Genomic DNA, 54,218 nt, shown 5'->3' on the forward strand with positions numbered 1-54,218 from the left:
TGACCCTGCCGCCGTCTTCCCACGCATACCGCGTGTCCATCTGCGAAAAACTGGCCCAGTGCCGAACACAGCGCGCCGCCTTGCCAGCCCGTTCCCACGCCCAAAAGAAACTCGCCCCACCGGCCAATTGCCGCTCAAGAATGACGTGCTGTTCGTCGTACCGATAAACCTCGCTTTCACCGACAGCATTGGTCGCCGATACGAGTCGTCCCGCCTCGTCATAGACGTAGGAAACGACGTTCTGCTCCGTCACCCAAACATACGGCTCACGGCCTTTGGCGCGATGAACTTGATAGTCCACCGCTACAATTCGGCCCAGTTCGTAACGCAAAAACAAACAACGGCCGACACCGTTATCCAGCCGCTCAATCCGCCCCAAACGATCACGAGAAATGCGCAGCCGGTTGTCATACGCATCACTGATTGCTGTCAGCTGACCGTCGCGAAAGTGATAAAAACGTGATGCCTGAGCCAACACCAGCTCATCGGGCAGGGCACCCAAGTAGATCGCCGCTTCGGCCTGGCTGTTGGTGATCGCAGGCCGAGAAACGGAAGGCAACGGAAACTCGGTACTGCGATTCTCATGATCCGTCCAAACCACCGAATCACCTGAAACCACCAACCGCTGCGCCAGCGCATGACTCCAACCAAACCCCAACCCACAATCCACTTCCACCGCACTGGTGCGGTACAGCCGCGTCCACTCAAACGGCACAATCCCGTCCAGCGCACCATCGGTAAGCGTCAGCAATTCTTCCCCGGTCACCATCGACACCGGGCAGCCATTGGTGGCGGTCTTGTCCGCAGGCGCCGCTGCATCTCCCTGCGGGTTCTTCGCAGCGGCCGGCACATCATCCACATGTTCCTGGCGCACCAACGCCGTCCGCTGCGTCTTGCTGCGAACCGCAGGCACCGGGTTGGATACCAACTGATCCCCAGCCTTTAACGGCGCAACCGGCACCGTCTTGATCGGCGTCGCCGCACTACTCAGCAGCAACGGCTTAACCACCTCGGCATGTGACTCCAACCGGGGCATCACCAGCTTTTTAGCCAGCAACTCCAGCAGATCCCGCCCGCGTCCAGACTTCATGTGCCCCAGCACCTGCGTACCCAGACGCACCGCCACGCCCATACCCGCCGTCGCCCAGATCAGCAGCAGGTTGATCAACACCTCGCCAGTGATTTGCCCCATCAGCTCATTCATTTCTTGCGGTGGCAGCATGCGCATCCAGCTGACCATCGCCGACACATAAATGAACAACAGCGGCTCATCGCTGAGCACCAGCAGGCCGATGGCGATCGCGTCGTTGCCGAGCTTCAGCAGCTCATCGAGTTCGGTTTGGGAGATGTAGTGCAGCAACTTTTCGCTGTTAGGCTTGATGTCCGCCAACATGTCGTACAGCTGCGTTATGTTGTCCCACAGGCTGTAAAGCGCTTTGCCCATGCCATTGAGAAAGGCTGCCTCCAGCAGCCGACGCCGGTCCAGCGGAGTAGCGTCCGTATAGGTTTTCCACTGCGCCTGAAACGTGCCGTTCCACTCGTCGCGCAGACGCACGTCCAGATCTCCGATCACCGACTGATAAGACGCATACAGCGCCTTGACGTGATCCTTGGAAACGTTGGGATAGAAATTGATTCGGTACTGCTGGTTGCGATCACACTCGGTGATTTCGAGAATGCCGCTGGGGCCGATGGTCTTGTGGATCGGCTCGCCCAGGGGGCCACCGTTGGGGTCGATGCGTTGCAACACCACGGGCGTGTTGCCAATGGGCACGAACTGAGTACTCTGGAACATGTGCACCAGGGTCAACGTGCCGTTGGCCTGGCAGGTGGCGACGGTGCTGCTGGGAATGATCGAGCGGTTGATGGGGGCGACCAGCGCCACTTCCTCCCCGACTTTAAACACCTGCTCGACATCCAGCGCCGAAAAGCTCCAGAAGCTGGACGCCCATTCATCAAAGGTGTTCAGGCATTCCCGAAAGTCACGCAAGACGGTTTCAACATCGACCGTCTTTGCATCCATTGGGGCCAGGGCCAGCCTGCCGATGGCCGTGTTCAAGCGACAGCCCCATGAACCGAGGCTTTAACCAAAGAAACCATCTGCAATCCCTCGCACTGTGTGATCAGGCGAAGGACTTTGCAGAGGTTTTCAGGCGATATCTGTAGAGCTTATCCGGCGGTTACGTGGGATGTTCGGTAGTCTTCGTCCTCTCCCGCCCAAGCACCAAGCTGCACAGCGCCGGCAGGAACAACAGCGTCAACACCGTGCCCACCAGTACCCCGCCAATCAGCACGTAAGCCAGGGACGACCAGAACACCGACAGAGTGAGCGGGATAAATGCCAGGGCCGCCGCCAGTGCCGTCAAAATCACCGGCCGTGCGCGGCGCACGGTGGCTTCGATAATCGCCTCGCGAATCGCCATGCCGTGCTCCTGGTTCTGGCGGATCTGATCGGTAAAGATCAGCGTGTTGCGCATCAGGATGCCGCCAATCCCGATCAGGCCCAGAATCGCGTTAAACCCGAACGGCTGGTTGAACAGCAATAAGGTCGGCACCGCGCCGATCAGGCCCAGGGGCGCGGTGGCGAAGACCATGAACATCACGCCGAACGAGCGCACCTGGAACATGATCACGGTGAGCGTCAGCAAAATCATGATCGGGAACAGCGCGGCCAGCGCGACGTTGGCCTTGGCGCTTTCTTCCACCGGGCCGCCGATGTCGATCTGGTAACCGGCAGGCAGTTTTGCGATCAGCGGTTGCAGGTCTTTGTACACGGCCATTTCCACGTCGGGCGGTTGTACGCCGTCGATGATGTCGGCGCGCACTTCCACCGTGCTTGCGCGGTTGCGGCGCTTGAGGATCGGTTCTTCCATGACCGCTTGGAAGTGCCCGACCTGGGCCAGCGGCACTGAAGTGCCGGCGTTGTTGGTCAGGGTCATGTTGTTGAGGTTGCCGAGGTCTTCGCGCTGGTCGCCCTGGGCGCGGGCGACCACGGAGACGGTGCGATTGCCTTCGCGCACCTCGGTGATCGGGTTGCCGCTGAGCAAGGCATTGAGCTGCGATTTGACCTCATTGGGCGTGAAGCCCAGCAGGCGCAGGCGGTCCTGATCAAGCACCAGGCGATAGCCGCTGGTGCGCTCGCCCCAATCGAGAAAGGCGTCTTTGGTGAGCTTGTTGGCGGCGACAATGCGACGCACCTCTTCGGACACGCCGCGCAGTACATCCACGTTTGGCCCGGACACACGAAACACCACCGGAAACGGCACGGGCGGGCCGAACAGCAATTGCGTTACACGCACACGCGCAGCCGGGAATTCACCGGCCGCTATGCGCTCACGCATGCGCAGTTTCAGCGCATCGCGGGCGTGCGAGTCCGGGGTTTGCACAATCAGCTTGGCAAACGCCGGGTCGGGCAACTCGGGGTTCAGCGACAGGAAGAAGCGCGGCGCGCCGCCGCCCACATAGGTATCGACCAGGCGGGTCTGTGGCTCTTGCAGCAGGGCTTTCTCCAACTGCGCCGCCACCGCCTCGGTGCTTTTGAACGCGCTGCCGGGCGGCATGTACACCTCAAGGATCAGTTCGGAACGGTCAGAGTTGGGGAAGAACTGCTTCTTCACCACGTCCATCCCCAAGCCGCACAGCACAAAGGCCGCCACCACCAAGCCCGTCACCCACCAGCGCCTGCGCACACAGGCTTGGACCACATCACGCAGTTTCTGGTAGTAACGGCCGGCGTAGATGGCGTCGTGGCCGCCCGGCACCGGTTTGATCTGCGGCAGCAATTTCACGCCCAGGTACGGCGTGAACACCACCGCCACCAGCCACGACGAAATCAACGCAAAGCCGACGATCCAGAAGATATTGCCGGCATATTCCCCGGCGCCCGAGCGCGCAAAACCCACCGGCAGAAAGCCGATGATCGTCACCAGCGTGCCGGTCAGCATCGGCGCGGCGGTGGAGCTCCAGGCAAACGTGGCGGCGTGAATCCGGTCAACGCCTTCCTCCAGTTTCACTACCATCATCTCGATGGCGATAATCGCGTCGTCCACCAGCAAACCCAGGGAAATAATCAGCGCGCCCAGGGTAATACGGTCGAATTCACGCCCGGTCAGCAGCATGATCACAAACACCACGGACAAGGTCAGCGGGACTGCGGCGGCCACCACCAGGCCCACGCGAAAGCCCAGCGCCAGCAGGCTGATGACCATCACCACGGCCAGGGCGACGAAGAATTTGAGCATGAATTCATTCACGGCCAGGCTGATGTTTTTCGCCTGGTCGGAGACCTTGGCGAAGTTCACGCCCAGCGGCAGATCGGCCCGGATTTTGGCTTCCTGGGCCTTGAGGCTTTTGTCCAGCTCCAGGCCGTTCCAATGCTTTTCCATGATCACGCCGAGCATCAGCGCCGGGTCGCCCTGATGGCGAATCCGGTAGCTGGGCGGGTCTTCATAGCCACGGCTGACGGTGGCCACATCGGCAATGCGCAGCACACGGCCGTTGACTTCCAGCGGCACGTTTTCGATCAGCGCGAGGCTGTCGAAGGCGCCGTCGATACGGATATAGGCGCGGGCGCCGGCGGTTTCGACGAATCCCGATGGCGCTACGGCGTTCTGCGCGGCGAGGGCGGCGAAGATCTGATCGGGCTTGATGCCCAGGGTTGCCAGGCGCTCGTAGGAAAATTCCACAAAGATCCGCTGGGCCTGCTCGCCGAGGATGTTGACCTTTTTCACGCCCGGCAGGTTGAGCAAACCCTGGCGCAGTTCTTCGGCCATTTGCACTTGCTGGCGATGTGGCAAGTGCTCGGCTTCCAGTGCGTAAAGGGCGAAATACACGTCGGAATATTCATCGTTGAAGAACGGCCCGATCACGCCTTTGGGCAGTTTCGACGCTTCATCGCTGAGCTTTTTGCGGGTCTGGTAGAACAGGTCCTGGATTTCACTGGGGCGCGTGGACTCTTTGTAGGTCATGCGCATCGACACGAAACCCGGCTGGGCGATGGTCTCGACGCGGTCGTAGTAGTCCAGTTCCTGCAGGCGTTTTTCCAGGCGGTCGGCGACTTGCTCCTGCATTTCCTGGGCGGTTGCGCCGGGCCAGGCGGCGGTGATGGTCATGACCTTGACGGTAAATGATGGGTCTTCGGCGCGCCCCAGTTGGCCGAACGAGAAGATGCCGGCGGCGAGGATCGCGATGATCAGAAACAGCGTGACTGCGCGGTGTGTCACCGCCAGTTCGGAGAGGTTGATGCCGCGCATGCTCAGTGGTCCTGTTTACGGTTGAGGGCCAGTGCTTGTGCGGGCAGCAGGCGCACCGCGTCGCCGCTGTGCAGCAGGTGCGCGCCGAGGGCGACGATGGTCTGGCCGGGTGTGAGGCCGCTGTCGAGCAGGGCATCCTCCTGGCCGAGACTGGCGACCTTGACGGGGGCGAAGCTGACGGTGTCGTCTGCGCCAATCAGCCACACGCCGGTGCCTTGCCCGGCGTCTTGCAACGCGCCGATGGGCACGCGGGTTTGCTGCGCCTGGCCGTTGCCTTGCAGGCGCACGGTGATGGTCGAACCGAGGGCGAAGCGGTCGACGGCGCCGTGCAACACGTATCGCGCGCGGTAGGTACGGGTGGTCGGGTCGGCGCTGGCGGACAGCTCGCGCAGGGTGGCAGTCACGGCCTGGTCCGGCGCGCCGAAGGGGAACGCCAAGGCTTTTTGTGAGGCGTGGTCGCGTTGGTTTTCGGGCAGGTTGACGATGGCTTCGCGAGCGCCGTCATGGGCCAGGCGCGCGACGATCTGCCCTTCGGCGACGACTTGGCCGCGGTCCACGCGCACATCGGTGATGATGCCGTCGCCGTCGGCCTTGAGCACCGAGTAGGTGCGGCGGTTTTCGATCTGGCTGGCGTCCGATTGCGCCGAAGCCAGCTCAGCCTCGGCGACGCGCAGGTTGGTCGCCGACTGGTCGAAAATCTGCCGCGACACGGCGCCGGTGCTGGCCAGGCGTTGGTAGCGGTTTTCATCATCGCGGCGCTGGCGCACTTGCGCCTGGGCCGCGTTCACGCGGTTCCTGGCCGAGCGCAATGCCAGCTCGAAGTCGCCGATGTCCAGCACCAGCAGGGTGTCGCCACGGGAGACATGTTGGCCGGGGTCGACCTTGCGGTCTATGACCTTGCCACTGACCCTGAAGCCCAGGTCGCTTTCTGTGCGCGCAGCCACTACGCCGGTGTATGCGCTTTGCTGGGTGCCGGCGGCTTCGACTTTGGCCGCGAGCACGGGGCGGGGCGGCGGCACTTCGGCGGCGGTGTCGGCCTTGCTGTTGCAGCCGCCGAGGAGGATCAACAGGGCTAAAGGCGTGAGAAGACGCAGGGGAAGAGGGATCATGACGGGCTCCGGGCTAACCAGTGAATAAAAAATTATGGACATAATTTTTTACGCATATTATGGTCGAAATATAAATTAATCCAGCCCCCGGATATTCCCCATGGCAAACGCCCCGGCCCCCTCGCAAAGCATGTTGTTTTTCCTGGTGGCCCTTACGGCGCTGGGTGAAGTGTCGACTCAATTGATCATCCCAGGCCTTGGCGCTATCGAGCAGGCGCTGGCGGCGCCAGCCGGTTCGGCGCTGATGGCGTTGTCGGCGTTTGTTGCTGCATTCGGCCTCGGGCAGTTGCTGTTCGGGCCGTTGTCGGACCGTATCGGCCGTCGTCCGGTGCTGATCGGCGGCCTGGTGCTGTATGTGCTGGCGACTTTCTCGATGCTGCTGGTCAACGACATTGGCCAATTCATTGCCGCCCGCGTGTTGCAAGGCCTCGGCGCCTGCGCCGCGCTGGTGTTGGCGCGTACCGTGGTGCGTGACGTGTGGCAAGCCGAAGCCGGGCCGGCCCTGGCGCTGACCATGATCGGCATGCTTTACGCCATTGTCGTCGCGCCGATGATTGGCGGGCTGCTGATCAAGCTGCTGGGCTGGCACGCGCCGGTTGTTGTGGCCCTGATCATTGGCAGTGTGGTGCTGGTGTTGGCTGTGCTGTTCTTTCGCGAGAGCAATCACTGCCTCGATCCCACGGCCGGCCATTGGCGTACCCTCGGCGGGCACTACCTGGATTTGCTCAAGGGCCGTCAATACCGGGCGTACGCCGTGGCATTGGCCTGTACCTATGGCGCGATGTTCTCGGTGATTGCGGGTTCGTCGGCGGTGTTTATCAACCTGCTGGGTTTCAGCAGCCTTGAATACGGCATTAATTTTGGCGTGATTGTGTCGATGCTGATCGTCGGTTCCACCTACACCCGGCGCAACATCATGCGCCTGGGACCGCAGCGGATTGTGGCGATGGGCGTGACACTGGTGGCCATCGGCGGCCTATCGGCGGTGCTGATTTACGAGCTGTTCGGCCTGTCGGTGCTGGGCCTGGACATTCCGGTGGCGCTGGTGACCCTGGGCGGTGGCCTGGTGCTCCCCGGCTCGGTCACGGGCGCGGTGATGCCCAACGCTCACCGCGCGGGCCTGGCCGCTGGCCTGATGGGGTTTTCGCAGATGTTTGGTGCGACCTGCAGCGGCCTGTTGCTGAGCCATTTGCGCGATGGCAGTGCCACGCCGATGATCCTCATTGAGGCCAGCTTTGCAGTGTCGGCGTTTGTCGCGTTCCACTTGTTGCGCCAACGTCCGGTCAAGGGACTGTCCTATACGTAGGACGATCAGGGCTGCTTTTGCCGGCTAGTGTTCAGAGGCCGACGGACTTAGGGTGTAGGCACTTTGGAGGAACACCATGAAAAAAATCATCGGCATCTACACCAGCCCCCGCGCCCATTGGGTCGGTGACGGCTTTCCGGTGCGCACGCTGTTTTCCTACGACGCGATGGGCAAGCACATCAGCCCATTCCTGTTGCTGGACCACGCCGGCCCGGCCGATTTCACCCCCACCGAACAACGTCGCGGTGTAGGCCAGCACCCGCATCGCGGCTTTGAAACCGTGACCATCGTGTATGACGGCGAAGTCGAGCACCGTGATTCCACCGGCGCCGGTGGCACGATCGGACCCGGCGATGTGCAGTGGATGACCGCCGCGCGAGGCATCATTCATGAAGAATTCCATTCCGAAGCCTTTGCCCGTAGCGGCGGGGCGCTGGAAATGGTGCAGCTGTGGGTCAACTTGCCGGCCAAGGACAAAATGGCCGACGCCGGTTACCAGACCCTCGTCGACGGCGATATTCCGGTGCTGCCGTTGGCCAACGACGCCGGGCAATTGCGCCTGATCGCCGGTGAATTTTCCGGTACTCAAGGGCCGGCGCGTACGTTCACGCCGATAGACGTGTGGGACTTGCGGCTGAACGCCGGTAAAGCGGTCACGCTGGACCTGCACGCCGGGCGCAATACTGCGCTGGTGATCCTGCGTGGCACCGTGCTGGTCAATGGCGAGGAAGTGGCACGCCAAGGGCAACTGGCGTTGTTCGAGCGCGACGGCGAGCACATCACCCTTGAGGCCAACGACGACGCCAAGGTGCTGTTGCTCAGCGGTGAACCGATTGATGAACCCATCGTCGGCCACGGCCCGTTCGTGATGAACACCGAGCAGGAAATCCACCAGGCATTTGCCGACTACCAGTCCGGTCGTTTCGGACAGATGCAGGCTTGACGGTCGAGCGCAAACCCCTGTGGGAGCTGGCTTGTCGGCGATAACAACTCGGAGCAACTGATACACCGAGGTGTCTGCATCGCAGGCAAGCCAGCGCCCACATTTTGTTTTCCAGCGTTCCCGATTCATGCGATCTTCTGAGCATTCGCCCTGGAGTCGCCTGGATGCCCTCATTTATTGCTGATCACCCGATGTTGTGCGCCGTGGCGCTGATCTTTATCGACATTGCCGTGTGGCGGCTTATTTCCGTCAACCTCGCCAACTGGAAGCTGGCGGCGCGGTTGGCGATCTTTGCCGTGTACAGCGCCGTGCTGTTCAACGACGGCATGAACCCCATGCAGCTCGCACCGTACACCGACAACACCGCCTTGCACCTGTCGGCTACTGCCTTGCAGATCGGCTGGTGGCTGTTCGCCGCACGAACCCTGACGGTATTGCTCGGTGCGGTAATGATGCAACGGGTCGGCCATGGCGGGCGTTTGCTGCAGGATTTGATGGGCGCGGTGATCTTCCTGATCGCGATCATCGCCGCCATGGCCTACGTGCTCGACCTGCCGGTCAAGGGCGTGCTCGCCACCTCCGGCGCGGTGGCGATCATTGTCGGCCTGGCGTTGCAAAGCACTTTGAGCAACGTTTTTTCCGGGATCGTGCTCAACACCACCAAGCCGTATCAGCTGGATGACTGGATCTCCATCGACGGCACCGAAGGCCGCGTCACCGATATCGACTGGCGTGCCACGCGCCTGCAGACCTCCCAGGGCAGCATGGCGGTGATCCCCAATTCTCTGGCGGCCAAGGCCAAGATCATCAACTTCTCACGCCCCGCCGACATGTTCGGCCTGGCCGTCAGCCTGCAAGTCAGCCCGCATGCGCGTCCGCAAATCGTGATTGAGGCGCTCGAGCGCGCCATGCAAGGGTGCCGGCCGTTGCTGGCCAACCCCGCGCCGAGCGTGGCGTTCAAGACCTCTGGCAGTGGCGGCGTCGAGTATGAAATCAGCGGCTTTGTGCCGGCCATGACCCTCAAGCGCGAAGTGCGCAACCAGCTTTACGATTTGGCTTTCAGGCACCTGCAGGCGGCGGGTGTGGGGTTGCTGTCCGCCACCGAAAGCGGCGCGCCGCCGGCGCTGTCCGGCGCACGCGCATTGCTGGAGCGCTCGTCGATTTTCTCCACGCTGCGCCAGGAGGAGAAAGACACCTTCAGCCAGAACATGACGCTGCACACTTACCGTGCTGGCGAAATGATCCTGCCGGCGGGGGAGGTCAGCGATCATTTGTTTATCGTCGAGTCCGGTGTGGTCTCGGTGATGCTGATCAAGGGCGGTCACAAATTCGAAGCCGGGCGCATGGGGCCGGGTGAAGTGATTGGCGAGGCGGGGATTCTGTCCGACCAGGCGGCGCTGGCGGACTTTTTTGCCAAGACCTTCTGCACCCTGTACCGCATCGAGAAGGAATACCTCAAACCCTGCCTGGACGCGCGGCATGACATCAGCGAAGCGATGAAGGCGCTGCTGGATTTTCGCGTGCACGCAGCGCAGGCCATGACCCAGGAAGCGCCGGTGGTACCAGTCAAAAAAGGCTTTTTGCAGTGGTTGCGCAGTCGCGGGTTGTAAGCGCTCAGGGCGCCATCGCGACGCGGTAGCGCTGGTCAAAATCATCCGCCAACTGCGCCAGCGTTACATCGCCCAAGCGCGCCATCAATAGCGCCTGCGCCTGGTCGAATGCATCCGTGAGGGCCGCGTTTACGGCCTGTTCCACCAGGCATTGCGGGTGGTCGGTGGACAGGCCAATGGCGAAAATCGACGGCGTGCCCAGCGCGTTGTGAATATCCAGCAAGGTGATGTCGCTCAAGGGTTTGCCCAGCGTCCAGCCGCCCTGATGGCCTTTTTCCGAGCGCACATAGCCCTTTTCCTTGAGCAACCCCAGGGTGCGTCGCACCACCACCGGGTTGGTGCCGAGCATCTGCGCGATGGTTTCCGAGGTGGCGCGCTCTTCATGGCGGCCCATATGGATCAGCACATGCAGCATGCGTGAGAGGCGGGTGTCGTTTCTCATCAAATAATCCCCAGTCGAGTCGGCGCAAAGTATCGTTCGTAACCTGAAAAGTTGCGAGACGCTTGACGCGGTATTTTTACGTAACTTATGGTGTGTCGTGAAAGCGCACGGATAACCGTGCGCGCAACACACGAGGTCACGTTCATGGTGCACGACGTCATTGTTGTGGGCGGCAGCTATGCCGGCCTGTCTGCGGGCCTGCAATTGGCGCGGGCGCGGCGCAAGGTGTTGATGATCGATGCCGGTCAGCGGCGCAATCGCTTTGCCGCCACCTCCCATGGTTTTCTCGGTCAGGACGGCCAGTCACCCAATGTCATCGCCGCCGAGGGCCGCAGCCAACTGATGGAGTACCCGACAGTAACCTGGGTGCAGGACAGCGTGATCACGGCCCTCGCGCAGCAGGGCGGTTTCAGTGTGCGCACCCAGTGCAATGGGGAGTTCAAGGCCAGACGCCTGATCCTCGCCACCGGTGTGGTCGACGAATTACCCGCCATCGAAGGCCTGCAGGAACGCTGGGGCACACGCGTGTTTCATTGCCCTTACTGCCACGGCTATGAACTCGATCAAGGCCGCATCGGCGTATTGGCCACCTCAGCGCTGGCGATGCACCACGCGCTGATGCTGCCGGATTGGGGCACCACCACCTTGTTCACCAATGGCGTGTTCACGCCGGATGCCGAACAGCAGGCGCAGTTGGATCGACGGGGAGTTTCAGTGGAAAGCACAACCGTCACGCGCATCAGCGGCGAACGCGCCGACCTGGAATTGGCAGATGGCCGCGTCATTGCGCTGGACGGTGTCTTCACCATGTCGCGCACCCGCATCAGCCCGTTGGCTGCGCAATTGGGGTGTGAATTGGCCGACGGCCCCACGGGCGCCTATGTGCACACCCATGAAACGCGCCAGACCTCCGTGACCGGTGTGTTTGCCTGTGGCGATACCTCGCTTGCCGCCGGCTCCGTGGCGCTGGCGGTGGGCGAGGGCGTGCGCGCCGGCGTGGGCGCGCACTTTTCGTTGATCAACGGGTGAGGTAGACCGGGCTGGCGGTGGACAACGAAGCTTTAACCGCGTGGGTCATGTCAGTGATCAATGCTTCTTCACGGTCTTCGCTCAGGGCTTGCAAGGTGATCGCGACCACTTCCTGGGGCGTGCTTTTCGGTGCCTGGACATCGGCCACCATGTCGGTGTCGATATAGGCCGGGTGCACGCCGATCACCAGGGTATTTTGCTCGCGCAGTTCACCGCGCAGGCCGTTGGTCAGGCCCCACTGGGCGGATTTCGACGTGCTGTAGCCGCCGGAGCCGGGCGGGCTCAGCCAGCTCAATACCGAGAGGATATTGATCAGCGCGCCGCCGCCTTGCTTGGCCAGGATTGGCGCAAATGCGCGGCTCAGGCGCAGGGTGCCGAAGGTGTTCACTTCAAAGTGCTGCTGCAGGTTCTCGACACTGTCGTCGGCGAGCAACGAGCCGTACTTCAGAAAGCCCGCGTTGTTGATCAACACGCTGACGTCGGTGCACTGCTCGGCGGCGCGCTGCACGCTGGCCGGGTCGGTGATGTCCAGGGCAATCGGCGTGCTGCCGGGAATGTTCACGCTGGCCGGGTCGCGCGCCGCTGCATACACCTTGGCCGCGCCCGCTGCCAACAGTGCGGTCACAAAGGCTTTGCCCAGGCCACGGTTGGCGCCGGTGACCAACACCACTTTTCCACGAATATCCATGATCAGCTCCCGCGATAAATTAGGTTTAATAATGAAACCGTTTTTATCCTGAGCCTGTTGGTCCTATAATGCAACCGAATATTTCTGATTGCTGGAGGCCCGACGATGAAACGCAAATGCCTGGAAGGCGACGGCTGCCCGGTCGCCCGTGCGTTGGATGTGGTGGGGGATTGGTGGACGCTGTTGATCATCCGCGACGCGTTTGCCGGGGTGACACGCTTCGGCGATTTTCAGAAACACCTGGGCGTAGCGAAAAACATCCTCGCCACCCGCCTCAAGGACATGGTCGAGCAAGGCCTGCTGCACACCAGTGAGGTCGGCGCGCGCAATGAATACCAACTGACCGACAAAGGCCGCGCGCTGATGCCGGTGCTGGTCACGCTGGCTCAATGGGGCGAGGCGCACACTGAGCCTGAGCATGTCAGTGCGCGCGTGCTGGATGCGCGTTCGCTCAAGCCGCTGCGCAAGGTCGAGATCGTGTCTGAGGATGGCCGGGTGCTGGGCCTGGAAGACATCGTTACGCAAGCGCCGGTGGCTTGATGCGGCGTAGCCGCTGGACTGTACAAGAACGCTTCCCAGTGGTGAGCGGGTTAACGCCCCGTCCGGTGTACGGAGGTCTTCCAGGAGAGGAGACACGCCATGATCACCGACTTTGAAAGCAAGACCAGCTCCCAGGGGCTGACCTTCAAGCTGTACCGCGGCGAGGGCGCTGCGCTGCTGGCGTTCGACCTCGCGCAAGACCTGGCGACGCCCGCCTTCGCGGGCTTCAGCATCGAAGTGCGCTGCCCCGGCGCCAACCACTGGGGCGCAGGTCACGCGCCTGCATTTTTCCAGCCAGCAGCACAACAAAGTGCTGATTGTGCGGCGCGCGGGCAAGGCCATACGTGTGCTCAGCGGCTCCACCAGTCTCGCCCTGCGCGGCCTGTATATTCAGGCCAACAACGTGCTGCTGTTCGACGATGAAAACGTGGCCGGCAAGTGTACCGAGGTATTCGACGCCTACTGGACCGCACCCACGACCTTGCGCAAGCATCCGCTTTCACAGCAGTGCTGGGTGGTGCGCGATCAGCCCGGCTCAAAAGTCTCACTGTGCTTTGCGCCCCACGCCGACGGCGCGCTGTCCCTGAACCCTATCGCCACCAGCATCGAGCAAGCCAGCAGTTCGGTGTTGTATTCCATCGTGTTCCTCAGGCAGATCAACGGCAAAGTGCGTGACGCCCAAGATCGCCGTGGTGCATGCCATCGAGGCGTTGCGCCTATTCGATCACTTCCACTTTCGCGTCAATGCCGGCCAGCCCGGCGCGCTTCACGCCTTGCGCCTGGCCAAACCGCCGGCTGCGGGGAGAAACCCTGGTTCGATGCCTGCCATCGCCCCGGCCATGTGAAGGCGCGGGACCGGGAATTGTTCGTGAAGTAGCCAGGTTCAGCCGTCCACCAGTTGCTGAAACAGCGGCGTCAGCAAGTCGATCAACACCTGCGGGTCGGCCTTGGCCAGCGCCGACAGTTCGAGCATCTGGCGCATCACTTGAAAGCCTGACACCAGCGCCATCACCAGCGCTGCGCGCTCTTCGCGATGCGCGCCCTGGAGCGCGGCGGCCATGGTCGCCTGGTGGCCTTTTTCGACGTGCTCGCGGCCAATCGCCGTCGCGCGCTTGCTCGACGCCGAGTGCAGCATGATCAGGAAGCCATCCAGCGGCGTGCTGCCCGCTTCGGTGATGCTGACCAACGCGGTGGCGAGGGTGCGGCCGAGGGTTGCCGCGCTGAGGTTGCCTTGCGTCAGGGCGCGCGGGTTGGCCAGCGCCTCGGCGATCACCTCGGCAAACAGCTGCTCCTTGGAGACGAAGTAGCGGTTGACCAGCATTACGGTCACCCCCGCGCCTGCGGCGATTTCTCCCAGCCCGGTGCCATCGTAGCCTGATCGGGCAAACGCCTTGCGCGCAGACGACACGATGGCTTCGCGGGTGACGGCGGCATCGCGCCGGCGAGGAATGGGGTTGGGCATGGCGTCCTGACGTGGCTGGGAACTGTGGGCGCGCAACCGGTGCGCGCCGACAGGGTACAGGGTCTATTTGCTGTCGAGGAAGTCCAACAGTGCGGCATTGAACAACGCCGGGTCTTGCAGGAAGGCGAAGTGGCTGGTGTTCGGCAGAATCAGCAGGCCGGCACCCGGAATGGTCGCGGCGATGTACTCGTTGTGTTCGCGCTTGATCGCTTCGTCATGGTCGCCGTCCACCACCAGAATCGGGGTCTTGATGCTCGCCAGTTGCGCGTCGGTCCAGTTCGGTTGGCTGGCCCACATATGGCTGATCTGCTCGACAAACGCGTCGTACTCTTTGGGCGTCGGCGACAGCTTGGCGTACTCCTTGCCAGCGCGTTCGATGAAGGCGGCGAAGGTCGGGTTTTTCTCGACCGCGTCTTTGACGCCGGACGTCTGGGTGTTGGCGGCGAAGGCGAATACTTTGCCGATGCGGTCCGGGTGGCGCAGCGCCAGGTCAATGCCGATGATCGCGCCGTCGCTCCAGCCGACGATATCGGCACGCGGGATTTTCAGGCTGTCGAGCACGGCCACTACATCATCCGCCATCAAGTCGTAGCCGTAGGGTTTGTCATCCCGCGAACTGCGCCCGTGGCCACGGCCGTCGATACTGATCACCGTGTGCTTGGCCGCCAGGGCCTTGACCTGGTTGCCCCAGTAATCCGAATTGGACAAGCCACCGTGCAGCAACACCACCGGCGAGCCGTGGCCGGTGCGTGTGTAATAGACCTTGATGCCATTGACGGCGGCGTAACCGGTTTTGGCACCGGCCACCGGTGCTGGGGTGGGCGGCAGGGTTTCCCAGCGTTCGGCAGCGTGGACCGCAGAGAAAGACAGCATCAGGCAGGCAACTGCCAGCAGGCGACGTGACATGGCGAATCCTTTTTTGCAGTGAGAAGGCGCTGAACTCTAGCATTGGCATCGATGTTGAAAATATGCATTTTTGTCTATCGAAACTCACCGAATGAGAGAAAAAAATGCAGTTATATCAATGGAATAAAACCGTCTAAGTGCTCAGGGTGATTTTCTTCAATACCACGCACGGTCAGCGCTTTACCGTGGTGCCATCTTCGCTTGGCACAACAAAAAGGAATCGCAATGAGCTTGATCCTCTCCATGGCCGCTTTCGCCCTGGCCACCTCCATCACACCGGGCCCCGTCAACGTGGTCGCGCTCAGCGCCGGCGCGCGCTTCGGCTTTGCCGCCAGCCAGAAACACGTGTTTGGCGCCGCCGTCGGCTTCACCTTGCTGCTGGTGCTGATCGGCCTGGGCCTGCATGAAGTGTTGGTGCGCTGGCCGATCCTGACCCAGTTGATCCAGTGGGGTGGTGTCGCGTTTTTGCTGTACATGGCCTGGAAGCTGGCGGTGGACGATGGCCGGCTCGACGCTGATGGGATCGCCACTGCGCCGTCGATGCTTTACGGCGCGATCATGCAATGGCTCAACCCCAAAGCCTGGCTGGCCTGTGTGGCAGGGATGGGGTTGTTTGTGGCGGACGGCGATGCGGGCCAAGTGTGGCTGTTTGCGGCGCTCTACCTGGTGATCTGCTACCTGTCGGTGGCGTGCTGGGCATACGCCGGGACGTTCTTGCGACGCTACCTGAGCAACCCGCAAGGCGTACGCCTGTTCAACCGCTCAATGGCCGCGTTGCTGGTGGCCAGTGTGGGTTATTTGCTGATGGCTTGAGCAAGTCGCGGTACTGCCCCGGCGTAGCGGCGAAATGCTGTTTGAATGCGCGCTGAAAATGCGCCTGGTCGGCAAACCCTGCCGCCAGCGCCACGTCAGCGATCAACTCGCCGTTGCGCAATTGCGTTCGGGCAAACTGGATACGCCGGTTGACCAGAAAGGCATGCGGCGTCAGCCCGTAATACTGCTTGAACGCACGGATCAGGTACGACGGCGACAGCTCGGCCGCCAGGCAAATCTCCTCGAGCTTCAACGTCTCGGTGCAGTGCGCGCGGATGTACTCGGCGGCGCGCTCCAGCTTGTGGTTGACCTCCCGCACTGGCGTCAACGAAGGGTTTAAACGCTGTTGCACCTCGGTAAAAAAACTCACCAGCGCGCTCTGTTTTTGCAGCAGTTCGGCGTGCTCATCCAGCAGCATTGCGTACAGCTCGATCAAACCGTTGAACAGCACCGGATCGCGGGTGTAAGGCGTGTTGAACGGCCGATAACCCTGATCGGTACTGAATCCCAGCTGGTATTGCAGGTCGGTCAGCCAAGGCGTGTCGAGGTAAATCATGTGATACGACCAAGGCTGGTCGTAGATCGGATTGCACGCATGCACATCGCCGGGGTTCATCAACACCACCGTGCCGGCGCTGATCTCAAACGTCTGCGCGCCGTAGTGGTAATAACTGCGCCCGGTGGTGATCGCACCGATGGAAAAATGCTCGTGGGCGTGACGGGTATAAGTGACCTTGCGCCCATCGGCGATGGTCCGCGCTTCGATGAACGGCATGCGCGCATCACGCCAGAAGCGCGGCGCTTGTGCGGGGTCAGCGGAGGTGTTCAGCGACATGGCGGTGGCTCCATCCCTTGAGGAACGAAGGGCGATCATTACACAGACCGCCAGGGCCGTCAGCAACACTGAGCTATACACGCAGCCGTCGTTGGCATCGCGAGTGTGTTGGTAGGTGTAGCCGGCTGGCAGGTGCCAGCCGTCGAGTACTCCACCCGACAGTTCAGCCTCAAACCCCTTGTGCGCAAAATGGGAGCGGCTTGCGGGTGGAATACGCCGGCCAAGGTCCATTTATGCTAAAAACCCTGCTCACGCCGTTTTCAGCCCTAGAGGCGCACATGACATTGTCTTCGTCCATCCAGATTCGCGCCGCCAGCCCCCAGGATGCCTTATGCATCGGCGTGCTGGGCATGCAGGTATTTCTCGACACCTACGCGACCGAAGGCATTCGCAGCGCCATCGCCACCGAAGCGCTGCAAGCCTTTGCGCCGGCTACCATCTCGCGGCTGATGACCGAACCCGGCAGCGCTCTGGTGGTGGCAGAAACCAACGGCCACCTCGTCGGTTTTGCTCAAGTCAAACTGCGCGCCGAGCACGCGATGCTTCCATCCTCCAACGTTGCCGAGCTACAACGCCTGTACATTCAGGAGCGCTTCACCGGCCGGGGTATCGGCTATCAACTGCTGCAAGCGGCCGAGCAACACGCAGCGCTGGCCGGGGCTTCACTGTTGTGGGCCACGGTGTGGGTCGGGAATGAACGGGCACTGGGTTTTTACCCGCGCCGCGGCTACGAACTGCTGGGCTCGCCGACCTATACGTTCCAGGGCGAAACCCACGAGAACCGGTTGTTTGGTAAAACCCTGAGCGCCGGCGGGTGAATGATGAGCGAGGATGAAGCAGCCTTTGGTGTAACCGTCGCCTACCTCAGGGGCGCCTTGGACGTCGGCGTTATCGATGTGGCCGCGGTCATTCAATGGGCGGATACGACACTGGCGACACTGCAGCATCCTCCCTATGCGCTGATAGAACTCGCGCTCATGAGCAGGTCGAGTCGTGAGGAGGTCATGTGGCAGCTACTGCAAGTCGCCGCGCCGGCCATGGCCGAAGACGAAATGCTGCCTTATGTGCTGTCGGTTGCGCACAGCCGACTTCTTAGTGACCCCGCCTTCGGGCGACGCCTGGCCGAGGGCATCTACCGTCTATGGGCCCGGTCAGGCTACGACTTACCCGGCACCCTGCAGGCGTGCGGGTATTTTGATGATGCGTACAGCCTGGCGGATAGCGGGGTGCATGGGCATGCCGAAGTCATCGACCGCGAGCTATTCGAATTCACGCAACACTTTGCCGGCCTCGACTGGCAAACCCTCAAAGCGCCTTAGACAAAAACACCCGGCTGCTGCCCGCAGGCAAGCACGGCACCTCACCAAACCGCACCCACCCCTGCTTCTGGTAAAACGCCGGTGCCTGAAAACTGAGGGTATACAGCACCGCGCTCAAGCAACCCCGGCGCCGGGCTTCGTCTTCGAAGGCTTGCAGCAACTGGCTGCCCAGGCCCGAGCCGCGCAGGGCATCGGGCAAGTGGAACAGGTCGAGGAAGGCCATGCCCAAAGAGGTTTTGCCGGTGATGCCGCCGAGGATCTGCCGAGTGCCCGGATCCCTGACCAGCACCGTCAGTGGCTGGCGGTCGTTGGCACCGGTGATGGCTTCATTGAACGCGGCGAGACCGTTGCCGAGCAGGCGCTCGGCGTCGGGGTTGGGTTGGTCGCTGATTTCAATGCGCAAAGCAGTCATCACCGCAAACTCCCTTGGTTAGAGCGCCATCACCATCTCATGCCACGCCATCCCGCCATGGTCAGAAGGCGAAGGCTGCACATAGCTGTAACCCATGCGCGTGTACAACGGCACATGCTGCTCCTTGCACATCAAGTGAATCGTCTGCTTGCCCATGGCCTGCATGCGTTGCACAAACTCGGTCATCAACCGCTTGGAATAGCCCTTGCCCTGCTGCGCCGGGTCAACCACCACTGACATGATCACCACATTCGGCGCCTCGGCCGAATGCCCCACCAACTCTTTGAACGCCTCGTCCGACATCACCACCTGATGGGCGCAGCCAGAGTTGATAAAACCCACCACCTCGCCATCTGCTTCCAGAATCAAAAAGCCTTCGGGGTACTGCGCAATGCGCGTAGCGATTTTCTCCAGGGTCGCGGCCTCATCGCCTTCGTAAGCGCTGATTTCGATTTCAAAGCAGCGCGCGGCATCGGCGGGGAGGGCGTTACGGAAGGTGAGGGCGGGCATGGGTATTTCCTGGGACGTTTAGCGAAAGGCCACATCATAAAGAAACATCAAGGGCCTGACACGGATTGTGGCGAGCGGGCTTGCCCCGCGATGGGCTGCGAAGCAGCCCCAGTCAAAACAAACGCGGTACGCCAGGCAAATTGAGGGACTGGTTTCGGGGCTGCTGCGCAACCCAACGCGGGGCAAGCCCGCTCACCACAAAAAAGGTGGGCTTGAACCGACCGCCGAAAACCAGAAAACCCGCCGAAGCGGGTTTTCTCACAACTCACCTTTCATCAAGCCACAGCAGGCACATCAAACCCGCGCTTCTCAATCACCGAAAACACATCTGCCACATCCTGCACCATGATCCTGGCGGTATTGGCGACGGTATTGATGTCGTGCTCGGCATAGTCGGACACATTGGAGCAGGCCATCAGGTGCAGGTAGGCGAGGGCGGCGTTGAGTCGTTCGCTGGCGCAAGCGTGGAGCTCGCTGAGCGGGGCGTCGCTGTCGATGAGGAGGACAGGGTATTCGGTTGCGGTTTGGGACATGGGGGTGAAGCGGCGGGGCGGGTGTTGAGTCGTCATAAGGTTCGATTCTATTTGGGTAAAAAGAACTGCCACCTTGCTGCTGCGAAACAGTCTGGGTGGCAACTGTGCGCGGGTTCGCAGACCAGGAAGAATCACCCCCGGCAGACCCGAAGGTCTCCCACGCACAGCCGCCATAAACAAGACGCAGGCGGGCTCCGCCTGAGGGTCTGATGACTGTGCAGGTTGATTCTATTTAGGTAGGGCTGCGAAACCCGATCGCTGACCGAGGTCGGCGACGGGGCGAACTATAAGGTGCTGTTGGCCAGGGTGCAACCGAGAGGATGTAACACACCTCGAGCCATCAATTTCACCCATCCATCATTTAGGAGATCTTGGCTGGATCACGAACGTGATCATCCATTTGCGTTCTATTTGGTCTGTCGTTTTCTTCGACGTTTGTCAGCAAGATTGCGCACATTATTGGCGGAATGTGGCTGGTTGATTCCTGGCACAATCGGGCGCAAATAGCCGAGGGTTCGTCAACGTTAACGGCCGCAAACGGCCATTAGCGGACGTTGTCACTGCAGCGAGCGTCTAGTAAAACGTCAATCCAAACTCCAATGCTGAGCGAATTTATGATTAATGGCTATGGTCAAAGGGCTTGCAGCAACTGCTTTCCTCTCATAGATTCAGTTCTTTCGAAGGTACGAAGTAGTTGAGGGAAGCGTGAAAAAAATTATATTTCAATCCTATATACTCATATTTAATATAAGTATATAGGATAAGCTAAAAACCGACTTATGCAGCGAGATGATTCTGAAGATAGATGACGATTTTGCTTAGTTCTTGATCCTGCGTATTCGCAAGATGCTCAACAACCATTTCGATTATATCAGCCCTTGATTTTCCTCGATTCTTTAATTCACTCTCAATTAGTTTGTACAGCTTCTTTCCGTTGCTATCTTTTGAGGTATCTATCTCATTCCGGTATTTTTCAATTAATTCTGAAAGACTTACTTTTTGAAAAATGAAATCGTTCAATGCTCGAAACAGCTTATGATCTATACTGTCATGAAGTTTGCTTTTTAGATATTTTTCGAGACTTTCAATAGGTAGAAAATTCATTGGTATATTATTGTTTATGTTCCGAGAAGCAATATATTTTTGAGCATCTAATTTTATGTCGCCGTCTAGAATCATAGAGATGCTTGATGCTCTTCCCAATAAATTGCTGTTGACCACCTCTCTCGCGAGCTCAATGACATTTGTGTATCCGCCGCAAGGAAGAACATGCACTAGCTTACTAGATAAGAGACCATTCACCTTTAGCAGTCTCGTAATAATTTCTTTAGCAAGGTCATCTTCAACCAAGAAAACATGATCATATCCAGAATGATCATATAATATGCGAGTAGCGTATGCTGGAAAGCAAGGATTCAATATTTCTAGGGAACCATCAACGTGCCGATCCAAGAAAAAAATATTGCTTGGCTGAATTGCGCCGACCAACTCGATGGAGTGAGTTGAGAAGTAAATGGCATAGTTGTATTGATCGGCAATCTCGTTAAGAAAATGCACAAGTCGTTTAAGCGAGGAAGGGTGAAGGGCTAATTCAATTTCATCAAGAAACATAATGCATGGCTTGTTGAGATTTGCGCGATCATTATTCCTAAAGTTGATGGAGTTTAAAATACTTACAAGAAGATTCTCTCCGGTTGACATATGGAACTGGCTAACTCTGCGCCCATCTTTCTCGTAATAAAAAATATCACCACTGAACTGAATGTCAGGGCCTGCATCTGCGTTACTGATCTTGAAGAGCTTCTCATAGAACTCTGAGTTGTTATGAAGTATTTTTCCAAGGCTTTGACGAATGAATTCAGCCCCTGGATTAAGTTTTGCGCTCTCGACTTTGTCTAGTTTTCTGAGGATATGAATGCTCGTGTTGCGAAACCTAGTTCCATATATGATACTACCCTCATAGAAACCTTTGATGGCCATGCCCCCTCTGGATTCTCTAATCCATTTTCCCTTGTCGTTTTTTGTCCAGGAGCGGGTTGCATTATCAAGCTTAAATGTAATAGATGCGTCGTCGTCGGTTGACCCGAAATACTCATTCATCGGCATGTTGAAAAATACTGTAGAAGCGCACGCAACCAAGGTGCTCTTGCCTGATCCGTTTAGTCCGGTTATTGCGTATAAGCCTTTTTCTACAGGCAGATCAATTTCGAGGCTTTTGATGGATTTTACTTTATTGATTTTTACATTAAGGTTCATATGAACTCCATTTCGTTCGCATTTAGTTTTATAGCTTTACAATTTAAGCGTGGTGACTCTCGAGCTTAAGAACAAGCCTAATGATCGCGAAAGGCGTTCGTAGCTCTACCGAACTAGGTGATATATCCAATCCTTCGGCTCTCAGTGCCGTTAAATAAACGATTCAAGGCTTCAAGCACAGAGCTTTTACCAGCACCGTTTTCCCCAGCCATTGCACTAAAGTGTTTCCATTCGAGAGCTTTATATAATTAATGGCTTGATATGTTTTGAAATTTCTAACCAACAATCCGATAATCATACTACATCTTTGTTATGGCCCCCCCCAGATAGCGCTGCTCTCGCTGCCAGCAGATTGCCATTATCGCGCATCAATCCGCAATAGCTTTTGCTCAGCCTTTTAAAACGTCAACTCGTAATCATCAGCTCATGTGTCCCATCGACACTGACTAAGACGTCAATGTGTTTGGCACCTCCTTTGCATCACTAGAGCCTAACCAAGCTTAAAAATTGCCGTGAGTCACCCGTCCACGTGCCCGCTACGGGTCGTAAGCGAAGAAGTCAAACGTACGGATTGCTGTCGATCCCGAACGGCTGTTATTGGACGGTAGCGGTCGCGTGTGAGCGTCCGCTTTTGGCCGCAAGCTGCCAATCGCGAACGGCAGCCATCCCCAAAACGAACCTTGCCCCCACTTGCTACGAGAACGGGATCAGTAGTCAGCCCCTAGCAACCAATGGCTTTTCATTCAACATGCCCATCGCCCTCCCCAATGTGCTGATTATCCATCGATGACCTGGGACGGTCTCATGTCGAACCAATTCCGACCGAAATTCGATACCCGAACACGCTCAACTCGTCCAAGCGTGCTCACAAACTGCACAGGCATCCACTCGCTCACACTGCTAATCTGCGGCCTTTACACTTGTCACGTGAGTCGCAAAAAGGACGGTTTACATCGCCATGGACATTCAACTTATCAAGCAACGCCTGGCTCGCCCTGCAGTGAAGTTCGTTGCTGGCGGCTTTCGTCCCTCGGGCACCGATGAAGAAAGCTGGCTGGGCCATGTCTTTCTGTTCCGACCTGATGAAGGCGTGCCGACCAATCAGGCGGGGCAGCCATTGCTCCCCTATGCGCAATTTTTTCTGCCCGCCATGCCCTTCAGCAGCCCTCTGCTGGAAGGGGTTCGTGTGCTGACGGTGTTTATTTCAAATCCGCTTCCCGAGCCCTTTGAGCCGATGGGGAACAACTGGGTTGTCCGCGAATATGCGGCGGATGATGTATTGGTTCGCAAGGCGCTGCCGGTGGACGGTTCGTTTCTCAAACCCTTCCCGCTCAAAGCGCAAGCGGTGCCGGAAGATTTTCCACTGTGGGATGGCGGCGGTGTGCCGGCCGACCTTGAGCAAGCCATACTTACGCTGGAGCGCGCGGGCGAGATACCCAGCTATTACGACCTGGTCACTCACAGCTACGAACACAAGATCGGCGGTTACCCCTCGTTCTGCCAGTCGGGGGTTGATCCGGGTGAAGGCTTCGAGTTTGTGTTCCAGATTTCGTCCGACGCAAAGATCAATCTGAACGTGGTCCACAGCGGGAGCCTGATGTTCTGGAAGCACATCGAAACCGGTGAATGGGCACTTTATTATGATTTTTACTAAGGTTTTGCGAGCGCTCAATGACTGACTACCGTGGATTGATGCTCGACGACACCCGCGAAGGCGCCTCCGAGCAGGCCATCTCGCAACTGGAGGCGCTGCTCGGTGCCCGCCTGCCGGACGATTACCGGCAGTTTCTCAAGGTGTGCAACGGCGGCACCGTGGATTACGACGTGCTGGCCACTATGAGTAATGGCGATAATGAGTTGCTGAGCTTTTCGCTGTATGGGCTGCAGCCCGGCGAAGGCTATGAATCCAACCCTTATGAACTGGAGCAACTGCGCAAGCAACCTGACTTCCCCACTACGGGGGTGTTGCCGATCGGCCGCGATGGCGGTGCGAGCCTGTTGCTGCTTGACCTGCGCGAGGGCCGTCAGGACGTGGGCGCGATGGTCGCAGGTTTACCCGCATGGACGGGGCGTCGCCAGCAAGGCGATGAGTATGTGGTGTTGGCGGACAGCTTCAATGCCTACCTGGACATGCTGCACCTGTCGCAGGAGCGGATTGCCGAGCATATCAATCACTTTGTCATCAGCGCGGATACGATCGAGGCGACAGTGGCGTGGCTGGATCAAGGCAGCCCGGGTTGGCGCGAGCGCTATCGGGCCCTCTGGAATGCACGGGTTGTGGACAGGCCGATCTGATACAAGCGTGCGGGCGCTTTGAATCCTCTATCAAAGCGCTGCGCATGGAGCTTATTGAAGAAAGTCTCTCAGCGCGGCCTGATGATTGCCGGTATCGATCAGGGAAAATGGAAGTACTGTGATGGGTGAAAATGTCGTCGAGCTAATTGAACAGGTTTGTTACCTGCAGATGCCCTGATGATCGATGAGTGTGAAGTCAAACTTGAACAGTGCGGGCGCGGTTCACACCCTGAACGCACGGGGTTGCTATCGAGCGCCAACATTATCGGACGGGCCAGCTATTTTTCTGGCCATCACGGACATCTATAACAGTGGGACGGTATGAATAATCAACTCGCCATTTTGATCAGCGACTACCAGGCAAGTGTCGGCGTCGCGGTGGCCATGATGCAGCGGTCTGGCATCCCGCTGCCCGCGACGAATGTGGATTGGGTGGTAAATGACATTCCTCAGCACGGCGAGCTTGAAGGCGGCGTTCGTTACTTCAAGCACGGCTACGGCTGCGCGGTCAGCCTCCCCACAGGCACGGTGGACTTCGACTTTGGGGCCCATGGTGAGATCGATGGTTTCGACGTGTGGCGACTTGCTGATTTTGCCGGTGACAAGTTGTCGGCGTACGGTTTTGCTGATGAGGATGCACTCAAAAAGCGCTTTGAGGCAGAGGTGGCGGCCGGTGCTCTTATGTATTGCGGGTACATCCTTTACTACTTGGCGGATGCCACCTGACAACTCATGTCGACACAGTCCGTTCGAAGTTCTCAGACCAAGCGCCGGTCGACGCAAGGCAGGCTTCACCTGGCCCGCCGCGGGTGGTTCTACGCCGCTCATAACCTTGCAGTGCGAGGGGGCGGCTTCAGTTAAAGGCCACTGGGCGGGCAAATACGTTCAATTACCCACCCGCCTCATGCCTCAGAGGACAACAGCTTCCTGACCTCGGCAATGATCAAATCGATATTGAAGGGCTTTGGCAGCACAACATCAAACAAGTCCGATCGCTGCATGCCAATGTGCGCCTGAGCGCCGCTCATCAAAATGATCGGTAAATGATTGCCTGCGGGAAGGGCGCGGACAGCGGTGGCGAACTCCTGGCCGTCCATGATCGGCATCATGAAGTCGGTGATGATCAGGGCAGGGCGTTCTCTGTCCAGCACCTCGAGTGCTTTTCGACCATTGCTGGCCGTTACCACCATGAACCCCTCATCCTCCAGCGCGAAGCTGAGAATATCAGCGATCAAATACTCGTCGTCGACGACCAGAATGGTGGTCATGTTAGTTCAACCCACTCGAAAGCTTAAGAAATTGAACCAGGTGATGACTCAGTGATGACTGAAGGTTCATGACTTGAAGCCTTTCTCAGAAAAACATTTTGATCTTGGATGACGACCTCGAATCGAGAGGGGTCATAAGCGCTATCTCGTACCTTAAGAATGGATAACGTCCTGCTTAGTTCATCGCGATTCTCAGAGAACCGCATCAGCATCAGGTTATCGACGATGCTGGACAGGTCGGAACTGGGTGCGCTGACCTCGGAGCCAAACAAATCGCGCATTTCCCAGGATGCAAAAACCGTAACGCCCCTGGACCGCAACTCGTTCATCAGAGCACTGAAGAAGTCGGTAATGCGCGCCGGGTTTGTCGAGACTCGCGTCATGCCACTGAGGCTGTCGATGAACAGGCGCTTGATGCCCTTTTCCTCAACGATGCTCAGCAATCGTGCTCCCAGCCCATCCAGCAGGCCTTCGGTGGTTGGCTGCCAGGCAATACTCAGCGCGCCGCTGTCTTCCATGGCTTTGATATCGATACCCAGTGACTGGCCTTTGAGCCGCAACCGTTGTGGGCTTTCGTAAAAGCCAAAATGCAGCCCTGGCATATCCACTGTCGACTCGGACAGAAATTTCAGACCCAGGGTCGTTTTACCAATCCCGGAGGGCCCTATGACCAGAGACACACTGGAACTGTAAAGGCCTCCGCCCAATATGCCGTCCAGTGATCCGACGCCACTGGCAATGCGCGTCATGTCGGCGCTGTCCGGGGCGGACGGGTGGCTGTAAAGACTTTCGAGGCGAGGGTAAACCACCAAGCCATGGTCGGTGATTTCGCACTCATGAAGACCGGTCATTGCTCCGCTGCCGCGGGTTTTACGCAGTTGGATGCGACGTGCCGAGCGAGTGCCATACAGCTCTTCGCCCATCTCGATGACGCCATCTACCATGGTGTGCTCAGGGCTTCCGTCATCAAGTCGGGAGCTGGTAAGAAACAGCACCGTGCAACCGGCGAAAGCGGCGTGCCCTTGCAATTCTGAAATGAATTTTTTCGTGTCTATGGGCGAATCGGCTTTAGAACGCGCGTTGAGCAGCCCGTCTACTACCATCACGGTGGCTTTTTGGCGGCTTATCTCACGCCGAAGCAGCTTGACTACTTCATCCAGCCCGTCGTTTTCCAGCGTGTCAAAGGCGCTGACAAATTGAATTTCGGCACCGACTTTGGATGAATCAAAAAAGCTCAACGTAGAAAGAAATTGAAAAAGACGGTCATGTGACTCTGCCAGCAGCGTGGCGACCAGAACCCGGCCCCCATTATTCGCATGATGGAACCCCAGCTGGTTGGCAAGGATCGTTTTTCCAGACCCTGGGCGTCCTTGAATAATATATGAAGCACCCTCGACCAATCCGCCCTTGAGCAGAGCATCGAGCCCTTCTATTCCGCTTTGAAGGCGTTTTAGCTTTTCCACAATGCGACCCTGATCCGAAAAACAATCTGTTTAAACCAAGCTACTGGGTGGAATGCTACTCCATTTCGGCTCGGGAGCCATTAGGGTTAAATGGAAAGTTGTCGCGCAAGTCGCCGTTGTTATGTCGCAAGAACCCCTCACGAGTGGCAACTTATGGCCCAAAGCAGACTAAGCAGCGCGCTACGTTTCAGCGGCTTTGTCAGACTAAGCCAGCCCTCGAATCGAACTTGGGTCATTATTGGCCACAACACGTCAACGGGCTGATCAAACGCCACGCACGTGCGCGCGTGCACAGCCTTCACGCGCGTAACCGCAGCCCAAACGAAAAAAACCACCCATACCGCAGCTGCAAAGCCACGATAGGGATGGTTCCACCCATTACTCTAAGAATACTTCAGCCTTTTACCTCAAATGCCACCCACCAACTTGCCCCCGTCCATGCGTCGCTTATACGCACTGTCGCGACTTGCCAACCAGAAATACAACGGCGACGTCACCACCAACCCCACCACCCAGGACAAATCCGCGCCATTGATGTGTTCGGAAATCGGCCCTACATACAGCGGCGTATTCATAAACGGAATCTGCACTGCAATCCCGATGGCATACGCCAGCAGCGCCTGTGGGTTGTACTTGCCGTAAATCCCGCCATCCACGCGGAAGATCGAGGCAATGTCGTATTTGCCTTTGTGAATCGCATAGAAGTCGATCAGGTTGATCGCCGTCCACGGCACCAGTACCACCAGCAGCACCAGCACCATGTCGACAAAGTGGCCGATAAAGTCTTTGGAGGCGAACACCGCCGCAATCGCGCAGGCGGCGAGGACGAGAATCGAGATCACCGCACGGCTTTTGGCGGTAGGAATCCAGCGATACGCAAAGGTCTGCACCAAGGTGATGATCGACAGCACCGCGCCGTAGAGGTTAAGGGCGTTGTGGCTGATCACGCTGAGCAAAAACAGCACCAGCATCAGTGGGCCGATGGCGCCGGTGGCGAGTTTGGCGGCGTCCATGGTGTCCATGCCGACCGGGGTGGCGAGCACGGCGACGGCGCCGAAGATGAAGGCCAGGCTGGAGCCAAGGACAGAGCCCAGGTAGGTGGTCCAGAACGTCGACGCCACGCGGACGTCGGCTGGCAGGTACCGCGAATAATCCGACACGTAAGGTGCGAAGGCGATTTGCCACAGCGCCGCGAGGGACACGGTGGCCAGCCAGCCGGAAATGTTGAAGCTGCCGCGGGTCAGAAAATCCGTGGTCTGCACATGGGTGAAGATATAGCCGAAGCCCAGCACGATGCCGGCGCCGAGCACCCAGGTGCCGATGCGGTTGAGCACGTGGATGAAGCGGTAGCCGATGATGCCGATGATCCCGGAACCGATCGCGCCGATGACGATGCCGACCGGCACGGGCACGCTGTCGACCACGCCGTGCAGGGATTTACCGGCCAGCACGATGTTGGAGGCGAAGAAACCGATGTACATGACGCCGGCGATCACCACCACCAGCAGGGCGCCGAGCGAGCCGAACTGGGCGCGGCTCTGGATCATTTGCGGGATGCCCATTTGCGGGCCTTGGGCTGAGTGCAACGCCATCAGCACGCCGCCGACCAGGTGGCCGACGAGGATGGCGACGATGCCCCACACCAGGTTCAAGTGGAACAGTTGCACACCCAACGCGCCGGTGACGATGGGCAACGGTGCGATGTTGCCGCCGAACCACAGGGTGAACAGGTCTCTTACCTTTCCGTGGCGATCTTCCGGGGGCACGTATCCAATCGTGTGTTTTTCGATAAGCGGGGCGGAGGATGTTGCAGTGGTAACCATGACGAGCTCCAAGGCAAGGTGAGTACGTTGACGTACTTCGCTGTGCGACGCGTGGGCGACGCTTTGTTGTTGGAGTGATCATCTGCAATGGGCACAGGGAGGTAAATTAGTAAGTTTGTTGCTATAGACCTTAAAAAAAGTATCTCGCCGGATTTTTTGCTCCGGTATGTTGCAGGGGCTTGAATCAGTGTGAAAAAGCCGATTTTCGCGCACTTGTTTGGGGCGAAGTCCCACGTTTCCGGAGGTCCCGATGGCTGCCTATAACCTGCGCCAGCTCAGATATTTTGTTACCACAGCCGAGTGCGGCAGCGTCGCCGAGGCCTCGCGCAAGCTGTATATCGCGCAGCCGTCGGTCTCCACCGCGATCAAGCAACTGGAAGACAGCTTTGGCGTGCAGTTGTTTATCCGCCATCACGCTCAGGGCGTTTCACTCACGCCCAGCGGCGCACGGTTTTATCGCAAGGCGCTGGAGCTGTTGCGGGTGGCCCATGAGTTCGAGCAGAACGCCTTGGCCGACAACGATGTGGTGGCGGGGCAGATCGATATTGGCTGCTTTGAAACGGTGGCGCCCTTGTACCTGCCGCGTTTGATCGCGGGCTTCAAGGCGCTGTGGCCGGGAGTGGAAATCCGTATTCGTGATGGCGAGCAGCAAGAACTGGTGCAGGCGCTGACGGCGGGCAGTATCGATGTGGCGATGCTGTTCGAGCATGACCTGGGCGGCACGATTGAAACCACGCCGCTGATGCCGCCGCAACAGCCGTATGCCTTGCTGCCGGCGGATCACCGTTTTGCGCAGCAGGCCAGGGTATCGCTGGCGGACTTGGTGCTGGAGCCCATGATCTTGCTGGATGTGCTGCCGAGCCGCACCTACTTCGTGAGCATCTTTGAAGAGCGCGGGCTGACACCCAATATCGTGTTCAGCTCGCCGTCGATCGAGATGGTGCGGGGCATGGTGGGCAGGGGGTTCGGGTTTTCGATCCTGGTGACCAAGCCGTTTACCGAATACACCTACGATGGCCAGAAGGTGGTGTGTGTACCGTTGGCAGAGACGGTGACCGGCTCAGGGCTTTCGGCAGTCTGGCTGCGTCGCGCGCCGCTGACCAAGCCGGTGCAACTGTTCGTCGACTACTGCCGCGAAGAGCTCGCGCGGCTGCTGGGTTAGCACGGCGACATTTCTGCGCCCAGGCGCGCGACCAATTGTGCCAGGGTCGGCGCGCCCCGGTGGCCGCCAAACACTTCGCATTTGATCGCGGCGGCAACGCTCGCGGCGCGCACGCGCTCGGCCAGCGTCCAGCCATGCGCCAGGCCGTACGCATAGGTGCCATGCCAGACATCCCCGGCGTTGAGCGTGTCGATTGCGCGAATGTGGGGTGTCGTGAAGTGTTGCACCGCAGTGCTCGCCGCTTCGCGCTGCCAGATCAGCGAGCCGCGTTCGCCCAGGGTGACGCCGATCACCTTGGCTTCGCAGCGCGACGCCAGGGCCAACAACGCCTCTTCGGGCGGGACGTTGCCAGCCAGCAACTGCAAGGCCGGTTCGGAAAACAGCACATGATCTGCCAGGGGGATCAGCGCGTTAAGGTCTTGCACGGCGGCGACGTCGGCATCCAGTAGGGTCGGCACGCCCAGCCGCCGGGCGGCGCTGAAAGCTGCGTGAGCCCCTTGCAGCCAGCGCATGTCGGCCATTACCGCCGCCGCGCCAGCGATGTCGTCGAGGGGCAGCCAGGCGGCGTCGGCTTCCAGTGTGGGGTCGATGAACGGCACGACGAGCCGCTCGCCGTCACGGTCCACCAGGATGGTCGAGAACGGCGTGCGCCCGCCAGGCACCTGGCGAATCCATGCGGTGCAGACGCCGGACTGGCTCAGGTCATCGATGAGCATTGTGCCGGTGGCGTCGTCGCCGATACGCGCCCACAGGGCAACCGGGCCACCCAGGCGCGCAATGCTTACCGCTGCGGCGGTGGCCATGCCTGACGCGGCCTGGACCGCCTGGCGGGGGAGAATCTTGGTACCGCGCGACGGGATGTGATCCACGCTGAAGATGGTGTCCCACAGCGCGCAACCCACGCAGATGACACGGTTATCCGCCATGGCGCGGTTCTCCCGGCAGTGTCGCCTGCAGGGTATCGAGCGCGCGGATTCTGGCGCGAAAGTGTTCGGTACCCGCGACGATTTTATCGAGCACGGCGTCCAGGGCCCAATGGCGTTCGCGCACGTCGTAGTCGATCACCCGGCAACGTATGGACGCGAAGGTGCCGATCCGCTGGTGGTAGATTTTTGCCAGGGCCGGGTAGCCCATGCCTTCTGTGGTGGCCGCCAGCACCAGAAAGGTCGCGAGCTCTTGCGCCAGTGGCGGGTGTTGTGCGCCATGCAGGCGCAGCCACTGATACAGGTCGGGGTGGAAGTTGGTAAACACGCCATTGAAGCCTGCGGCCCCGGCTTGCAGGGCGTCCCAGGCGATCGCCGCATTGGCGTTGAGAATGCGCAGCGACGAGCCCTGCGCCAAGGCAACGCGCCGCTTGACCACTTGCAGGTCGCAGCTCACGTCCTTGAGCATGATAAAACGCTGGCTGTCGATGCAGGCCTGCAGCTCCTCGTCACTGAGCAAGCGACGGTAGGGCGCCGGGCACTCGTAGAGGCCCAAGGGCACGTCAACGGGCAGGCGTTCGAGCAGGGTGTGCAGGTTATCGAGAAACACCTTGCTGCCCTGGCGTTGCGGGTCAAGGTGGTTGGTCACCAGCACCACCGCGTCGGCGCCACTGGCGGCCATCGCATTAAGCTCGTGCACTTGGATCTCGAGGCAGTCGCTGATATGGCCGGACACCGCCACCGGCACTCGCCCGGCCACTCGCTCAACCACATGCCGGGCAAGTTGCGTGCGCTCATCGAGGCTCAGCCATTGCATCTCACTGGACTGCGCCACTGCGAACAACGCGTCGCAGCCAAGGCCCAGGTACCACTCGATCAAGCGGTCGACGCCGGGGAAGTCGATGTGGCCAGTCTCGTCAAAGGGCGTGAGCATCACCGGCACGATGCCTTCGATGACAGGTTGGGCAGGGCGGGGCATAGCGGCGTCCTCTGGATGAATGTTCATGGGTGAGCCGCCACGGCGGTGACCGCGCGGGCTGGCGGGGTGTCGGGGATGGGGTGGCGTACCAGGAACAGGTACGACAGGGCGCCGAGCATGGCGATGGCGGCGCCGGTCAGCAGTGCGGGCACGAACGACCAGGTCTGGGCGATGTAGCCGGTCATGATCGGCGCGAGTGCGCCGCCCAGGAAGCCGCCGAAGTTCTGGATCGCCCCCAGTGAGGCCACGCGATTGGCCGGCGCGACGGCGGTGGCCAAAGACCAGGCGCACGCCGAGGACGCGTTGGCCAAAAAGATCACCACGCAAATGCAGGCCACGGCGATGACATTGCTCTCTACCAGCGCGGCCGGGATGGTGAAAATCACCATGCCCACCATCGCGACGACCATCGCGTTGCGGCGTCCCAGCACCGCGGTTTCGCTGCGCCTGGTGATGCGGTCGGACACCCAGCCGGCGACCAGCGCGCCGATAAACCCGCAGAGGAACGGAATCGCAGCAGCCACGCCGCTCATCTCCAGGCTCATGTGCCGGGCGCTGCGCAGGTAGCCGGGCAGCCAGGTCAGGTAAACCCAGTTCAAGTACACCGAACCCATGAAGCCGAGCATCATGCCCCAGGTTGTCGCGTGGCAGAACAGTGCGCGCCAGTCAGCGAACGTGACCTTGGGGGTGGTGACGTGGGGTTCATCGCTGTACAGGTAGCGACGTTCTTCCTCGGTGAGCGTGTCCTTGACCGGGTCGCGATAGACCACCAACCAGACCACCGCGACCAACAGCCCGGCGGCGCCGGTGAGGTAGAACGCCCAACGCCAGTCGAGTGCCGCGATCAGCGCCGAGAGGCACAGCGGGGCCAGCGCGATACCCAGCGGCGAGGCTGAATTGAAGATGCCGGTGGGCGTGCCGCGTGAGCGCAGTGGGAACCAGTTGCTCACCACCCGCGCGGCAGACGGGAATTGCGGCGACTCGCCGATTCCCAGTAGCACGCGGGCGAGCAAGAACCAGCCGAAGCTCGACATCAGGCCGCCAGCCGCCTGGGCCAGGGACCACAGCACCAGGCCGCCGCCCAGCAACCAGCGTGGCCCGATGCGGTCGACCAGGGCGCCGACGGGCAGTTGGCAAAGCGCATAGCTCCAGGAAAAAGCCGAGAGCAGGATGCCCATTTCGCCCAGCGACAGATCAAGGTCGGCGCGCACGAATTCATTGGCAACGGCCAGCGTGCCGCGGTCCAGGTAGTTGATGATGCCGCTGAGCACCAGCAGGCTGAGGGCAAGGGTTTGCTGGCGCCGAATGCGCGGTGGCGCAACCGGGTGTGCAGGTGTCTGACTCATGATGGATGTCTCTTTTTATTGTTTTTGACAGCGTGCGCTGACCCGGCACGTTGGCCCGGCTTCCCGGCTGACGTGGCAGCACATGGCATTATGTAATCGTTTGTCATCCCGACAAAAATCGTCCCTGGGTGCACTAACCTTTAACGCAGAGTGCCCAATATAAACAACGTATGTTGAAAATGTTTATTTTTGTCTAGCGCTTACATCCTAGATTTTCAGTTTGCTGGCTGTCAACGATTCATTGACTGCGCCGAGGTGCCCGCTTAGGTTGTGCGTAACGCTTACTTTTTGACATGAAGCCACCTATGCCCGCTGCAATCACCACGCCCCGCGACACGCCTCATGCGCCCATTTCCCAGGAACCGGTGCTCGCCGATGTCGCCCGGATCGCCAATGTGTCGACCGCAACGGTTTCGCGCTATTTGAATGAGCCGCAACGCGTCAGTGAGAAAACCCGCGCCAAGGTACGCGCGGCCATCGACCAACTGGACTGGGTGCCCAACGCGGCGGCGCGTTCGTTGGTTTCCAGGCGTTCGTACACCATCGGCGTGATCGTGCCGACCCTGGAACACGAGAAATTTCACCAGCAGTTGCAGGCGTTCCAGAACCGTTTGGGCGCCCAGGGGCTGGCGGTGTTTGTCGCCTGCTCGGCGTATGACCCGGGCGAAGGTTATCGTCAGGCCAGAGGTATGCTGGCGCGTGGCGTCGATGCGCTGGCACTGCTTGGGGATGATTACCCCGATGCGTTATTTGATCAGCTAGATGCCAAAGGCACGCCGTATGTGGTCACCTTTGGCAAGCGCGCCGGTGCGCGGCACCCCTGCGCCGGGTTTGACCATGGGCAGGCCTACGCAATGATTACCCGGCGCCTGCTGGCGTTGGGGCATCAGCGTTTTGGCATCATTTTCCAGTCGGTCACCGACAACGGCCGCATCCAGGCCCGGCTGCAGGCCGTGCACGCCACCCTGGCCGAACAAGGGCTGGCCCTGCGGCCTCAGCATCAGGCCATTCGCGCCCAGAGCCTGAACGAGGGGCGCGTCGCGTTTGCCCGCGCCAGCCTCCAACACATCATGAGCCAACAACCGGCGCCCACTGCGATCATTTGCGGTAACGACATGCTTGCCATTGGCGCATTGCTGGAAGCCCAGGCGCTGGGCATTGCGGTGCCCGACCAATTGTCCATTTGCGGGTTCGACGACATCGAGATCGCGGCCCACAGTCGGCCTGCCTTGACCACCGTTCAGGTGCCCGACCGGCAGATCGGCGAACTGGCCGCGCAGTACCTGATTGATCGTCTCGCCGGGCTTGCCTGTGAGGCGCCGCCGATGCTGGAGGTGCAACTCATTGAGCGCGAGTCGACGGGCGCGGCGCCACGCCAGGATCGAACACACCCTTGACGGTGAGAGGGGACTTGCTCCCCCTCATCGTTGCTGTGCGGGTTTGACAGCCTGGCGGCTCAGGCGCGAATTGAGTCCAGCATCCGTTGCAACATGGCATCGCAGCCTTGCAACTGCGCCACACTGACAAACTCATCCGGCTTGTGCCCCTGGTCCATGCTCCCGGGCCCACACACCACCGTGGGAATACCCACCGCATCAAACAACCCGCCCTCAGTGCCGAACGCCACGGTGCCGAAATCCCGCGAACCGCTGAACGCTGCGATCAGCTGCGCTGCCTGGCTGCGCTCATCGGTCACCAGCCCCGGATACGCCGACAACTCGGTAAACCGAATCGCACTCTGCGCGCTCACCGCCTGCATACGCGGCAGCACCTGCTGATCGGCGTAGGCCCGCAGCGCTGACGCCACGTCGCCTGGGTCCTGCGACGGCAAGGCGCGAATCTCAAAATCAAACCGACAGTCTGCCGGTACGATATTCAGCGCCTTGCCACCCGAGATCATTCCGGTCTGCACCGTGCTGAACGGCGGATCAAAGCGCGGGTCCTGTTGCTCGCGCAGTCGCTGGCCAATCCGCCCCAGCTCACCGATCAACTCGGCGGCATGCTCAATCGCATTCACGCCAGACGGCGCATACGCCGAATGGCAGGCCTCGCCATGTACATCGCAGCGCATCGCCAATTTGCCCTTGTGGCCGAGCACCGGTTTGAGTTCGGTCGGCTCGCCGATGATGCACAGCATCGGCTTCACCGGCCTCTGCTCCAGCACCGCCAGCAAGGAGCGCACGCCCAGGCAGCCGACTTCCTCGTCGTAAGACAGGGCGATGTGCACCGGCAGGCGCAAGTCGGCTTCCACTAACGCCGGCACCAGCGCCAGCACACAGGCGATGTACCCCTTCATATCCGCCGTGCCGCGACCAAACAGCTTGCCGTCGCGCTCGGTCAACTCAAACGCCGGCACGGTCCACGGCTGGCCATCCACCGGCACTACGTCGGTGTGCCCCGACAGCACAATGCCCGGCACCTGCGTCGGGCCGACACTGGCAAACAGGTTGGCCTTGCTGCGCTGCGCGTTGTAGACCAGCTCGCTGGTCACCCCGAATTCGGCCAGGTAGTCGCGCACGAACGCGATCAACTGCAAGTTGGATTCGCGGCTCGTGGTGTCGAAGCCCACCAGCGTCTGTAGCAATTGGCGGCTGGTGCTCATCGCTCGTCCCCGGCCACGCCGTAGCCGGGCGAGCGGTCGGGGGCGAGCGCGCGGTCGATGTAGTCCTGCACTTGTGGGCGGTAGGCGTCCCACAGTTTTTGCAGTTCGCCGATCGGCTGTTCATCGGCCCAGTCCACCCGCAAGTTGATGATCGGCCACGTCAGTTCGCCCACCACCACCAAGGCGGCAGAGTGCACCGGGCCGGCTTCGCCACCGGCGGCGATGGCCGCGTGCATGGCGGCCAGCAGGCGGTCGGCGAGTTGGCCTTCGCCTTGCTCGAAGGCCGTGACCATCGCCTCGATCACCGCGCGGTCAGCGAGCATATTGCCCGCCGCCACGCATTGTTCGCCCGACACCGCGTGGTGCGTACCGAGGGTTTCGCTGCCGCTGAAATGCACGCTGCGGCCCAGGTGATCAATCGCCGTCAGTTGCCGGTACTGGCTGTAGCCGTTGCGGGTCAGGGCCTTGTCGACGGCCTCGGCCGGCGCGAGGCCGTGTTCGAGCAGGTCGAGCACGTCCGGGCCCAGGGCCGGCAGCGTGATGTTCTGGGTCGAGACCGCGCCCACACCGGGCCGCAGCCACGGGCAGCGCGCGCCCACGGCGATACTCGATGAGCTGATGGCGATGCCCAGCTGGCCGGTGTCCGCGCAGCGCGCGACGATTGAAAAGGTCATGTGCGGCTCCTTATTCGGGGATGACGGCGATCACGTCAATTTCCATCAGCCACTGCGGCTGGCCCAGGGCCGACACCACCAACCCGGTGGAAATCGGGAACACGCCTTTGAGCCACTTGCCGACTTCCTGGTACACCGGCTCGCGGTAGCGCGGGTCGATCAGGTAGGTGGTGGTCTTGACGATGTGGCTCAGGTCGGAACCGGCTTCTTCAAGCAGTTGCTTGACGTTGCGCATGGCTTGCTCGGCTTGCGCGCGCGGGTCGCCGAGGCCAACCAGGTTGCCGTCAAAATCAGTGCCCACCTGGCCGCGCACATACACCGTATTGCCGGCGCGCACGGCCTGGCACAGGTCGTTGTCCAGGCTCTGGTTGGGGTAGGTTTCCTTGGTGTTGAACATGCGGATACGCGTGTGAGTAGGCATCAAAAAACTCCAGAAAAAAGTGATCAGGCGCTGACAGGTGAGGGTTGAACAATCGGTGCGGGTTCACGGTACTCAAGGTATTGGCGCTGGATGGCAATGTGGTCGGCCACGTACTTGGCGTCATGCCAAACGCCCCAGATAAAGGACGAGCCACGGCGCGATTGCCAAGGCAAACCGAGGAAGTAAATCCCCGACTCGGGGGCCACGCCGCGCTGGTGCTGCGGCCTGCCGGCGGCGTCAAAGGCATCGACCTTCAGCCAGCTGTAATCCACGGCAAAGCCGGTGGCCCAGATGATCGAGGTGATACCGGCCTCTGCCAGGTCCAGTTCCAGGATCGGGTGCTTGATGCATTCGGCGTCGGGAAACACGCGGCGTGCTTCGGGTTCCATCGGCAGGTCGAGGCCATTGCGCTCGATGTAGGCATCTGCCGCGTCCAGCAGGGCCAGGTAGTTCTCATCGCCTCGTTTCAGGTTGTCCACCAAATTCGCCTGGAAGGTGGCGGTGCTGCCGTTGAAGGATTGAGTCAGGCCGACGAGGGTCATGCCTTGCTGGGCCAGCTCGCGAAAATCGATGGTCTTGCCGCCGTGGGCGCCGCTCACTGCAATGGTCACGTGCTCGCGGCCTGGCTTCATCGCGGCTTGATCCCATTCGCCCAACACGCCCAGCCACCAGCAGAAATCGCGGTTGCGGTAGGCACGCGGCGGGCGGTCGTGGGCGCCGACCGACAGGTACACTTGGCGGCCGCAGCGCTGCAATTCATCGGCGATCTGCACGCCGGACGAGCCGGCACCCACGACCAGCACGGCGCCGGCGGGCAGTTGCGCAGGGTTGCGATAGTCGGCGGAATGGATCTGGTGCAGCGCGGTGTCTTTGGGCGCAATTGCTGGAATCACCGGTTTCTGGAACGGCCCGGTGGCCGCGACGACGCGGTTGGCTTCGATGACGCCTTCGCTGGTGTGCACGGTAAAGCCCGGGCGGCCGACATTGCGCACCACAGAGGTCACCTCCACGCCGGTGCGGATCGGCGCGTTGAATTTGCGCGCATAGGCTTCAAAGTAATCGGCCACGCGCTCTTTAGGCGCGAAACCATCGGCGGCGACGTCATCGAATTCAAGGCCTGGAAAACGGTCATGCCAGGCCGGCCCATTGGCCACCAACGAATCCCACCGCCCGGTGCGCCAGCGCTCGGCGATGCGGCTGCGCTCCAGCACCAGGTGCGGCACACCGTGCTTGCTCAGGTGTTCGCTCATGGCCACGCCAGCCTGACCGGCTCCCACAACCAGGGTGTCTGTTTTTGTTATTGCTTGCGTCATGTGTCTGTCCTTGCGTAATGCAGTTGGATTCAGCTTGGGCATGGCGTCAAGGCTAGGGGGAGGGCGATTTTTAATAAAATATTATTAAGCTGGGAACAGAGCATAAATATCGGATGCAGAGCGGCTGACCCGATCGCGCTGAATGGCGCAGAACCGATGTGGCAGCGAGCTTGCCCGCGCATGGGGGATTTCAGTCAATATAGCTTTCACTGAGCCATCGCCTTCGCGAGCAAGCCCGCTCCCACATTGGACAGACGCCATGCCTACGATCCGTGTAATGACCCCCGCCGACTACGACGCCGTCCTCGCCCTGATGCAAAACACCCCGGGCATTTCCCTGCGCGACGCCGATTCACGCGAGGCCACCGAGCGCTACCTGGCGCGCAACCCCGAGATGAGTTTTGTCGCCCACGCCGCCGGCCGGGTGATCGCCTGCGTGATGTGCGGCCATGATGGCCGGCGTGGCTATCTGCAACACCTGCTGGTGCTGCCGGACTATCGCCGCCAAGGCATCGCCCAGGCACTGGTCGAGCGCTGCCTCGGTGCGCTGGAGCAACTGGGCATCGGCAAATGCCACCTCGATGTATTCAAGACCAACACCCATGCCGCCGCGTATTGGCAAGGGCAGGGCTGGACGCTGCGAACGGACATCGACCGTTATTCCTTCACGCGCCCCGGCAACGAAAACGCCTAGCGCTCGGCGCAGTACTTGACGGCCGCTGCCGCGCGCGAGGGCACCTTCAAGCTGCGCAGCAGCGACGACACGTGAATGCGCACGGTGAATGGCGAGATCGCCAGGGCTTTGGCGATTTCCTTGTTGGTCTTGCCTTGGGCGATCAGGCGCAGCACCTCTTGCTGGCGCGCGGTGAGGGTGGGGGTGCCCAGGGGCAGCAGGCCGGAGGGCGCGAACTTGACCAGCACTTCGCCGTCGCGAATCGCCAGAAGCGCCTGGCCGATTTCGTCCGGGGTGATGTTCTTGCCGATAAACCCGTCGGCACCCAGCGCCATGACCTGCTCGATCAGCGCCGGGTCATCCACCATCGACACCACGATCAAGGTGCTGCGCCGCAAGTGCTGGCGCAGCTCGGCCAGCTGGCTCATGCAGGTCAGGCCGGGAAAGCGCAGGTCGAGGATCAGTGTGTCGATATCGCTGCCGTCGCGGGTCAATGCGTGCACCGCGTCCAGGTCGCCGGCCTCTTGCACCACGGCCTCGGGCAGCAGGCGCTGCACGGTGCGCAGCATGCCTTCGCGAAACATCGGGTGGTCGTCGGCTATGATGATCCGGCCGGTCATGGTGTGCTCCTTCCTGGGGCAAGCGAGTGCTGTGCCATGCTACTTTAGCACCGCGCCACAGGGACGCTTCTGGCGCGTTCCGGACAGATCGATTGCCGCACAAGGACGTCATCCATGAGTCATGAGACCCACTCCGAACTCGATCAGGCCAACCTGCGCATCGTGGTGGCCGCCATCGCGATTATCTACATCGGCGCGCTGGGGTTCTTTCCCGGTCAGTCGGTGGACACCTACGTGCCGGTGATCCTGTACATCGTTGCGTTCCTGCTGGCCTCCATCGCGCTGCGCCAGGTCATCGCGCGCTGGCCCGGGCATTACCCGACGCGGCGGGTGCTGGGCATGATCCACGACTACACCGGCACCTCGTTCGGGCTGGTGGTGGGCGGTGAAGCGGCATTGCCGCTGTATGCCGTGATGGTGTGGGTCAACCTGGGCAACGGCATGCGCTACGGCTCGCGCTACCTGGCGATTGCCACGGGGCTGGCGTTGCTCGCGCTGCTGATCGTGTACCGGCTGACGCCCCTGTGGCAGGCGCAACCGTTCATGGTGCTGATGCTGATGATCACCAGCACGGTGATCCCGGTGTACGCGCATATTTTGCTCGAGCGCACGCGCAAGGCGTCCGAAGAAGCCATCGCGGCCAACCTGGAAAAATCGCGGTTTCTGGCCCAGGCCAGTCACGACCTGCGCCAGCCGATCCACTCCATCGGGCTGTTTACGGCGTGTTTGCGTGAGGCAAAGCTTGGGCATGACGAGCAGCGGTTGGTGGACAATATCGACCGCTCGCTGCTCAACGTGTCGCAGCTGTTCCGTTCGATTCTCGACCTCTACACCCTCGACAACGGCAGGCTGTTGCCCAAATACCAAGTGATTCACCTGGGCGAATTCCTCGCCGACCTGGTGCACCAGCACGCCGAGGCGGCGCATTGGGCCGGGGTGCAACTGCGCCTGCGGCCGTGTGCGTATTGGGTGCAGGTCGACCCCGCGATGTTGGCGACGATGGTGCAAAACCTGCTCTCCAATTGCTTCAAATATGGCGCGCAGCGGCCAGTACTTATCGGCGCGCGCCTTCGCAACGGCGGCGTGTCGCTTCAGGTGCACGACCAGGGGCGGGGCATTGCCGAGGAGCATCAGGCGAAGGTCTTCGAAGAGTTCTATCGGGTACGCCAGCTGCGTGACAAGGACGTCGAAGGCGTGGGCCTGGGGCTGTCCATCGTCAAGCGACTGGGGCAGTTGATGGGCGTGCACGTGAGCCTGCGTTCTCGGCTGGGCCATGGCACCTCCGTGAGCCTGTACGGCCTGGCACTGGCGACGGCGCCGCGCCAACCGGCGGCGCGAGACGACCCGCGCCAGGCCGGCTTGCTGACGGGTCTGAAAGTTTGCCTGGTGGAAGATGACCACAACGTGCTGTTGGCCACCCAGGCCTTGCTGGAGCGCTGGGGCTGCGAGGTGCAGGCCGAATCCAGCGGGCAGGGCCTGGTCAGCGACTGCGACATCATCGTCGCCGACTATGACCTGGGCAACCACGCCACCGGCATCGAGTGCATCGATGCCCTGCGCCAGCAACGCGGCTGGGCGGTGCCGGCGCTGATCCTGACCGGGCACGACGTGGAAAAAATCCAGGCTGCCCTGCACGACCGCAAGATCGCGATTTTGTCCAAACCGGTGCGGCCTGCAGAACTACGCGGCACGCTGCGTGACCTCAGCCAGCCAACCGTCATTGCATGAACGGTGCGGCCTGACCGCCTTTGGGCATGCACCAGGCGCTGGGTTTCATCAGGCCAAAGCTGGCCACGGTGAACAAGCCGCCGCTGGCACCGCTGGGCACGGTGCAGTTGTAATCACCAGACGCGGTGCTGGCGATGTAGTAGGTGGTCATGGAGTCATTGCGCACGTTGGAGATACGCTTGACCGGCTCACCGAGGTTGGTTTCCGACAGCGTCTTGAGATGGTCTTCATTGGGCTTGACGTTGCTGCAACCGGCAACACCGATAATCAGGGCGCCAAGCAGGGTGAGACGGGTAACGCAGGCGTGCAGGTTCATGAGGGTTCTTCCTTGGGATTGTCAGGGTTTTTCCAGCGCGCAAGGCACCCTCGCGCAACAGGCGTGCGGTGCCGGGGGGAGCGTTGGAAGTGCTGTGGAATATAGCGCCGCCGGGCAAAAGGGTCGATTAGCACAAGTGTACTAATGGCACGTTGAGGTCATGGACGGAGAGAAGCATGCTGCAGATTAAACGCGCCACCCAAGCGGACGCCCAGGCGGCGTTCGACATTCGCCTGTTGGCCATCCGCAGCCAATGCATCGGCGCCTACAGCCGCGAACAGATGCTGCTGTGGACCCGCGGCCGCGCCGAAGACGGCTACAGCGCGCTGATGGACAAGCCGTTTTACCTGGGCTGGGTGAATGGCGAGCCCGTGGTCACCGGGATGCTCGACCCGGATAACCACGAAGTGGGCGCGCTGTTTGTGCTCCCTGAATTTGCCGGACGCGGGTATGGCAAGGCAATGCTTGATCACTTGGAAAACCTCGCACGGGCACTGGCCATTGAGCACGTCGTGCTGGATTCGACGCTCAACGCGGCGAGCTTCTACAGAGCGTGCGGTTATGCGGGCGACAAACAAGCGGTGTATCACTCGCCGTCGGGGCTGACACTGGCGTGTATACCGATGACCAAGCGACTGGTTGCCGAGGACGCGAACTAGCTCCGGCTAACACCAATGATCGCTGTGGGAGCTGTCGAGCCCCGGCGAGGCTGCGAAAGCGGTGGTTCAGGCAACAATTATTTCGGCAGTGCCGCCGCCTTCGCAGCCTCGCTAAAGCTCGACAGCTCCCACAGGGGGTTGGGGGTGGGCTTGAAGGGCCGTGCGCAGTCGCTCGATCACCTGTTTAACCGAGTCCCCCTGAACCGCCGGCGGCGTTGGGCTTTCGCCGAACTCGCGCCACACAAACAGCGTCAACTCGGCCCCGTCGGTCAGCGTCTGCGCTGGCTCCTGGGTGCCAAAACGTTGCAGCACGCGGTATCGCGGGTCCTGCCAAAACGCCTGCTCGACCCAGTCGTACACCGGGATGAAGTGAAAGTGCAGCGGGAAGCCGGGCATGTGCCCGTAGCGGCTGATGTACAGCCATTTGGGCTGCAGCTGCGCCTCGATCACCCGTTGGGTTTTAGCCAGCAAGCCCCCCAGCTCAGCCAGCGCGGCTTCCGGCATGTCGGCGAGCGAGTCGATTGGCGACTTAGCACCCAGCATCAGGTAGCCCGGCAGCTTTGACGCCAGGTGATGATTGAGCCGCCAGTGCTCGGTTTCGTGAAGGATGAAAGCGGGGTCGATCGGCATAAGCACGCGTCCATGAGAGCCGGGCGGGCAGGATAACAAGCGCGAGCTCCTGTATCCCACAAAAGCCGGTGATCTGTGTCTACCGCTGCGCGTGGCGGGCGGATAGGGTCGAGCCACGTTAAATAATGACCGAGCCCACCATGGAACTGACCGCCGTCCCGTTTGCCTGCTGGCGTGCCTGATCACCTCGTTAAGTTCGACCAGCGTGGCAGGTTCGGCGCTGTTCACCTTGATCGCGACCTTGAACATCCTGCAATGGGTGCCGCTGGAAGCGGTGGGATTATTGCTGGGAGTGGAGCGGTTGATGAAATGCCGCTCGCTGACCAATGTGCTGGGCAACTGTGTGGCATGCCTGGCGATATGCCGGTGGCAGAAGTCGATAGATCCTGAGATGTTGCGCCGGCAAATGGCGATTTCAAACTGAACCCGGCGCAAAAAGGTGGAAGCGAGCAAGCCCGCTCTCACCTTTGGAATGCGCTTCAACCGTTGGTGTTGGCCAGTTTGTCGAACGCCGTGTCGAGGTTTTCTTCGGCGCCTTTGAGCTTCTCACGTCGCTCCTTGAGCCACTGCTGATCCCCCTCCAACGTCTTGCGCGCCTCCACCAGCATGCGCTTGACCTCCTGCGGTTGCGGGCCGCCGGTGCCTTTGCGCGTCTGCACCATGGTGGTCGGCGACAGCGCGGCTCGCAAGCCCGCTTCATCCAGCGGCAAGGTGTTGGGTGTCCACTTGTACGTGTCCGCCGCCTGCCTATACAGCTTCTGCGCATCGGCGTAGGCGAAGGTCTTCGGCGTGGTGCCGTTGCTGCGCGCTTGGGTGACGATCAACGAGGCAAAGCTGTGACCGATGCGGAACGGCACCTTGTATTGGCGCTCCAGGGTGTCGGCCAGCTCCATCGAGGTGGTCCATTCCGATTCGAGTTCTTCCAGCGCGCGCTGCGGGTTGATCTGCAGGGCGTCGAGTACCGCGTCCATGGCCTCGAACATTTCGGTGGTCGAGCGGAACACGCCGAGCGAGTCGAAGGCAAACTTGTAATCGGTCATGCCCGTGGTGACGTTGTGCGCGCGCAGCGTCACGGCCTGGGCCAGGCCGACCACGTCCGAGGCGCTTTCACGTGCACGCATCAGCAAGCCCGGGTTGCGTTTTTGCGGCATGGCGCTGCTGGTGTAGGTGGCTTCTTCATCGAGCAACAACCACGGGCGGATCTGGTGGTACTGGGTGTGAATGTCGCCAATCATCGCGCCCACGCGAATTGCCGAGGATGACGCCAGGTTGGCCGCCTCGATGGGGATGTCGTAGGTCGAGACCTGGCTCGAATCCAGCGAGTTCTCGCGCACCCCATCAAAGCCCAGCAGTTCAGCCAGGCGCTCGCGGTTCAGCGGGTAAGCCGAGTTTGCCAGCACCGCAGTGCCCATCGGGCTCTGGTTCAAGCGGGCGTACAGCTCGCGGATGCGCTGGCCATCGCGGTCGAAGGCGGCTTCAAACGCCAGCAGGTAATGCGCGTAACTGATGGGCATGGCCTGCACGCCGTTGGTGTAGGCGGGCACCAGGGTGTCGACGTTCTTGTCGGCAATGTCGAGCAGGCGCAGGCGGGTGGCGTTCAGTGCCTCGCTGTAGGCCAGCACCTGGCTGCGCAGGGCGGCCAGGCGGTAGGTGGCGAGCATGTCCTGGCGGCTACGGCCGGAGTGAATCAATGAGGCTTCAGGGCCGATCTTGTCGGTCATGATTTTTTCCAACTGCAGCACATCGCTGGGGCGCTTGCCGCCGGGCTGGTCGGCCTGGGCAATGGCGTAACGCACGCCACCGGCGATCTTCTGGCCCATGGCCGGCGCCACGATGCCTTCTTCGGTGAGCATTACGACCGAGGCTTTGTTGATGCGGTTCAGCCAGGCGAATTGAGTCTGGGTCGGGTCGCCCTTGGCGTTGTGCCCGGTTTGCGCGCTGTCGGGCGTGGCACCGACTTTGGCCGCCTGGGCCGCGCATTGTTCGGTGGTGGCGCAGGGCAGTTCGCCGGTGTTGGCCGCCTGGGCGCCGACGCTGTGGAACAGGGCGAAGGCCACAGCCAGGTGAAGCAGACTTTTGAGGGCGCGGGGAGATGTGTTCACAGAGGTACCCGATTATTGTTGGAATGATGAGCCGTCGAACGCGGTAAGGCGCGCGCGTCAACATCAGGCTATCGGGTCTGTTTGTAGATTGAAAATATATAGAAAGTGTTGAGGGCAGAGCTTTTGGATATGGCGTTGGCGTGGGCTGGGAAGGGCTTGTTGTGTTGGGCTAGCTTATCGTGGCGAGCGGCTTTGGGGTGGCGAACGGGCCTGTTGTGGCGAGCGGGCTTGCCCCGCGTTGGGGCGCGAAGCGGCCCTGAAACCAGGCGCCGCGTTATTGCTGATGGATTGCGGTGGATTGACTGGGGCCGCTGCGCAGCCCAACGCGGGGCAAGCCCGCTCGCCACGCTAAGTCCGCCATCCACCACAAGCCGCTTGCCACGCCAAGCCGGCTCGTTGCAAGAGGCGCGGCTCGCCACGAGGTGGCTTAGTGCATCGTGCTGTGGTCCATACCGTCCAGCCCACGGGCTGGCGCTTTGACTTCAATCGACTGTTTCTCGCCTTTGGCGTTCTCCACCGTCAGCGTCAGCGGCACTTGGTCGCCTTCCTTGATTTGCCCGGTCAGGCCCATCAGCATCACGTGGTAACCATTGGGGTCGAGCTTGACCGCCTTGCCCGCAGGCAGGGCGACCGAGTCCACCGGGCCCATGCGCATCACGTCGTCTTTCATGCTCATCTCATGGATCTGCACGTCCTTGGCCACCGGCGACGCCACGCTGAGCAGTTTGCTGTCGCTGTCGGCGGTGACGGTCATGAACGCGCCGCTGGACGGCTGGCCCGGCACAGAGGCGCGAACCCACGCGTCGGTCACCAGCACCTGGGCACTGGCGTGCGCCGCAAGGCCCAGCAGGGACAGGCCGATCAGGGTGCGCTTGAGGTGTTGAACAGCAGTCATTAGCAGACCTCCATGACGGTGAGCAGGTCTTCTGCGCACTCTTTAGCGGTAAGGGATGCCGACAGGCCCAGGCGCAGGTTGCCGCGGGTGTCGAAGACGAAACTGGTGGCCGTGTGCGACAGGGTGTAGGTGTCGCCGGCGGGGATCTTTTCATAAAAGATCCCGAACTCCTTGGCGGCCACGGCGATTTCTTCCGGGGTGCCGTAGAGCGCTTCAAAGCTTGGGTCGAAGGCCTTGACGTACTTGTCGAGAATCGCCGGGGTGTCGCGCTCGGGGTCGAGGGTGATGAACACCACTTGCATGATCTCGCCGTCGCGGCCCATCAGCTTCTTGGCCTGGGCGGCGCGGGCCAGAGTGGTCGGGCACACGGCGGGGCACTGGGTAAAGCCGAAGAACACTACCGGCATCAGGCCACGAAACGAGCTCAGGGTGACGGTTTCACCGTCGGTGTTCTTGAGCTTGAAGGTGCGGCCCATGATCTTGTCACTGAGGTCCTTGCCGTACTTGAAGTTCAGCTTGGGGCTGTAATCACAGCCGCCCAGCAGGCTGCCCAGGCCCAACAGGCCCATACCGGTCAGCACTTTGCGGCGGGTGAATAACGTACTCATCAACTGTGCATCCTGTGAAACGCCTGGATGACTCTGCAACGGCATAGCAGGCTTTGAAAAGGAGTAATGATGCGGGCGCACAGTCTACCAACCCAGGCCAGCCCACGTAATCTGCGACGTTCTGCCACAGGGCGCGCCGTGCTTCATCCCTTTGGCGCTTCAGTGGTAGAGTCGCCGCCATGAAATTGAGCCACCCCGACCGTTCGCTGATCGCCTGGGCCCTGTACTTCTGCGTGCTGATGAACCTGTTCGTCTGCGGTTTGGGCCATGGGCAGATGCTTGGCGAGCAGCTCAACGGCATTGGCGGTGCGTTCTGCTCGGTGGACGGCAGCCAGGCGCCACTTTCCGACAAAGGGTTGGGTAACCCGTCTTCTGGCAACATCTCGAACTACTTTGCCTGCCCGGTATGCGCTGCCGTCACCGTGGCCATCGTGTTCCTCATCGGGCTGGCCTGGCTGTTGGGGCTCGGACACGCCCCACGTCCTGCCCATGAGCGGCGCAACAAGGCGCCGCCGCGTTATTCCTGGCCCTCGGCCAACCCTCGCGCTTCCCCCGCATTCTGACGTGTGCCTTGGGTCTCCTGTGTTCAGGAGGCGTTCTATCGTCACGACTGTGAGTGTATTTGATGATCTCTGTATTGCCTGCAGGCGCCAGTCGCCTGGTCAGCAAGGCATCTCGGCGTATGCGCGCCGAACCGACGCTGCCTGATTACCCGAGCAATTCGCGCTGCTTCGTGCACCTGGATGCGCGTTTATTACCGTATTGGCACAGCTTGTTCGACATTTGCCCGGCCTTGCTCAAGCTGGATCCTCCGGAAGGGTTGAACCTGTTTCGCAGTTTCATGACCTGGGCCTATCACAACCAGCCGCCGCTGGATTGGACGTACCACCTCAACGTCTGCCGCTGGCTGCTCGCCTCGGGGTATCGATCACAGATTGACGAGGAGCCCATCGAGGCTTTCATGGCGGCCGCGGCGGCGCGCTGGATCACTACCGATCAAAGCCAGGCGCAGGGCGTGGTTCTGGGGTGGCGAGGGGCGAGGATTTTCGATTGGAAGGGCAGTGGGTTGGAAGGCGTCGAACATCAGCCATTGCCAGCGCCGCTGGATGACTTTGGCTGGTGCCCGTTGAACCGTCAGGGTGATTTCAGCGGTTGGTTGCCGGTGCCCTGAGTTCCTGGGAGGTCGCGGCTGGTCCCAGGCCACGCCGTGGCCTCGGCAGCAAGGTAGGTGGCGAGGCGTTTCACCTGGCCCTTGTGAGTGGCTAGTTGCTGCTGCCGCTGCGCGGCGTCTTTTTCTGGGTTTTTTTCGCGTCGGGTTGCTTGTGTGAAGTCCCGCTCGTCGAGGCCTTCTCTTTGGGTGGCGTTTCCGTTTTTTTGTCGCTGTCGGAAGGGCTGCTCGGATAGGTGCCTGGCGGCAGAGCAGAACCTGCTGCGCTGTTACCGCTCAGTGAATTCGCGGCGGGGGCGACGGCATCGCCAAAGGCGGCGAAAGCAGGGCTTGCCAGCAGCGCTGAGACGCCGACGACGACCAACATCCTGTGGGAAATACTGGTCTTCATGACTCAATCCCCTTGCGTGGGCCGAAGCCCGGGAAACCCGGGCCCCGGTGGTGCTTCAATCAAGACTTCTTGGCGCCGCCGCCGGAGCTGTGGGCTCCGCCTTTTTTGCCGGCTTCAGAAGCTTTTTCACGGTCGTTGGCAAAATTGCCGCCGGAGCCTTGACCGCCACTTTTCTTGGCCGTGTCTGGCTTGGCTTTACCGCCTGCACCTGTCGTGGTTTTTCCGCTGGTAGCCATTTCAAAATCCCTCTTCAATGAATGAATCAACGGTGTCGCCTAATTGGGAATGCGTAATCGAAATCAAAGTTTGAAATAGTTCGTGGTCATGCGACGAACGGGCATCAGGCGGCGATCGGCTTGGCGCCCTGGGCTTTCTTGTGCGCAGCTTTCATCGCTTCCATTTCTGCGCCAAGGGCTTCGAGCACGGTCTTGCCCAACAGCTTCTTGGCCTGCGGGAACATCTCGGATTCCTCTTCTTCGATGTGGTGCTCCAACAGTTCCTTGACCACTTTGACGCGCCCGGAAAACTCAGTGGTGGACGGCTCGGTCTGTTTCAGGTCGGGCAGCACCAGGGCATCGACGGTGCGGTGCTCTTCCTTGGCTTCGTGGTACATGATGTCCTGCTCTTTACCGCCAGCCTTGCGGAAGGCCGGGTAAAGGATCTCTTCCTCGAGTCGGGTGTGCAGGCTGATTTCCATCTCGAGTTTGGCCAGCAATTCAGTGCGTTTCTTGACGCCACGCTCGGTGGACTCGCTCAGTTGGGTCAGCAGCGCTTTGACGCGTTCGTGGTCAGCCTTGAGAAGGTCGATTGCATTCATGGTGAAACCTCACGGATAGCATTCGGGCGTGTCGAAGTGCACGCCTCGTGCCCTGGAGGTTGCATCAGTTGTACCAACTTGAATAAATTTAATAAATCTATATTAATCAATAAGATAAGAAGATATGCAAGGCAACGGATTCGTGCAGCTTGCATGGTTGGGCAGGCGGCAGATTGCAATACGCCGCCTCTATGCGCCGCTGACCTTCCAATGCTTGATGTCTTCGGCGAACACTACCTGTTGCACCTCGTGGGCGATGCCATAGGCCAGCGATTCATGCGCAGCGATGACTTTTTCCTCAGCCGACAGGCACTTGAAAATGTCCAGCTGGGTCTCGGCTCGCGTGGTCTCCAACTCATAGATTTTCACATAGCGCGCCAGGTCGTTATCCAGGCTCGACAGGTATTCCCGCAGACGCTGGTGATCGACTGAACTCTGGCTGAAATACCAGTTCATCGGATGGATCAAGAATCGAGAGTGTGGCGTGGTGATGCGTCGGTTCGCCGCCAGGAACATGATGATGCCCATGGACTCGATGTTGCCCGCGTTGATCGCGCACAAGGGCACCGGCAACGCCTTGAGGAAGGTGTAGAGGGTAAAGCCGAAATTGGTGCTGCCACCGGTGGTCGACAGGTTCAGCAGCAGGGAACTGGCGCCTTCGCCGATAGCGTCCAGGCAACAGTCGCGAAAGCGCTCGGTGGTGCTCTGGTCGATCTGGCAGTGAAAGTGGATAACGTGCTCGGTCATCCTGAACCTCCTTAAATCAGTGCAGGCGAGGTGATTCAGTCTTGAGTCTAGAAGGTCACGCAGGATTAGCTGCAACCGTTGGGCGTGAGCCCTTGCTGAAAATCGAATGGAACCCTCAGGCCATCTGCTTGACCTAATGCATAGACCTCAGGAGGTGAGCTATGCAATTGGAAACTATCTGGATCATTCTGGCCGTGATTCTGCTGATCTTGGAACTATGGGCGATCAACGTCGTATTACGCAGCACCGGTGGCTGGGAGACCAAAGGGCTGTGGTTGATCATTCTGATTTTCGTGCCGCTGTTCGGGCTGATTGTCTGGGCCTTGTTCGGGCCAAAACGTGAAATGGCCGAGCAGCGTAAAAGCTGAGTCCATTGAAGACCGCAAACAGGCGCCCATTGGGCGCCTGTTTACGTTCAAGCGGGTGGTTTAGCCCGCAACAGCTTTAGCAATCGCTTCGTTGAACGCCGGCAAGTCATCCGGGGTACGCGAGGTGATCAGGGTCCAGCCATTGGCCTTGCATTCCTTGACCTGGGCATCCACCCAACCGGCGGCTCCAGCGTTTTCAAGGTCGATCCGCACGCTTTTGTACGAGGTCAGGGTTTTGCCCTTGATCACGCCAGCATCGATCAGCGTCCATGGCCCGTGGCAGATCGCCGCGATGGTTTTGCCGGCCTTGACGAAGTCATTGATCAGGCGCAGCGCGGCGGCATCCTGGCGCAAGGTGTCAGCGTTGACGGTGCCGCCCGGGATAACCAGGGCGTCAAAGTCGCTGCTTGTAACCTGCGACAATTGCACGTCGGATTCCACGGTCTTGTCCTTCTCGGTGTCACCGACGAAGGTCTGAGTGGTGCCGCCTTTGCTGGACGCGTGAGTCACCGTGGCGCCATAGCCGCGCAGCGCTTCCAGTGGCTTGACCAGCTCATCGCGTTCGATACCGGTATTGGAGGTGATGATGAGGATTTTCTTGCCGTTGAGTTGCGAACTCATGGTCGAGTGTCTCCTGGGTCAGGGATGGTTTTAGTGGTCGTGTTTGGCTTGCAGCTCCTTGGCCATTTTCAGGTGGGCTTCAAGGGTCGGCAGGGTCTTGGCGGCGAAGGCCTTCAGCTCGGCGTTGTCCGAGGAGGCGGCTTCTTTCTGGAACAATTCGACGGTTTTTTCGTGAGCGGCGACCTGGTTGTTGGCGTAGGCCTTGTCGAACGACTCGTCGCGCATTTCGAGAATGGCTTTTTTGGCCTTGTCGGTCAGGGCGGCGTCATCGGGGACTTCGATATCCAGCTTTTTCGCCAATGCCGTCAGTTCCTGATTGGCTTTGGTGTGGTCGGTGACCATGTGCTGAGCAAAAGTCTTGACGTCGGCCGAGCTGCTTTTTTCCAGGGCCAGCTTGCCGGCTTCCACCTCGGTGATACCGCCCTGGGCGGCGTCGTCGACAAAGCTGTTGGACGTTGCGGCCATGGCCGTGGAAATCGAGCCTGCAACCAGCACAAAGGTCAGGCCCATTTGTTTCATCAGCAGAGTAGTCATGGTGGATCTCCTTGAAATCGACAGTGGCGTGATGCCGTACCTGACTGTTGAGGGGGCGCCTCGGCAAAAGGTTTAAATTAATTCGCGGTTTTTTCTCCGGTGGTCATGCACGCCAATTTCCTTGAACTATCGAAATTCGACAGGCTCTGCTGCATAAGCGCCTGCTATTTTTTGTGGGCCTTCAACTGCTTGGAGACAGACTGTGACTGCCGATAAAACCCCAACCCCGATCAGTTCCGAAGACGCCCAAAAAGGCACCGAAAAAGCCGACAAGGGCCACACGCTGGAACGCCCGAACCCAAAAACTGAAAGTGTCGACAAGGTGCTGACGCCCACGTCGATCAAAGACATCGAACGTCAAACGGACGCCATCAACGAGCAAGCCGCCAAGGCTGAGCGCAAGTTGGGCCACTGAACATGGCCAGGTCGATTACGGCTGCGCAGTTGGGCATCGAATTAAGGCCTGAAGACGACGCCAGCCTGTTCAAGTGGTTTATCGCCAGCTTCCTGATGGGCAAGCGCATTCAGGCGCCGATCGCTGCCCAGGCATACAAGGTGATTGTTGAAGAGCAAGGTCGCGATACCGCGCGCAAGTTGCAGCACTGCACCTCCAGGGAGTTGGTGTCGATGCTTGGGCGCGCGCATTACGTGCGCTATGACGAAACCACGGCGCAGCGTTTGCTCGACCTGAGTGCCAAATTGAATGCCGAGTATGGCGGCAAGATCAGCCATATTCGCAGCGCCAGCGAAGACCGTGAGGCCTTCGAAAAACGCTTGGGTGAATTTGCGGGAGTCGGGCCCAAGACCATCGAGATTTTCATGCGCGATGCCGCCAAGGTGCTGTTTTGACGGCAGCGCTGTATGTGGGCTGCGCGGGGTGGAGTTTGCCGCGTGAACAGTGGGCGGCGTTTGCGAGCGAGGGTACACACCTGCAGCGTTACGCGTCGCGTTTCAACGCCGTGGAAATCAACAGTTCGTTTTATCGCCCGCACCTGCCCAAGACCTATGAGCGCTGGGCCCAATCGGTGCCGCCGGCGTTTCGTTTTTCGGTCAAGGTGCCCAAGCGCATCACCCATGAATTGCGCTTGCAGCGCTGCGAAACCGCGCTGGATGAATTCCTTGAGCAGTGCTTGAGACTGGGTGAAAAGCTGGGCTGCCTGCTGATTCAATTACCACCGTCTTTGGGCTATGACGCGGCGATTGCTGCGCCGTTTTTCACGGCGCTACGCCAACGTTTTGCCGGTGCCGTGGTTCTGGAACCGCGCCATGCCAGCTGGCTTGAGGCCGAGGCGTTATTGCAGGATTTACATATAGGTCGTGTGGTCGCCGACCCGCCGGTCATCGACGCGGGCATCGGCTGGCAGGGCGTGCAGTATTGGCGATTGCACGGCTCGCCGCGTATTTATCACAGCGCGTATGGGCCGGAACGCGTGCAGGCATTCTCGCAGCAACTGAGCCACTACGTTGCCGCAGGTATTCCCACCTGGTGCATCTTCGACAACACCGCCAGTGGTCATGCCACCGCCGATGCCTTGTACCTACTCGACCTCCACGCGCAGCACTTCCAGCCCTAACTGCTCATAGGCTTCGACACTCGGTACGTGCCACTCGGTAATCAGCGTATGGATGCGGCTGCACGGGCCCACCACAAAGGGTTCCACCGCGCCGAGCTTGTCTGCCATGGTCACCGCCACCACATGGGAGGCACTGTCGAGCAACGCTTGCTTGACCGCCACTTCGTCGAAATGCAACGAGCTGATGCCCACCTGCGGATGCAACGCGCACACCCCGGTAAACAGCAGGTCGGCCTTGATGCTTTGGATCAGGCGCACGGTTTCGTGGCCGCTGGTGGACAAGGTGGCAGGGTTGAGTTGGCCGCCCGCCACAATCACTTTCACATCCGGGTGGTCGGCCAGGGCGATGGCAATCATCGGCGACGGCGTAACCACCGTCAGGCGGATCGCGCGTGGCAGGGATTGCGCAATTTGCAGCGTGGTCGAGCCGGAGTCGAACAGCACGATCTGGCCGTCTTCCACGCGATCGGCGGCCAGGCGCGCAAGGTGGCGTTTGACCTCATTGGTCTCGCCCACACGGGTGAAGAAGTCTTTGCCGGTGTCTTTGGGCCGGGGCAGGGCACCGCCGTGCACGCGTTGCAACAGGCCGGCGGCGGCCAGTTCACCGAGGTCGCGGCGGATGGTGTCCTGGGACACGGCAAAGTGATCCACCAATTCGGATGCGGTCACTTTGCCGTCGCGCTCCAGCAGCAACAAGATCTTCTGTTTGCGCAACGAAGGCAGGTCAATGGCTTGATGAGTGTTTTGCATGTTTATGCGTCTTTATGCGGGTTTGTGCGAGATTAGGCGTCTGCCGATATAAACGCAATGACTGGTTGCGCGGCTGATCGGCGGTTACTCTCTGGGCTCAGTTCAGGGAGAGGTGACCTAGATGTCGTTGATTACAACCATCGAAGACTTACGCAAGCTGGCGCAAAACGTGTCCCACGGATGTTCTACGACTACGCCGATTCCGGCTCCTGGACTGAAAGCACCTATCGGGCGAATGAAAGCGATTTTGCCCGCATCAAATTTCGTCAGCGCGTGGCGCGCAACATCGATCAACGTTCGATCCGCGCCAGCATGATCGGCCAGGACATGGCCATGCCGGTCGCGCTGGCGCCCACGGGGCTTGCGGGCATGCAGCACGCCGATGGCGAAATCCTGACTGCCCGCGCCGCCGCCGCTTTTGGCCTGCGCTACACGCTGTCGACCATGAGCATCTGTTCTCTTGAGGACATCGCCGAACAGGTCGGCCAGCCATTCTGGTTCCAGCTGTATGTGATGCGTGACCGCGGGTTTATCGAGCAATTGATCGAGCGCGCCAAAGCTGCGGGTGTGGATGCGCTGGTGCTGACCCTGGATCTGCAGATTCTTGGGCAACGCCACAAGGACTTGATCAACGGCTTGTCGGCGCCTCCCAAACTGACCCTGCCCAATATCCTCAACATGGCAACCAAGCCGCGCTGGGTGATGGGCATGCTGGGCACCAAACGCCGTGGTTTCGGCAATATTGTCGGCCACGTTAAAGGCGTGGCGGACATGAGTTCGCTG

General features: G+C 60.3%; 57 protein-coding genes and 4 pseudogenes (1 of these 61 running past the window's edge). 26 read left to right on the plus strand and 35 right to left on the minus strand.

Features of this window, described 5'->3' with window-relative positions; all coding sequences use genetic code 11:
• From AACW30_RS14735 to AACW30_RS14745, 3 genes and pseudogenes are all read right to left on the minus strand, one after another.
• Positions 1-2,023 (minus strand): RHS repeat domain-containing protein (locus AACW30_RS14735; protein WP_200625217.1); only part of this gene is annotated, 2,023 nt, incomplete at its 3' end.
• A gap of 146 nt (positions 2,024-2,169) precedes the next feature.
• Positions 2,170-5,252 (minus strand): annotated as a pseudogene (locus AACW30_RS14740) (efflux RND transporter permease subunit).
• Positions 5,253-5,254: 2 nt separating this feature from the next.
• A complete protein-coding gene (locus tag AACW30_RS14745; RefSeq protein ID WP_200625131.1) occupies positions 5,255-6,361 on the minus strand; it encodes an efflux RND transporter periplasmic adaptor subunit in 1,107 nt (368 codons plus the stop codon).
• 100 nt (positions 6,362-6,461) lie between these two features.
• On the opposite strand from AACW30_RS14745, the gene AACW30_RS14750 reads away from it, so the two are divergent.
• From AACW30_RS14750 to AACW30_RS14760, 3 genes are all read left to right on the plus strand, one after another.
• Complete coding sequence (locus tag AACW30_RS14750) at positions 6,462-7,667, plus strand: multidrug effflux MFS transporter (protein ID WP_200625132.1); 1,206 nt, start codon at positions 6,462-6,464, stop codon at positions 7,665-7,667.
• 76 nt (positions 7,668-7,743) lie between these two features.
• Positions 7,744-8,610, plus strand: a complete 867-nt coding sequence (locus AACW30_RS14755) for a pirin family protein (RefSeq protein ID WP_124417095.1) — start codon at positions 7,744-7,746, stop codon at positions 8,608-8,610.
• Between the two features lie 164 nt (positions 8,611-8,774).
• Positions 8,775-10,220 (plus strand): mechanosensitive ion channel domain-containing protein, encoded by a 1,446-nt coding sequence (locus AACW30_RS14760; protein WP_200625133.1) that lies wholly within the window; start codon positions 8,775-8,777, stop codon positions 10,218-10,220.
• Positions 10,221-10,224: 4 nt separating this feature from the next.
• Here AACW30_RS14760 and AACW30_RS14765 read toward each other — a convergent pair whose 3' ends face one another.
• Positions 10,225-10,662: an Rrf2 family transcriptional regulator gene (locus tag AACW30_RS14765; RefSeq protein ID WP_119735419.1), complete on the minus strand. Its 438-nt coding sequence runs from the start codon at positions 10,660-10,662 to the stop codon at positions 10,225-10,227.
• 144 nt (positions 10,663-10,806) lie between these two features.
• Here AACW30_RS14765 and AACW30_RS14770 point away from each other — a divergent pair, with 144 nt between their 5' ends.
• The gene (locus AACW30_RS14770) at positions 10,807-11,691 is read left to right on the plus strand and encodes an NAD(P)/FAD-dependent oxidoreductase (RefSeq protein WP_200625218.1); all 885 of its coding nucleotides are present in this window, start codon (positions 10,807-10,809) and stop codon (positions 11,689-11,691) included.
• Here the strand turns inward: AACW30_RS14770 and AACW30_RS14775 are convergent.
• On the minus strand, positions 11,681-12,379 hold the full coding sequence (locus AACW30_RS14775) for an SDR family oxidoreductase (RefSeq protein ID WP_119735417.1): 699 nt from the start codon (positions 12,377-12,379) through the stop codon (positions 11,681-11,683). The genes AACW30_RS14770 and AACW30_RS14775 overlap by 11 nt on opposite strands.
• Before the next feature lie 105 nt (positions 12,380-12,484).
• Between AACW30_RS14775 and AACW30_RS14780 the strand changes: the two genes are divergently transcribed.
• The 3 genes from AACW30_RS14780 (at position 12,485) to AACW30_RS14790 (ending at position 13,796) form a co-directional block, all read left to right on the plus strand.
• Entirely contained in the window at positions 12,485-12,919 is a 435-nt protein-coding gene (locus AACW30_RS14780; RefSeq protein WP_106580186.1) for a winged helix-turn-helix transcriptional regulator, read from the plus strand.
• A gap of 99 nt (positions 12,920-13,018) precedes the next feature.
• A complete protein-coding gene (locus AACW30_RS14785; RefSeq protein WP_200625135.1) occupies positions 13,019-13,342 on the plus strand; it encodes a hypothetical protein in 324 nt (107 codons plus the stop codon).
• Positions 13,266-13,796 (plus strand): hypothetical protein, encoded by a 531-nt coding sequence (locus AACW30_RS14790; protein ID WP_200625137.1) that lies wholly within the window; start codon positions 13,266-13,268, stop codon positions 13,794-13,796. Before AACW30_RS14785 ends, AACW30_RS14790 begins: the two co-directional genes overlap by 77 nt.
• 6 nt (positions 13,797-13,802) lie before the next feature.
• Here AACW30_RS14790 and AACW30_RS14795 read toward each other — a convergent pair whose 3' ends face one another.
• Positions 13,803-14,381 carry a TetR/AcrR family transcriptional regulator gene (locus tag AACW30_RS14795; RefSeq protein ID WP_200625139.1) on the minus strand — a complete coding sequence of 193 codons (579 nt, stop codon included), beginning with the start codon at positions 14,379-14,381 and terminating at the stop codon, positions 13,803-13,805.
• A 63-nt stretch (positions 14,382-14,444) separates the two neighbouring features.
• Positions 14,445-15,287: an alpha/beta fold hydrolase gene (locus AACW30_RS14800; RefSeq protein WP_200625141.1), complete on the minus strand. Its 843-nt coding sequence runs from the start codon at positions 15,285-15,287 to the stop codon at positions 14,445-14,447.
• Positions 15,288-15,512: 225 nt separating this feature from the next.
• On the opposite strand from AACW30_RS14800, the gene AACW30_RS14805 reads away from it, so the two are divergent.
• Entirely contained in the window at positions 15,513-16,100 is a 588-nt protein-coding gene (locus AACW30_RS14805; RefSeq protein WP_124417100.1) for a LysE family translocator, read from the plus strand.
• Here the strand turns inward: AACW30_RS14805 and AACW30_RS14810 are convergent.
• On the minus strand, positions 16,042-16,935 hold the full coding sequence (locus tag AACW30_RS14810) for an AraC family transcriptional regulator (protein ID WP_200625143.1): 894 nt from the start codon (positions 16,933-16,935) through the stop codon (positions 16,042-16,044). The two genes, AACW30_RS14805 and AACW30_RS14810, sit on opposite strands and share 59 nt — an antisense overlap.
• Before the next feature lie 278 nt (positions 16,936-17,213).
• Here AACW30_RS14810 and AACW30_RS14815 point away from each other — a divergent pair, with 278 nt between their 5' ends.
• Complete coding sequence (locus AACW30_RS14815; protein WP_234452704.1) at positions 17,214-17,753, plus strand: GNAT family N-acetyltransferase; 540 nt, start codon at positions 17,214-17,216, stop codon at positions 17,751-17,753.
• A 3-nt stretch (positions 17,754-17,756) separates the two neighbouring features.
• The gene (locus AACW30_RS14820) at positions 17,757-18,254 is read left to right on the plus strand and encodes a hypothetical protein (RefSeq protein ID WP_234452705.1); all 498 of its coding nucleotides are present in this window, start codon (positions 17,757-17,759) and stop codon (positions 18,252-18,254) included.
• On the opposite strand, the gene AACW30_RS14825 is transcribed toward AACW30_RS14820, so the two are convergent.
• The 4 genes from AACW30_RS14825 to AACW30_RS14840 form a co-directional block, all read right to left on the minus strand.
• Complete coding sequence (locus tag AACW30_RS14825; RefSeq protein WP_200625146.1) at positions 18,241-18,666, minus strand: GNAT family N-acetyltransferase; 426 nt, start codon at positions 18,664-18,666, stop codon at positions 18,241-18,243. The two genes, AACW30_RS14820 and AACW30_RS14825, sit on opposite strands and share 14 nt — an antisense overlap.
• 18 nt (positions 18,667-18,684) lie before the next feature.
• Positions 18,685-19,176, minus strand: a complete 492-nt coding sequence (locus AACW30_RS14830; protein ID WP_200625148.1) for a GNAT family N-acetyltransferase — start codon at positions 19,174-19,176, stop codon at positions 18,685-18,687.
• A 275-nt stretch (positions 19,177-19,451) separates the two neighbouring features.
• Complete coding sequence (locus AACW30_RS14835; RefSeq protein ID WP_200625150.1) at positions 19,452-19,745, minus strand: fructose-bisphosphate aldolase; 294 nt, start codon at positions 19,743-19,745, stop codon at positions 19,452-19,454.
• A 741-nt stretch (positions 19,746-20,486) separates the two neighbouring features.
• On the minus strand, positions 20,487-21,965 hold the full coding sequence (locus AACW30_RS14840; RefSeq protein WP_200625152.1) for an ATP-dependent nuclease: 1,479 nt from the start codon (positions 21,963-21,965) through the stop codon (positions 20,487-20,489).
• 958 nt (positions 21,966-22,923) lie between these two features.
• On the opposite strand from AACW30_RS14840, the gene AACW30_RS14845 reads away from it, so the two are divergent.
• The 3 genes from AACW30_RS14845 (at position 22,924) to AACW30_RS14855 (ending at position 24,986) form a co-directional block, all read left to right on the plus strand.
• Positions 22,924-23,619, plus strand: a complete 696-nt coding sequence (locus AACW30_RS14845) for a DUF1963 domain-containing protein (RefSeq protein ID WP_200625154.1) — start codon at positions 22,924-22,926, stop codon at positions 23,617-23,619.
• 17 nt (positions 23,620-23,636) lie between these two features.
• Positions 23,637-24,260 (plus strand): SMI1/KNR4 family protein, encoded by a 624-nt coding sequence (locus tag AACW30_RS14850; RefSeq protein ID WP_119735406.1) that lies wholly within the window; start codon positions 23,637-23,639, stop codon positions 24,258-24,260.
• A 321-nt stretch (positions 24,261-24,581) separates the two neighbouring features.
• Positions 24,582-24,986, plus strand: coding sequence for a DUF6896 domain-containing protein (locus tag AACW30_RS14855; RefSeq protein WP_200625156.1), 405 nt, complete (start codon positions 24,582-24,584; stop codon positions 24,984-24,986).
• A 176-nt stretch (positions 24,987-25,162) separates the two neighbouring features.
• Here the strand turns inward: AACW30_RS14855 and AACW30_RS14860 are convergent, their stop codons facing one another.
• The 3 genes from AACW30_RS14860 to AACW30_RS14870 form a co-directional block, all read right to left on the minus strand.
• Positions 25,163-25,528 carry a response regulator gene (locus tag AACW30_RS14860; RefSeq protein WP_200625159.1) on the minus strand — a complete coding sequence of 122 codons (366 nt, stop codon included), beginning with the start codon at positions 25,526-25,528 and terminating at the stop codon, positions 25,163-25,165.
• 23 nt (positions 25,529-25,551) lie between these two features.
• Entirely contained in the window at positions 25,552-26,991 is a 1,440-nt protein-coding gene (locus AACW30_RS14865; protein WP_119735403.1) for an ATPase domain-containing protein, read from the minus strand.
• A gap of 407 nt (positions 26,992-27,398) precedes the next feature.
• A complete protein-coding gene (locus tag AACW30_RS14870; RefSeq protein WP_200625166.1) occupies positions 27,399-28,814 on the minus strand; it encodes a purine-cytosine permease family protein in 1,416 nt (471 codons plus the stop codon).
• A 250-nt stretch (positions 28,815-29,064) separates the two neighbouring features.
• Here AACW30_RS14870 and AACW30_RS14875 point away from each other — a divergent pair, with 250 nt between their 5' ends.
• Entirely contained in the window at positions 29,065-29,976 is a 912-nt protein-coding gene (locus tag AACW30_RS14875; protein WP_124417115.1) for a LysR substrate-binding domain-containing protein, read from the plus strand.
• Here AACW30_RS14875 and AACW30_RS14880 read toward each other — a convergent pair.
• Genes AACW30_RS14880 through AACW30_RS14890 form a run of 3 tightly spaced genes read right to left on the minus strand, consistent with a single transcriptional unit; the run spans position 29,973 to position 33,224 of the window.
• Positions 29,973-30,902 (minus strand): PfkB family carbohydrate kinase, encoded by a 930-nt coding sequence (locus tag AACW30_RS14880; protein ID WP_200625168.1) that lies wholly within the window; start codon positions 30,900-30,902, stop codon positions 29,973-29,975. The two genes, AACW30_RS14875 and AACW30_RS14880, sit on opposite strands and share 4 nt — an antisense overlap.
• Positions 30,892-31,878 (minus strand): dihydrodipicolinate synthase family protein, encoded by a 987-nt coding sequence (locus tag AACW30_RS14885; protein WP_200625169.1) that lies wholly within the window; start codon positions 31,876-31,878, stop codon positions 30,892-30,894. The genes AACW30_RS14880 and AACW30_RS14885 overlap by 11 nt, the downstream gene beginning before the upstream one ends.
• A gap of 23 nt (positions 31,879-31,901) precedes the next feature.
• Entirely contained in the window at positions 31,902-33,224 is a 1,323-nt protein-coding gene (locus AACW30_RS14890; RefSeq protein WP_200625170.1) for an MFS transporter, read from the minus strand.
• Positions 33,225-33,529: 305 nt separating this feature from the next.
• On the opposite strand from AACW30_RS14890, the gene AACW30_RS14895 reads away from it, so the two are divergent.
• Positions 33,530-34,621: a LacI family DNA-binding transcriptional regulator gene (locus AACW30_RS14895; protein WP_200625171.1), complete on the plus strand. Its 1,092-nt coding sequence runs from the start codon at positions 33,530-33,532 to the stop codon at positions 34,619-34,621.
• Positions 34,622-34,680: 59 nt separating this feature from the next.
• Here AACW30_RS14895 and argE read toward each other — a convergent pair whose 3' ends face one another.
• The 4 genes from argE to AACW30_RS14915 are packed head-to-tail and all read right to left on the minus strand — an operon-like array spanning position 34,681 to position 38,276.
• Positions 34,681-35,826 carry an acetylornithine deacetylase gene (argE, locus tag AACW30_RS14900; RefSeq protein WP_200625172.1) on the minus strand — a complete coding sequence of 382 codons (1,146 nt, stop codon included), beginning with the start codon at positions 35,824-35,826 and terminating at the stop codon, positions 34,681-34,683.
• Positions 35,823-36,500 (minus strand): DUF1028 domain-containing protein, encoded by a 678-nt coding sequence (locus AACW30_RS14905; protein WP_106580167.1) that lies wholly within the window; start codon positions 36,498-36,500, stop codon positions 35,823-35,825. Before AACW30_RS14905 ends, argE begins: the two co-directional genes overlap by 4 nt.
• A 10-nt stretch (positions 36,501-36,510) precedes the next feature.
• Positions 36,511-36,921, minus strand: a complete 411-nt coding sequence (locus AACW30_RS14910) for a RidA family protein (RefSeq protein ID WP_010171793.1) — start codon at positions 36,919-36,921, stop codon at positions 36,511-36,513.
• Positions 36,922-36,944: 23 nt separating this feature from the next.
• Entirely contained in the window at positions 36,945-38,276 is a 1,332-nt protein-coding gene (locus AACW30_RS14915; protein ID WP_442793540.1) for a flavin-containing monooxygenase, read from the minus strand.
• 217 nt (positions 38,277-38,493) lie between these two features.
• Here AACW30_RS14915 and AACW30_RS14920 point away from each other — a divergent pair, with 217 nt between their 5' ends.
• Positions 38,494-38,928 (plus strand): GNAT family N-acetyltransferase, encoded by a 435-nt coding sequence (locus AACW30_RS14920; protein WP_169366443.1) that lies wholly within the window; start codon positions 38,494-38,496, stop codon positions 38,926-38,928.
• Here the strand turns inward: AACW30_RS14920 and AACW30_RS14925 are convergent.
• Positions 38,925-39,527: a LuxR C-terminal-related transcriptional regulator gene (locus AACW30_RS14925; RefSeq protein WP_106580164.1), complete on the minus strand. Its 603-nt coding sequence runs from the start codon at positions 39,525-39,527 to the stop codon at positions 38,925-38,927. The genes AACW30_RS14920 and AACW30_RS14925 overlap by 4 nt on opposite strands.
• A gap of 114 nt (positions 39,528-39,641) precedes the next feature.
• On the opposite strand from AACW30_RS14925, the gene AACW30_RS14930 reads away from it, so the two are divergent.
• Positions 39,642-41,255 (plus strand): ATP-binding response regulator, encoded by a 1,614-nt coding sequence (locus AACW30_RS14930; protein WP_200625175.1) that lies wholly within the window; start codon positions 39,642-39,644, stop codon positions 41,253-41,255.
• Here the strand turns inward: AACW30_RS14930 and AACW30_RS14935 are convergent.
• Positions 41,245-41,571 carry a hypothetical protein gene (locus tag AACW30_RS14935; RefSeq protein WP_200625176.1) on the minus strand — a complete coding sequence of 109 codons (327 nt, stop codon included), beginning with the start codon at positions 41,569-41,571 and terminating at the stop codon, positions 41,245-41,247. The genes AACW30_RS14930 and AACW30_RS14935 overlap by 11 nt on opposite strands.
• Before the next feature lie 176 nt (positions 41,572-41,747).
• Between AACW30_RS14935 and AACW30_RS14940 the strand changes: the two genes are divergently transcribed.
• Positions 41,748-42,230 carry a GNAT family N-acetyltransferase gene (locus AACW30_RS14940; protein ID WP_169366445.1) on the plus strand — a complete coding sequence of 161 codons (483 nt, stop codon included), beginning with the start codon at positions 41,748-41,750 and terminating at the stop codon, positions 42,228-42,230.
• Between the two features lie 111 nt (positions 42,231-42,341).
• On the opposite strand, the gene AACW30_RS14945 is transcribed toward AACW30_RS14940, so the two are convergent.
• Positions 42,342-42,860: an HIT family protein gene (locus AACW30_RS14945; RefSeq protein WP_200625178.1), complete on the minus strand. Its 519-nt coding sequence runs from the start codon at positions 42,858-42,860 to the stop codon at positions 42,342-42,344.
• Positions 42,861-43,026: 166 nt separating this feature from the next.
• Between AACW30_RS14945 and AACW30_RS14950 the strand changes: the two are divergent.
• Positions 43,027-43,284 (plus strand): annotated as a pseudogene (locus tag AACW30_RS14950) (cation:dicarboxylate symporter family transporter); the annotation flags it as partial.
• Positions 43,285-43,339: 55 nt separating this feature from the next.
• Here AACW30_RS14950 and AACW30_RS14955 read toward each other — a convergent pair.
• The 3 genes from AACW30_RS14955 to AACW30_RS14965 form a co-directional block, all read right to left on the minus strand.
• Positions 43,340-44,962, minus strand: coding sequence for an argininosuccinate lyase (locus AACW30_RS14955; protein WP_200625179.1), 1,623 nt, complete (start codon positions 44,960-44,962; stop codon positions 43,340-43,342).
• 427 nt (positions 44,963-45,389) lie between these two features.
• Positions 45,390-45,857 carry a copper chaperone PCu(A)C gene (locus tag AACW30_RS14960; protein WP_106580154.1) on the minus strand — a complete coding sequence of 156 codons (468 nt, stop codon included), beginning with the start codon at positions 45,855-45,857 and terminating at the stop codon, positions 45,390-45,392.
• Positions 45,857-46,465, minus strand: a complete 609-nt coding sequence (locus AACW30_RS14965) for an SCO family protein (protein WP_119735385.1) — start codon at positions 46,463-46,465, stop codon at positions 45,857-45,859. Before AACW30_RS14965 ends, AACW30_RS14960 begins: the two co-directional genes overlap by 1 nt.
• Positions 46,466-46,644: 179 nt before the next feature.
• On the opposite strand from AACW30_RS14965, the gene AACW30_RS14970 reads away from it, so the two are divergent.
• Both AACW30_RS14970 and AACW30_RS14975 read left to right on the plus strand, forming a co-directional pair.
• On the plus strand, positions 46,645-47,028 hold the full coding sequence (locus tag AACW30_RS14970; protein ID WP_119735384.1) for a DUF2946 domain-containing protein: 384 nt from the start codon (positions 46,645-46,647) through the stop codon (positions 47,026-47,028).
• Between the two features lie 62 nt (positions 47,029-47,090).
• Entirely contained in the window at positions 47,091-47,636 is a 546-nt protein-coding gene (locus tag AACW30_RS14975; protein WP_200625180.1) for a putative natural product biosynthesis protein, read from the plus strand.
• A gap of 91 nt (positions 47,637-47,727) precedes the next feature.
• On the opposite strand, the gene AACW30_RS14980 is transcribed toward AACW30_RS14975, so the two are convergent.
• The 4 genes and pseudogenes from AACW30_RS14980 to AACW30_RS14995 all read right to left on the minus strand — a co-directional run bounded on the left by AACW30_RS14980 (position 47,728) and on the right by AACW30_RS14995 (position 49,588).
• A complete protein-coding gene (locus tag AACW30_RS14980) occupies positions 47,728-48,024 on the minus strand; it encodes a hypothetical protein (RefSeq protein WP_200625181.1) in 297 nt (98 codons plus the stop codon).
• Between the two features lie 59 nt (positions 48,025-48,083).
• Positions 48,084-48,194 (minus strand): annotated as a pseudogene (locus AACW30_RS31550) (KGG domain-containing protein); the annotation flags it as partial.
• A gap of 170 nt (positions 48,195-48,364) precedes the next feature.
• Positions 48,365-48,841: a hemerythrin domain-containing protein gene (locus AACW30_RS14990; protein ID WP_106580148.1), complete on the minus strand. Its 477-nt coding sequence runs from the start codon at positions 48,839-48,841 to the stop codon at positions 48,365-48,367.
• A gap of 189 nt (positions 48,842-49,030) precedes the next feature.
• Positions 49,031-49,588 (minus strand): ATP-dependent Clp protease proteolytic subunit, encoded by a 558-nt coding sequence (locus tag AACW30_RS14995; RefSeq protein ID WP_119735380.1) that lies wholly within the window; start codon positions 49,586-49,588, stop codon positions 49,031-49,033.
• A 161-nt stretch (positions 49,589-49,749) separates the two neighbouring features.
• Here AACW30_RS14995 and AACW30_RS15000 point away from each other — a divergent pair, with 161 nt between their 5' ends.
• A complete protein-coding gene (locus AACW30_RS15000) occupies positions 49,750-49,956 on the plus strand; it encodes a PLD nuclease N-terminal domain-containing protein (RefSeq protein WP_106580146.1) in 207 nt (68 codons plus the stop codon).
• A gap of 60 nt (positions 49,957-50,016) precedes the next feature.
• Here the strand turns inward: AACW30_RS15000 and AACW30_RS15005 are convergent, their stop codons facing one another.
• Both AACW30_RS15005 and AACW30_RS15010 read right to left on the minus strand, forming a co-directional pair.
• Positions 50,017-50,577 (minus strand): type 1 glutamine amidotransferase domain-containing protein, encoded by a 561-nt coding sequence (locus AACW30_RS15005; RefSeq protein WP_106580145.1) that lies wholly within the window; start codon positions 50,575-50,577, stop codon positions 50,017-50,019.
• Positions 50,578-50,607: 30 nt separating this feature from the next.
• Positions 50,608-51,111, minus strand: a complete 504-nt coding sequence (locus AACW30_RS15010) for a DUF4142 domain-containing protein (protein ID WP_106580144.1) — start codon at positions 51,109-51,111, stop codon at positions 50,608-50,610.
• A gap of 202 nt (positions 51,112-51,313) precedes the next feature.
• Here AACW30_RS15010 and AACW30_RS15015 point away from each other — a divergent pair, with 202 nt between their 5' ends.
• From AACW30_RS15015 to AACW30_RS15025, 3 genes are read left to right on the plus strand one after another with little or no spacing between them, the layout of a single operon-like run.
• On the plus strand, positions 51,314-51,526 hold the full coding sequence (locus AACW30_RS15015; protein ID WP_200625182.1) for a hypothetical protein: 213 nt from the start codon (positions 51,314-51,316) through the stop codon (positions 51,524-51,526).
• A gap of 2 nt (positions 51,527-51,528) precedes the next feature.
• Positions 51,529-51,960 (plus strand): DNA methylase, encoded by a 432-nt coding sequence (locus AACW30_RS15020; RefSeq protein ID WP_106580142.1) that lies wholly within the window; start codon positions 51,529-51,531, stop codon positions 51,958-51,960.
• Positions 51,957-52,685 carry a DUF72 domain-containing protein gene (locus AACW30_RS15025; protein ID WP_234452706.1) on the plus strand — a complete coding sequence of 243 codons (729 nt, stop codon included), beginning with the start codon at positions 51,957-51,959 and terminating at the stop codon, positions 52,683-52,685. Before AACW30_RS15020 ends, AACW30_RS15025 begins: the two co-directional genes overlap by 4 nt.
• On the opposite strand, the gene AACW30_RS15030 is transcribed toward AACW30_RS15025, so the two are convergent.
• Complete coding sequence (locus AACW30_RS15030; RefSeq protein ID WP_119735377.1) at positions 52,650-53,435, minus strand: DeoR/GlpR family DNA-binding transcription regulator; 786 nt, start codon at positions 53,433-53,435, stop codon at positions 52,650-52,652. The two genes, AACW30_RS15025 and AACW30_RS15030, sit on opposite strands and share 36 nt — an antisense overlap.
• A 121-nt stretch (positions 53,436-53,556) precedes the next feature.
• Between AACW30_RS15030 and AACW30_RS15035 the strand changes: the two are divergent.
• Positions 53,557-54,218, plus strand: a pseudogene (locus AACW30_RS15035) (alpha-hydroxy acid oxidase) (it continues 498 nt past the right edge of the window).

This window comes from Pseudomonas sp. MF6747 (assembly GCF_963890955.1).
In the GTDB taxonomy this organism is placed as follows: domain Bacteria; phylum Pseudomonadota; class Gammaproteobacteria; order Pseudomonadales; family Pseudomonadaceae; genus Aquipseudomonas.

Excerpts from the sequence above, each read along its gene's own strand:
- AACW30_RS14745 (WP_200625131.1), bottom strand. The coding sequence starts at position 6,361 with ATGATCCCTCTTCCCCTGCGTCTTCTCACGCCTTTAGCCCTGTTGATC.
- AACW30_RS14750 (WP_200625132.1), top strand. The coding sequence starts at position 6,462 with ATGGCAAACGCCCCGGCCCCCTCGCAAAGCATGTTGTTTTTCCTGGTG.
- AACW30_RS14755 (WP_124417095.1), top strand. The coding sequence starts at position 7,744 with ATGAAAAAAATCATCGGCATCTACACCAGCCCCCGCGCCCATTGGGTC.
- AACW30_RS14760 (WP_200625133.1), top strand. The coding sequence starts at position 8,775 with ATGCCCTCATTTATTGCTGATCACCCGATGTTGTGCGCCGTGGCGCTG.
- AACW30_RS14765 (WP_119735419.1), bottom strand. The coding sequence starts at position 10,662 with ATGAGAAACGACACCCGCCTCTCACGCATGCTGCATGTGCTGATCCAT.
- AACW30_RS14770 (WP_200625218.1), top strand. The coding sequence starts at position 10,807 with ATGGTGCACGACGTCATTGTTGTGGGCGGCAGCTATGCCGGCCTGTCT.
- AACW30_RS14775 (WP_119735417.1), bottom strand. The coding sequence starts at position 12,379 with ATGGATATTCGTGGAAAAGTGGTGTTGGTCACCGGCGCCAACCGTGGC.
- AACW30_RS14780 (WP_106580186.1), top strand. The coding sequence starts at position 12,485 with ATGAAACGCAAATGCCTGGAAGGCGACGGCTGCCCGGTCGCCCGTGCG.
- AACW30_RS14785 (WP_200625135.1), top strand. The coding sequence starts at position 13,019 with ATGATCACCGACTTTGAAAGCAAGACCAGCTCCCAGGGGCTGACCTTC.
- AACW30_RS14795 (WP_200625139.1), bottom strand. The coding sequence starts at position 14,381 with ATGCCCAACCCCATTCCTCGCCGGCGCGATGCCGCCGTCACCCGCGAA.
- AACW30_RS14800 (WP_200625141.1), bottom strand. The coding sequence starts at position 15,287 with ATGTCACGTCGCCTGCTGGCAGTTGCCTGCCTGATGCTGTCTTTCTCT.
- AACW30_RS14805 (WP_124417100.1), top strand. The coding sequence starts at position 15,513 with ATGAGCTTGATCCTCTCCATGGCCGCTTTCGCCCTGGCCACCTCCATC.
- AACW30_RS14810 (WP_200625143.1), bottom strand. The coding sequence starts at position 16,935 with ATGTCGCTGAACACCTCCGCTGACCCCGCACAAGCGCCGCGCTTCTGG.
- AACW30_RS14815 (WP_234452704.1), top strand. The coding sequence starts at position 17,214 with ATGACATTGTCTTCGTCCATCCAGATTCGCGCCGCCAGCCCCCAGGAT.
- AACW30_RS14820 (WP_234452705.1), top strand. The coding sequence starts at position 17,757 with ATGAGCGAGGATGAAGCAGCCTTTGGTGTAACCGTCGCCTACCTCAGG.
- AACW30_RS14825 (WP_200625146.1), bottom strand. The coding sequence starts at position 18,666 with ATGACTGCTTTGCGCATTGAAATCAGCGACCAACCCAACCCCGACGCC.
- AACW30_RS14830 (WP_200625148.1), bottom strand. The coding sequence starts at position 19,176 with ATGCCCGCCCTCACCTTCCGTAACGCCCTCCCCGCCGATGCCGCGCGC.
- AACW30_RS14835 (WP_200625150.1), bottom strand. The coding sequence starts at position 19,745 with ATGACGACTCAACACCCGCCCCGCCGCTTCACCCCCATGTCCCAAACC.
- AACW30_RS14840 (WP_200625152.1), bottom strand. The coding sequence starts at position 21,965 with ATGAACCTTAATGTAAAAATCAATAAAGTAAAATCCATCAAAAGCCTC.
- AACW30_RS14845 (WP_200625154.1), top strand. The coding sequence starts at position 22,924 with ATGGACATTCAACTTATCAAGCAACGCCTGGCTCGCCCTGCAGTGAAG.
- AACW30_RS14850 (WP_119735406.1), top strand. The coding sequence starts at position 23,637 with ATGACTGACTACCGTGGATTGATGCTCGACGACACCCGCGAAGGCGCC.
- AACW30_RS14855 (WP_200625156.1), top strand. The coding sequence starts at position 24,582 with ATGAATAATCAACTCGCCATTTTGATCAGCGACTACCAGGCAAGTGTC.
- AACW30_RS14860 (WP_200625159.1), bottom strand. The coding sequence starts at position 25,528 with ATGACCACCATTCTGGTCGTCGACGACGAGTATTTGATCGCTGATATT.
- AACW30_RS14870 (WP_200625166.1), bottom strand. The coding sequence starts at position 28,814 with ATGGTTACCACTGCAACATCCTCCGCCCCGCTTATCGAAAAACACACG.
- AACW30_RS14875 (WP_124417115.1), top strand. The coding sequence starts at position 29,065 with ATGGCTGCCTATAACCTGCGCCAGCTCAGATATTTTGTTACCACAGCC.
- AACW30_RS14880 (WP_200625168.1), bottom strand. The coding sequence starts at position 30,902 with ATGGCGGATAACCGTGTCATCTGCGTGGGTTGCGCGCTGTGGGACACC.
- AACW30_RS14885 (WP_200625169.1), bottom strand. The coding sequence starts at position 31,878 with ATGCCCCGCCCTGCCCAACCTGTCATCGAAGGCATCGTGCCGGTGATG.
- AACW30_RS14890 (WP_200625170.1), bottom strand. The coding sequence starts at position 33,224 with ATGAGTCAGACACCTGCACACCCGGTTGCGCCACCGCGCATTCGGCGC.
- AACW30_RS14895 (WP_200625171.1), top strand. The coding sequence starts at position 33,530 with ATGCCCGCTGCAATCACCACGCCCCGCGACACGCCTCATGCGCCCATT.
- argE (WP_200625172.1), bottom strand. The coding sequence starts at position 35,826 with ATGAGCACCAGCCGCCAATTGCTACAGACGCTGGTGGGCTTCGACACC.
- AACW30_RS14905 (WP_106580167.1), bottom strand. The coding sequence starts at position 36,500 with ATGACCTTTTCAATCGTCGCGCGCTGCGCGGACACCGGCCAGCTGGGC.
- AACW30_RS14910 (WP_010171793.1), bottom strand. The coding sequence starts at position 36,921 with ATGCCTACTCACACGCGTATCCGCATGTTCAACACCAAGGAAACCTAC.
- AACW30_RS14915 (WP_442793540.1), bottom strand. The coding sequence starts at position 38,276 with ATGCCCAAGCTGAATCCAACTGCATTACGCAAGGACAGACACATGACG.
- AACW30_RS14920 (WP_169366443.1), top strand. The coding sequence starts at position 38,494 with ATGCCTACGATCCGTGTAATGACCCCCGCCGACTACGACGCCGTCCTC.
- AACW30_RS14925 (WP_106580164.1), bottom strand. The coding sequence starts at position 39,527 with ATGACCGGCCGGATCATCATAGCCGACGACCACCCGATGTTTCGCGAA.
- AACW30_RS14930 (WP_200625175.1), top strand. The coding sequence starts at position 39,642 with ATGAGTCATGAGACCCACTCCGAACTCGATCAGGCCAACCTGCGCATC.
- AACW30_RS14935 (WP_200625176.1), bottom strand. The coding sequence starts at position 41,571 with ATGAACCTGCACGCCTGCGTTACCCGTCTCACCCTGCTTGGCGCCCTG.
- AACW30_RS14940 (WP_169366445.1), top strand. The coding sequence starts at position 41,748 with ATGCTGCAGATTAAACGCGCCACCCAAGCGGACGCCCAGGCGGCGTTC.
- AACW30_RS14945 (WP_200625178.1), bottom strand. The coding sequence starts at position 42,860 with ATGCCGATCGACCCCGCTTTCATCCTTCACGAAACCGAGCACTGGCGG.
- AACW30_RS14960 (WP_106580154.1), bottom strand. The coding sequence starts at position 45,857 with ATGACTGCTGTTCAACACCTCAAGCGCACCCTGATCGGCCTGTCCCTG.
- AACW30_RS14965 (WP_119735385.1), bottom strand. The coding sequence starts at position 46,465 with ATGAGTACGTTATTCACCCGCCGCAAAGTGCTGACCGGTATGGGCCTG.
- AACW30_RS14970 (WP_119735384.1), top strand. The coding sequence starts at position 46,645 with ATGAAATTGAGCCACCCCGACCGTTCGCTGATCGCCTGGGCCCTGTAC.
- AACW30_RS14975 (WP_200625180.1), top strand. The coding sequence starts at position 47,091 with ATGATCTCTGTATTGCCTGCAGGCGCCAGTCGCCTGGTCAGCAAGGCA.
- AACW30_RS14980 (WP_200625181.1), bottom strand. The coding sequence starts at position 48,024 with ATGAAGACCAGTATTTCCCACAGGATGTTGGTCGTCGTCGGCGTCTCA.
- AACW30_RS14990 (WP_106580148.1), bottom strand. The coding sequence starts at position 48,841 with ATGAATGCAATCGACCTTCTCAAGGCTGACCACGAACGCGTCAAAGCG.
- AACW30_RS14995 (WP_119735380.1), bottom strand. The coding sequence starts at position 49,588 with ATGACCGAGCACGTTATCCACTTTCACTGCCAGATCGACCAGAGCACC.
- AACW30_RS15000 (WP_106580146.1), top strand. The coding sequence starts at position 49,750 with ATGCAATTGGAAACTATCTGGATCATTCTGGCCGTGATTCTGCTGATC.
- AACW30_RS15005 (WP_106580145.1), bottom strand. The coding sequence starts at position 50,577 with ATGAGTTCGCAACTCAACGGCAAGAAAATCCTCATCATCACCTCCAAT.
- AACW30_RS15010 (WP_106580144.1), bottom strand. The coding sequence starts at position 51,111 with ATGACTACTCTGCTGATGAAACAAATGGGCCTGACCTTTGTGCTGGTT.
- AACW30_RS15020 (WP_106580142.1), top strand. The coding sequence starts at position 51,529 with ATGGCCAGGTCGATTACGGCTGCGCAGTTGGGCATCGAATTAAGGCCT.
- AACW30_RS15030 (WP_119735377.1), bottom strand. The coding sequence starts at position 53,435 with ATGCAAAACACTCATCAAGCCATTGACCTGCCTTCGTTGCGCAAACAG.